Source organism: Streptomyces sp. P9-A2 (assembly GCF_036634175.1).
In the GTDB taxonomy this organism is placed as follows: domain Bacteria; phylum Actinomycetota; class Actinomycetes; order Streptomycetales; family Streptomycetaceae; genus Streptomyces; species Streptomyces pratens.
Map to the genome: position 1 here is coordinate 1,264,881 of NZ_JAZIFX010000001.1, position 55,928 is coordinate 1,320,808.

Consider the following 55,928-nt stretch of genomic DNA (forward strand, 5'->3'; position numbering starts at 1 on the left):
GGGCGACCAGAGCCAGAGGGTGATCTCGGCCGCGTCGGTGTGGGCGTCGCGGATGTCGAGCTGGGCGGGGTGCTTCTCCCAGAAGTCGCGCAGGCCGAAGGAGAGTCCGCCGCCGGCGCCGCCGACGTAGCCGAAGCCGGAGGCGCGTCGTCCGCCGCCGGCGCCGATCCAGCCGTAGCCCTTCTTGGTGCGCTTGCGCAGGGCGAAGCCGTCGGCGGAGAGCTGGGAGAGGGTGTAGTCGCCCCATTCGGGGATGTACTGCAGGCGGGTGGTGACCCGTTGGTCCCAGGTGGCGGGGTCGGGCAGCTTCTCGCCCGCGAACTGGGCGGCCTGCACGGCGGCGCCCGGGTCGCGGCGCAGTCCGGTGATGCCCTTGACGGCCTCGCGCAGCAGTCCGGTGCCGTCGCCTCCGATGCGGATGTGCCGGTCGTAGGACTCGTCGCGCAGGGGGACGGTGAAGCGGACGCCGATGCCGCGGATGAAGTCGCCGCTCGCCTTGCCGGGTTCCTGCTGTCCGTCGTAGGTGATGGTGTGCACCATGCGGAAGGAGTCGGCGCCCGCGTAGAAGTAGAGGCGGATGGAGAAGGGCAGCCAGCTCCGGCGGCCCTTGCGGTGCGTGCCGTCGACGCGGACGACGGCCCGGACCGGCCCCGCCTGTTCGACGGTGACCTCGTCGATGGTGCCGTCGAAGCGCTCGGTCCTGACCGTGCTCTGGTCGCCGTCCTCGAACTCGGGCTGGCGCAGCAGGACGAGGCGGCCGTTCCTGGCGATCTCGGTCGAGCCGCGGGTGACGGACTTGACGAGAGTGGCGCCGGACTTGGCGATCTTCGCGGTGATGACGCCGGTCGAGATGTCGATGGTGCCGCCGCGCTTGTCGACGGTGACCTTCTTCTGCGGCGCGGCGGGGGTGCCGGCGGTCAGGGTGAGCTTGCCGGTACCGGAACTCACCGCGTGCGCGGTCCACTTGAGGGAGCCGTCCGGCCAGTGGGCGAGCGGCCAGGACTGTACGGGTACGGCTCTGCCGTCGGCGTCGGCCAGCGCGAAGGTCTGGTCGTCGCGGTGGACGCCCTTGGGCCAGGGCACGCCGACGGTGGATCCGGGTGCCGCGCCGAGGCCACCGTCCTCGAGCCAGTCCAGGATCACGGGGTCGTCGCCGGCGTTCTCGGCTCTCGGTGCGGCGGTGGCGTCGCGGCTGCCGAGGGCCCAGCTGAACTGGGCGGCGGCGCCTGCGACGGCGGCCGCCTTCAGGAGGGACCTGCGAGGGATGGGGGACATGGCCTTTCCTTTCCGTGCGGGATGCATGGGTGTGTCAAGGGCATGGCAGGCAAGGGCGCGGTGCCGGGGCACCGCCCCTGGTACGGAAGGCACCGCCCGTCAGCGGCTCCGGTGGCGCTCCTCCACGGCGACGGCCGCCGCCGCGACCGCGCCCAGGACGGGCAGAGCGAGCGGCGCACTGAACCAGGCGGAGCAGGCCACCACGGCCAGTCCGCCGACGATCAGGAAGGATCCGGCGGGGTCGAGCACGGTGCGGCGGGCGGCCTGCGCGCACAACGACCGCCAGGAGGCCCCGGGCCGCCAGGTGGCCGCCGCGCGCAGCCCGGCGACGACCGCCGCGATCAGGGCGAGCACGCCGACGGCGCCCACGAGCTCACCGCCCGGCAGTCCGGCCCGTACGGCCCGCACGTCCACCCAGACCACGGCGAGGGCGGCCCACCCGGCGAGCCCGACGAGCCACCCGCCGCGCAACGCCGCCCGGAAGTCGGCCGCGAACTCCCTCAGCCCGCCGCGCTCATGGGCGAGATGGCGCCCGAGGTGCCTCGAGCCGGCCGCGAACGCGGCGGGGCAGGTGACCAGTGGCAGCGAGGCCAGCGCGATCCACACCCCGGTGAGCAGGCACTCGGCGAACAGGGCGAACTTCCCGGCGAGCGGTGACTCGCCGTGTGCGGCACGGCCCGTACGGCGTGCGGTACGGGTCCCGGTGTGCGCCTCGGTCATGATCGGTTCACCTCAGCCCTTCAGGCCGGACGTGGCCATGCCGTCGATGAGGTAGCGCTGGAAGGCCAGGAAGAAGGCCAGCACCGGCAGGAGCGCGACCAGGGACATGGCGATCATGCCGCCGTAGTTCGCGACCCCTTCCTGGTCGACGAACATCTTCAGACCGAGCGAAACGGTGTACTTGCTGGGCTCGTTGAGGTAGATCAGCGGGCCCATGAAGTCGTTCCAGGCGTTGATGAAGGTGAAGATGGCGCTGGTGATCAGGGCCGGCCGGCAGAGCGGGAGCACGATCGACCAGTAGATGCGCAGGTGCCCGCAGCCGTCGAGGCGTGCCGCCTCGTCGAGTTCCCTGGGCAGGTTGCGCATGAACTGCACCATCAGAAAGACGAAGAACGCCTCCGTGGCCAGGTACTTCCCCAGCAGGAGCGGGGTGTAGGTGTTGATCATGTCCATGTTGCGGAAGAGCACGTACTGCGGGATGAGCAGGACGTGGTACGGCAGCAGCAGGGTGCCGATCATCAGGGTGAAGAGCAGATTGCGGCCGGCGAACCTGATCTTCGCGAAGGCGTAGGCGGTCAGCGAGCAGGACACCACGATCCCGATCACCGAACCGACCGCGAGAAAGAGCGAGTTGACGAAGAACGTGGAGATCTGGATGTCCGCGATGCCGTCGGCGAGGCTCGTGTAGTTGGCGGTGATCGGGTCGGCCGGGAAGAGGTCTAGGCTTCCGACGACGTCCTCGCTGTTCTTGAAGGACCCGCCGATGACCCAGATCACCGGGTAGAGGATCACCGCGAGGATCGCCAGTGACCCGATGTGCCAGGCGAGCGAGCCGGGCAGGCCGCGCCGCAGGGCCCCCGCCCTGGTGGACCGGGCCGGCATGACGTCGGCGGCCGGTGGGGGCGTCCCCTGACCGGGCGAAGTCGAGAGACCGGGGGAGCTCATCGGCCGCCCTCCTCGTAGTGCACCCAGTGCTTCTGGGACCAGAAGAGCACCGCGGTGACCAGGGCGACCCCGACCAGCAGCATCCACGCCATCGCGGAGGCCAGGCCCATGCGGCTGTTCTCGAAGCCCTGGACGTACAGATAACAGGTATAGACCATGGTTCCGTCCGCGGGACCGCAGGCGTTGCCCCCGGCGCCGCCGCCGACGATGTAGGCCGAGCTGAAGATCTGGAAGGAATGGATGGTCTCCAGCAGCACGTTGAAGAAGAGGACCGGGGAGATCATCGGCAGGGTGATGTTCCAGAACTGCCGGAGCCGGCCCGCTCCGTCGACGTCCGCCGCCTCGTACAGCTCACGCGGCACCTGCTTCAGACCGGCCAGGAAGATGACCATGGGGGCGCCGAACTGCCAGACGGTGAGTGCCACCAGGCTGTAGATGATCAGGTCGGGGTCTCCGGTCCAGCCGCCGGCATCCACGCCGAAGATCTTCTGCGTACGGTCGACGATCGCGTCGTCGGAGAAGATCGCCTTCCACACGATGGCGACGGAGACGCTCGCCCCGATCAGCGACGGCGCGTAGAAGGCGGCCCGGTAGAAGGCCTGACCGCGCCGCTTCTGGGCCAGCAGCAGCGCCACCCCGAGCGCCGCGATCAGTTTGATCGGCGTACCGACGACGACGTACCAGAGCGTGACCTGCACCGAGTGACGCCAGCGCGGGTCGGCGAACATCTCGGAGAAGTTGTCCAGGCCGATCCACCGGGGAGCGTCGAACAGGTTGTAGTCGGTGAACGCGAAGTAGAGCGAGGCGGCCATCGGGCCCGCCGTCAGCAGCAGGAACCCTGCGATCCAGGGGGACATGAAGAGGTAGCCGGCCAGGTTCTCCCGGCGGCCCCGCCGCTTGAGGGCGGCGGGGCGCGGGGACTTCACCGGACCGTGCCGCGGCTCGGAGCCCCGGATGAGGTCCTCCGTCGCAGGGGCGTGTGTCACGGTGCTTCCCATCAGCCGGCGAGAGCCGTCTTCGACTCGGCGAAGAACTGCTTGACGGCGTCCGCCACGGAGCGCTTGCCCAGGCCCAGTTCCTCCGCGATGCGCAGGAACGCCGCCTCGCAGATGTCGGCGCCGTTCGGGTGCGGCGTGATGGGCTCCAGGACGCCCGACTCGACGAGGGACTCCTCGTAGGCGGCGATCGCCTTGTTGACCGGATCGGTCGGCCGGTACGCGTCGAACTGGACCTGCGTCGTGGGCACACCGCGGTCGTATCCCATGATCTTGGCGACCTCGGGATCGTGCACCATGAAGTCGATGAACTGGGCTACCTCCTTGGGGTGCTGGGTGCGCTTGGACGCGCTGAGCATCAGGGAGCCGAGGTACTGGCCGGTCTTCTTGCCGTCCGTGGTCGGGATCGGCGCGAGGCCGTACTCGCTCTTGCCCTCGGAGGTGTAGCGGACGGTGAAGTTGTCCCAGGTGAACTCGGATCCGGCGAGTTCGGCGGAGAGCGCCGACTTGGGTTTGATCTGGGCGACCTTCTTCGGGTCGGCGAACAGGCCGGTCCTGACACCCTTCTCGGCCTTGGTCCACCACCGGTTCAGATCCGCTTCGGTGAAGCCCAGTCCGTCCTCGGTGAAGAACGCCTTGCCGTTCTGCCGCAGATACAGGTCGTAGAGGTACATGACGCCGTACATGCCACTGTCCCCGGCCCGGCCCGACCTGTCACGGATCTTCGCCATCGCCTCGTCGAAGTCGTCCCAGGTCCAGCCCTGTTCGGGCTTGACCCCGGCCCGGGTGTAGACGGGCTTGTCGATGACCAGGGCCAGCGAGTTCGACCCCACGGGCACACCGAGGAGTTTGCCGTCGACCTCGCCGAACTTCTCCAGGCCCGCCCGGAACCCGTCCATGGAGAGGGTGCCCGCCTTCACCTGCCCACCGAGATCGAGCAGCACATTCTTCGCATCGTATTTGCGCAGGAATCCGATGGCATTCTGGAAAACGTCCGGCGGATTCCCCCCGGAAGCCTGCGTGTTGAACTTCTTCCAGAAGTCGGGGTACGGCTGGAAATCGGTCTTGATCTTGATCTTCGGGTACTTCTTCTCGAAGAGCGCGATGGTCTTGTTGATGCGCTCGGCCCGGTCCTCGGCACCCCACCAGGAGTAACGGAGTGTCACCGCCCCGTCGCCCGCTCCGCTTCCGCCGCCGCACGCGGTGGCCGTGGCGCCCAGCCCCGCGACGGCCAGCGAGGCTCCCGCCGCCTTGAGGACCGTCCGCCTCCCGGCCTGCCTCCGCGCATTCCCGCCCTGCTGCATACGAGCCTCCCCGCGATGTCGCGTCCGCCTCATGAATCGTTTCAAGTAAGCGCTTGCTGGCACAAAGTACGGAGGACCCGCGAGCACGTCAATGATTCGGACAGGAATGGATGGGCGCACCGGCCGGACGGGATCCGCCACGGCTCGCGCCCCTTCGGCGGAGACGGCCGGAAACACCCAGGTCCACGCGGCCCGACCGACGGACCGAACACCGCCGGCCCCGCCGGAGGGCGGGGTCCGGAAGGTCACGGTTGAGTGAAGGACGGCACGGACGGAGCGGTCGCGCCGCCCACCGGACAGGCGCGGGACACCGGGCGGAGGCATCGCACGACCACACCGCCACACATCCGTGCGCCGGCCGGGGGTACAGACGCACCGCGGCCCGGCTCACTGTCGGTGAGCCGGGCCGCGGTGCGATCCGGTGGGCGATACTGGGTTCGAACCAGTGACCTCTTCGGTGTGAACGAAGCGCTCTCCCACTGAGCTAATCGCCCGGACGCAGGAAGAACATTACCCCATGTCAGGGAGTGCCCGTGACGGGCGGGGACCGGTGGTCGCGCCCCCGCCGCGGCTCACTGGTTCTCGATCTTCCAGGGCATCACGAGACCGAACTTCCACAGATAGATCCCGGCCAGCGCGGTCCCGATCACGAGGGCGACGGCGGTCAGGATGATGTTCCGGCGCCGCACCCGGGGATCGAGCGCGCGCTGCGCCGCCTCGGTGACCTTGCGCTTGGTCCACCGGAGCACCAGCTGGGCCCAGACGAACTCGGTCGCCCAGATCGCCATGCCACCGAAGATCACCACCCAGCCCGGTCCGGGCAGCACCAGCATGGCGGCGCCGGCCGCCACGACCGCGAGCCCCACGACGAAGACGCCCACCTGCCAGCTCAGGTGCAGGGCGCGGCGCGCTCTGACGAAGGCCGGCGCCCTGGAGCCCAGCGCCCGTTCGTCCGATGCCTGGTCAGCCCTGTCCATCCCCGCTCGATCCGCCGTCATGGCCGCCTCGCCGGGTGTGTCACTCCCCGTATTCATACGGCCAAACACTACCGGAGCCCCTCACTTCACCGGAACGGGCTCAGCCCACGAACGATCTTTCGGCCGGTTGAGTTACGTAAACCCATGCAAAACCCTCAGAGGGGTTTACAACGGCACCGTAGGTGGCATGTCGATTTCGCCGACGTGCGAATCCCCGAGCGCACACTGAGCGAAAGGCCCTGGCGCTTATGAACACCACGGTCAGCTGCGAGCTGCACCTGCGCCTCGTTGTGTCGAGCGAGTCCTCCCTGCCTGTCCCCGCAGGACTGCGGTACGACACGGCCGACCCCTACGCCGTGCACGCCACCTTCCACACCGGAGCCGAGGAGACCGTCGAGTGGGTGTTCGCCCGCGACCTCCTCGCCGAGGGGCTTCACCGCCCCACCGGCACCGGCGACGTCCGCGTCTGGCCGTCGCGCAGCCATGGTCAGGGCGTCGTCTGCATCGCCCTGAGCTCTCCGGAGGGAGAGGCTCTGCTCGAGGCCCCGGCACGGGCTCTGGAGTCCTTCCTGAAGCGTACGGACGCCGCTGTGCCTCCCGGCACGGAACACCGGCACTTCGATCTCGATCAGGAGCTCTCGCACATTCTGGCGGAAAGCTAGGCGAGGGTTCACCAAGCTGCCCGACGCCGTCGACTCGGGGTGACGGCTCGGGCCCTGACAGCCGTGCAACGGCACGCAACGGCGCCGGCACCGCGGGACACCGCGGACGGCGCCGTTGTGCTGTGCGCGAGCTCCGGCACGGAACCCCGGCGGGACCGTTCCCCGGCGGGTCTCGAAGCCCTGCGCGAGCGAGGAGCGCTCACGGGCTCGCGGGAGCCACTACCATCGGCCAGCATCGGCGGGCGCCCGCCCGACCCTCAGGCCAGGGAGCGAATCGTGCTGATCACCCACGACACCCGGTGCGCGCTGGACACCGTGGTGGATCTGGTGAACTCCGCGCCGGAGGACGGCTCGGCACCGGACGGGCTGCCGGACGTCCCGGCTCTCGAGGCCTTCGTGCGCAGCCACCAGGTCAGCGAGGTCGGGGTTCTCACGGAGTTCGACCTGTCGGCGGTGCGCAGGATCCGCGGACGGTTCGCGTCGGTCTTCGCCGCTCCCGACGCCCACAGTGCCGCCAAACTGATCAACGAGCTGATCGCGGCCGCGGGCACCACCCCCCGGCTCACCAACCACGACGGCTACGACTGGCACGTGCACTACTTCGCCCCCGGCGCCTCGGTCACCGATCACCTGGCGGCGGACTGCGGGATGGCACTGGCGTTCTTCGTGGTCGCCGGCGAGCAGGAGCGGCTGCGGCGCTGCGAGGCCCCGGACTGCCGGCACGCCTTCGTCGATCTCTCCCGCAACCGCTCACGCCGCTACTGCGACAGCCGCACCTGCGGCAACCGCTTGCACGTCGCCGCGTACCGCGCACGCCGCAAGGAGGCGGCGGGCTGAGCGTACGCAGCAGCGGGGCGGGGCCGCGCTCCGGGCTCGGCCGGACCGGCTGAGCCGCGTGGGCCGGGCACAGAGGCGGGCGACGTCCCGATGCCGTGCCGACGCGGTCCCGACGGGTGGCGCCGGGTACCGCGGGTACGGCTCACAGCCAGAGCAGGTCGTGCAGGGCGGCCGTGAGCAGCAGACACCCGATCACCGCAAGGAAGATCATCAGCGGTGGCTGGGAAAGGGCGAAGAGGCATCCGCGCGGCTCGTTCTGCGGCGGCGCGGCCTCGCTCTGTGTCGTGTCCAGCATCTCGCGTGGATCATGACGCATCGGGAGCACCCGATGCGATCACCCCTCACGGACTGAACGCCAGGGCACGGTTTCCGCGGCTCACGGTCCGGGTTGTGATCGTTTACGCACGTTCCAAGACCGTCTGTGACACTTCGGCCCACTTCCTTCCGCCCCGGGTCGCCCCCGTCACCTGGGGTGCGACGCGTCCGCCCGGGGCGCCTTCAAATGCCGTGCTTCTTGAGGATCGCCTCGATGTCACTGAAGTCGTCGTCGCCCTTGGGCGCGGCCGTGGGGCGGGCCGCCGGGCGGGAGCCGGGGCCCAGGGAGGGGGCCGAGGCCGTGGGGGCCACTGCCCCGGGCTGTGCGGACGCCCCGGCCGTCCGGCGCTGCTGCTTGCGTTCCTTCCGCCCCTGGCGGGTGCCGCCGCGCCGGCGCTCCACCGCGCGTGTGGTCATGAACAGCACCCAGGACAGGCCCAGCACGCCGAAACCCGCCCAGGCCGTGGGGCTGAAGGCGGTATCGGCCAGCCACTCGACGACGCCGGTCATCACCAGGCCGATGGGAACGAGCGCATAGGCGGCGATGCGGGTCGCGGTGAGGAAGCGCTTGCGGTAGGCCGTGACCAGCGCGATGCCCAGGCCTGCCACGGACACGGCGGAACAGACGGTCTCGGCAATCATCCGGTCCTCCAGGCAGGGGTTCGGTGGCATCGGGCACTTCGTCCCTTCCATCCTGCACCTTCCGGCCCCCACCGGGCCATGCTCCGGCCGCAGATCAGGGACATCTCCGGGTCGGCTCCTCCGCAGGTGCCGGTGTGGTGTACTCCCCCAGGGCCTGCCGTTCGGACCGGGCCGGGCTCGCGGGCCCCGGCGCCCGATACGGCCTGATCCACGCGGAAGACCCTCGGGCCGGACAGGCGACAGGGCCGATTGGGTACCGCGGCGCGGGGCTGGGAGACTGTCGGTCATGAGTGACTCCTCCCCCGGCCGTGCCGCCCCCGTACTCGACGTGTGGTGCGAGCTGCAGTGCCCGGACTGCCGTGACGCCCTCGACGATCTCCGTGCCCTGCGCGCCCGGTACGGCGACCGTCTGGAGCTGCGGCTGCGGCACTTCCCGCTGGAGAAGCACAAGCACGCCTTCGCCGCCGCCCAGGCCTGCGAGGAGGCGGCCGAGCAGGGGCAGGGCTGGGCCTACACCGAGGCCGTGCTGGGACGGGTCGAGGAACTGAGCCGTGCGGGAGAGTCCTTCCTGGTCGAGGTCGCCCGGGAACTCGGGCTGGACGCCGAGGAGTTCGACACCGCGCTGATCGACGGCCGGCACATCCTGATCGTGGACGCCGACCATGCCGAGGGCAAGGCGATCGGGGTGACCGGCACCCCGACCTATGTCATCGGCGGCGAGCGTCTCGACGGCGGCAAGAGCCAGGAGGGTCTGCGTGAACGCGTCGAGGAGATCGCGGACCGGCTCCTCGCCGAGCAGGACGGCTGAATGCGGAGCTCCCCCGCCCCGGCCCTACAGCAGGTGCTTGTACATCGCGTACCGCCTCGTCCCGTAGCCGAGTGATATGTAGAGCCGCTCCGCCGGGGTGTTGCCCGCGAAGACGTTGAGACCGACGGCGCGTTTCCCCGCGGCGATCGACTGCGCCTCGGCGAGCAACATGAGGGAACGGCCGTACCCCCGGCCGCGGTGTGCGGCGTCGGCCTCGACGTCGAACACGTAGGCCTGTTCCCCGCGTACCGCGAGCCACAGCGTGCCCACGGACGTCCCCTCGTGTTCGAGGACGCTGAGGAGCATGCCCTCCGAGTCCCGCCCGTCGGGGAGCAGGGCGGCATGGTCCTTGGCCGCCTTGGCCCGCGCCTCGGTCTCCGGCACACCGCGCTCGATCCAGTCCCGCGCGTACTCCGCCTCGCTCCTGGCCGACCAGGGGCCGAACTCGGCGTCGGTCATCGGCCGTCCGCGACTGCCCTCCGGCAGTGCGGGCGGGACGTCCCCCAGTGCTTTCTCCATGCTGTAGTTGCGCACGACGTAGCCGAGCGCCGTGGCGAGGCGGAACGCGGGCCCGGCAAGGGCAACGGATCCGGCCGCCCGCCCCTCCGCTCCTCCGGCCTCGTCACTGGCCTCGGCTTCGGCTTCGGCTTCGGCGGGGACCGTCACCTCGATGCGGCGGCAGCCCCAGCCGCGGGCGATCTCCTCGGCGGCGAGCGCTGCCACCGTGCCCCGGCCGCGTCTGCGGTCCGGCTCCTCGATCCGCAGGCTCATGATCCGGGCCACAGCGTCACCGAAGACGGGGTGTGTACCGATGTGCACGCGTCCGACGGGACGGCTGTTGACGCATACCCGGTAGCGGCGGGAGCGCGTGCCGTCGGGATTCTGCTGGAGCGGCTCGGCCGGCCGCAGGGTCGTGGTCATCACGGTTGTTCTACCCGTACGGCCACCCGGATCAGCCGAACGTCAGGAACCGGTCCCGTGCCCGGCCCCGGTCCCGGTCCCGTCACGGATCGAGGTCGGCCGTCGCGTGCTCGTCGAAGATCCGCATGGCCTTGGCCGTCACCGGGCCCGGGGCACCGGGCAGTTCACGCTCGTCGACGCGCCGCACGGCCTGTACGTCCCGCAGGGTGGAGGTGAGGAAGACCTCGTCGGCCCGCTGGAGGACGTCCATCGGCAGATCGGTCTCGGCGGCGCCGGTCCACTCGACGGCCAGCGCCCGGGTGATGCCCGCGAGGCAGCCGGAGGCGACCGGCGGGGTGTGGATCTCGCCGTCCAGGACGACGAAGACATTGGACCCCGTGCCCTCGCAGAGCCGGCCGACCGTGTTGCCGAACAGCGCCTCGGAGGCCCCGTGTTCGCGGGCACGGGCGAGGGCGACCACGTTCTCGGCGTAGGAGGTGGTCTTCAGACCGGTGAGCGCGCCGCGTTCGTTGCGGGTCCAGGGGACGGTGATCACGGCGGTGGAGTCGGGGCGGCGAGTGGTGTCGCCCAGGGCCACGACGAGGGTCGGGCCGTGTTCGCCGCGGTCGGAGCCGAGGGGGCCGTGGCCGCCGGTGAAGGTGACGCGCAGCCGGCCGAGCTGCATCGGATTGGCCTCGAGGACGGCCGCGCAGGCACGGCGGACCTCGTCGAGGTCGGGTTCGGGCAGGCCCAGGCCGCGTGCGGAGCGGGCCAGCCGGTCGAGATGCCGGGTCAGCGCGAACGGCCTGCCGTCCACGGTTTTCACCGTCTCGAAGATGCCGTCGCCCACGGTCAGTCCGTGGTCGAGGACGGAGACGCGGGCGGACTCGATGTCCTGCAGCCCGCCGTCGAGCCAGATCTTCACCTCATGGTCCCTTCGCTCACCTCGTGTGCGCCCGACGCTACCGCGAGCAGCCGGGACGCCTTCAGTTCGGTCTCCCGCCACTCCCCCTCCGGGTCGGAACCCCAGGTGATGCCGGCACCGGTGCCGAACCGGAGCACGGCGCCGGCGTCCGGCTCCCGGTCGATCCAGAAGGTACGGATGCCCACCGCGAGACCGGCGGTGCCCCGGTCGGCGTCGACCCAGCCGATGCCGCCGCAGTACGGGCCCCGGGGCACCGGCTCCAGGGTGTCGATGATCCGCAGGGCGCTCGACTTGGGCGCGCCGGTGACGGAGCCGGGCGGGAACGCGGCGGCGAACAGCTCGGGCCAGCCGGCCCCGGACCGCAGCTCGCCCCGCACCGTCGACACCAGGTGCACCAGCCCCGGATGCTTCTCGACGGCGCACAGGTCGGGCACCGTGACGCTGCCGGTGGCGCAGACCCGGCCGAGGTCGTTGCGGACCAGGTCGACGATCATCACGTTCTCGGCGTAGTCCTTGTCGAGGAGGTCGGCCTCGGTACGTCCGGTGCCCTTGATCGGCCCGGACTCGACGACACGCCCCGCGCGGCTCAGGAAGAGTTCGGGCGACGCGGTGGCGATCTCCACGCCGTGCCCCGGCAGGCGGATCGTTCCCGCGTACGGTGCCGGGTTGCCGCGGGCCAGCAAAGCGGTGAGAGCGTCCACGTCGGCGCCGGCCGGGACGGGGGCGGACAGTACCCGGCAGAGGTTGGCCTGGTACACCTCGCCGGCGGCTATGTGCTCGCGGATGCGCCGTACGCCGGACACGTACGCGGCGTGGTCCAGGGAGGACGTCCAGTCATCGGCGGCCGGCCCACGCCAGCCGCCCGGCACCGGCGCGGGTACCGGCTGCTCGTGTACATCACGGAAACGCGCGCAGGTCAGACGGCCCTCGAAGTCCGCGCAGACGGCCCAGAAACCGTGCGAGTCCAGGGCCGCCGGGTCGTCGGTGACATCGAGGAGACCGGTCGCGACGCGGCTGCCGAAGCGGGCGAGGGGTGGGAGATCGGGCACGCCGTCGAGTCTATGGCGAGGGGTCGTCGAAGCGACCTGGCCATGTCCGTGAGCGGACGCAGCGCAGCACGCTGCACAAACGGGTTTTTGTACTGGCCCCGGAATCCGCTAGAGTTCACCACGTCGCCGGAACGCGCAAGCGGGCCGGACCGACAGGCGGACGTAGCTCAGTTGGTAGAGCGCAACCTTGCCAAGGTTGAGGTCGCGAGTTCGAACCTCGTCGTCCGCTCGAAGGATCGGGGGCCTCCCGGGCCCCTGCGCTCCTGGTGGAGTGGCCGAGAGGCGAGGCAACGGCCTGCAAAGCCGTCTACACGGGTTCAAATCCCGTCTCCACCTCCATGGACGATTAGCTCAGCGGGAGAGCGCTTCCCTGACACGGAAGAGGTCACTGGTTCAATCCCAGTATCGTCCACTGGATCTTCGGATCCTCCGCGCGATTAGCTCAGCGGGAGAGCGCTTCCCTGACACGGAAGAGGTCACTGGTTCAATCCCAGTATCGCGCACGCAGCATCCATGATCCGCTCCTCGGAGCGTTCATGGTCCCGAGGACGATTAGCTCAGCGGGAGAGCGCTTCCCTGACACGGAAGAGGTCACTGGTTCAATCCCAGTATCGTCCACATCACCCGGAACCCCCGGCCGCTCAGGCGGCCGGGGGTTCCGTCGTCAGGACGAGAAGAGCATGCGGCCGAAGCCCTTGTTCCGGTGGTGGCCGTAGTGGTGGCCACCCTGGTGACCGCCGTGCGGGGCACCCCACGCGGGCTGGGGTGCCGCCGGGTACGCCTGCGGGGCCGCGGGTGCGTGAGGGGCCGCGGGAGGCGGCGGCGCGGCCTGCTGGGACCACTGGGCCTCCAGCCGGGTCAGCGACTCCAGCTCGCCGTAGTCGAGGAAGATCCCTCGGCAGCCGCTGCACTGCTCGATCTGGACACCGTTGCGGTTGTAGGTGTGCATCGGCGCACGGCACTTCGGACACTGCATGATCGGTTCATCTCCTCGCCGGTCGGACCTGCTTCAGGTATCTCCAGGACAGACTCTGTCCGACTGCGGTCGGTTGCACCCTACTTCGTCGATTCGTGCGCCAATTCGGCTGGGCCCGGGGCTATTCGGCTGAGACCGCGGCTATTCGACGGCAGGCGTCGACCAGGGCGTGGTCCACCTCGTCCAGGGGCCGTCCGTCCGCCACCGCCTTGGTGACCGTCCGCGCGGCGGTCTGCACGGTGAGGGCGCGGGCCGGCACGTCCAGGGCGGCCCAGGGGTCCTGGGCGGCGTCGAGTGCGGGCCCGCCCGCGGCCCGGTACGCGTCGAGGAACCGCCCCCACTCCTGCGGCGCCAGCAGCCCGCAGGCGAACCAGGCGGCGGGACGGCCGAGATCCCAGGCGGGGGTGCCCGCGCCCAGGTCGTCGACGTCGATCAGCCGCCAGGACGCTCCGGACACCCGTACGAGCTGGCCGAGGTGGAGGTCGCCGTGGCACAGGGCGGCCGGCCGCGGCATGGGGGCCTCGGCGCGCGCCCAGGCCGGCAGGGTCGCCCAGGCACCCAGTACGGGGGCCACGGCCGGGTGGTCGCCGACGGCATGGAGCCCGGCGACGGCACGGGCCGCCTTGAGGGGGCCGCGCATGGCCGGCACCGACTCGGGGACCGGTGTGCGGTGCAACAGCGCGAGCAGGGCACCGACGGCCTCCCAGGGGGCGGCGTCGGGATCGTCCGGGTCGACCGGGCTGCCGTAGGGCCAGAAGGTCACGAGGCGCCCGTGCAGGTCGACCGGTGCCGGCCCGAGCGGGGGCAGGAACACGTCCGGGAGCCCGGCGGCGAGGGCGAGGCGCCGGGCCAGCTCACCGGTGTCGGCGTCCGGGGCGTGAGCCTTCGCGACGGTGTCCGCGTGCCGCACGACGGTGCCGTCCGGGCGGTCGGCGAGGGTGCCGCTCACCTCGCAGGAACAGGTGGGGACGCGGGTGTGGGCGATGTCTTCGGCCCGGGCGGTGAGTTCGGGAAGGAGGGGGATGGCTGTCACGGGGCTCCCTGGTACGGCCTGCGGAGAGGGTACGCGGGAGCGTGACCGGCGTTGTCCGGTGGCGCGGGGAAAGACACGACTGCCCGGGGTTGCAACGCACCGGTGGTGCAGTGGCGGCTGCGCGACTCGGCGACACTGACGAACACCGCCCGCAGCAACACCCCCGTAGGCACCACAACCATTAATTGATCAACCCCCGCAGCCAGCAACCACCTCCGCGAAAGCGGCGCCGGTTTAGGCGCACAAAAAAGTGCCGGCGCAGCTCCCCAGCTGCGCCGGCATTCTTGCCGTCCGCCGCACCCCCGTCCCCACGGGGTTTCATGGGTGGATGTCCCCGCCCGGACCGCTCTTCCGGGCCTGGAGTCGCCGCTCAGCGCCCCAGCATCTCTCCCACGGACGACGCCTGTGTGGCCACCGTCTCCCACCCGTCGAAGACGAGGAGGAGCAGGACCGCCAGGGGAAGAGCCATCAGGGTCGCCACCACCGGGTGGCGACGGCCCTCGCGGCTCGGGCGGAACATGGCGGCGCCCGCCTTGTGTGCCCGGGTGCGGACGACTGTCCGCGATGCCGTGTGGGCCATGACCCCTCTCCTGACCGTTTCTGTTGTCGTGATGCCTCGGGTGCTGTGTGCGAACCTTTGGCAGCGGCGGGCGTCCGACCTCGGGGGACGAGTACCGCACCCGCCGCTTGACCTCAAATCTAGGTGCCCGGCGCTTCCCGGACGTCATGCCCTCGTACCGATTGCCGGGCCTCCCGGAGGATGAGCCATGACCTGCTGCGTACTCCCCTGGGTGGAGACGGGCCACTCCGTGTCAGGGACATCCCCGAGGGGACGTCCGGTCCGCCCCCTCTCGTCGCTCATGTCTCCGAGTCGTCCACCCGCGGCACCGGGTGCTCGACCAGCGCGAGGACCCGGTTCGCCATGAACCTGGCTGTTCGCACCGCAGTTCCCGTACGCGTGACTTCACTCACTTCGACCACACCCCGGCGCACCGCCGTCTCGACCCTGCGGCCCGCCCTGCTCGCCACCATCTCGTACGTGCGCGTCGTGTCCCCGGCGTCCACGACTATCTCCACACGGTCACCCTTCACGTGATCAATCCCCCTTCGGTGCCGAATGGTTGGGACCACCACCTCGCGCGAACCCGGCCTGTCCGCACACCCCCTGACCACACTTCAAGTCTCCCACCCACCACTGACAATCCGTCGCTCCGAGAGGGCGCGGCCTCTGCGCAAGGGCGCCCGGGGAAACGTAAGCTGTGGCACGTCACAGGACCGGGCAGCGGGGATGAACATGGCGATGATGCGCCTGAGGCGCGAGGACCCGCGCGTCGTCGGCTCTTTCAGACTTCACCGACGGCTCGGCGCGGGTGGGATGGGCGTTGTCTATCTCGGTTCCGACAAGAAGGGGCAGCGGGTCGCACTGAAGGTCATCCGGCCCGATCTGGCGGAGGACCAGGAGTTCCGTTCGCGGTTCGCGCGGGAGGTGTCCGCGGCGCGCCGCATCCGTGGCGGGTGTACGGCCCGTCTGGTGGCCGCCGACCTGGACGCGGACCGTCCGTGGTTCGCCACGCAGTACGTGCCCGGCCCGTCGCTGCACGACCGGGTCGCCGACGGGGGGCCGCTCGGCGCGGCCGAGGTCGCCGCGGTCGGCGCGGCCCTGTCGGAGGGGCTGGTCGCCGTGCACGAGGCCGGGGTCGTGCACCGGGATCTGAAGCCGTCCAACATCCTGCTGTCCCCGAAGGGACCGCGGATCATCGACTTCGGTATCGCCTGGGCCACCGGCGCCTCGACGCTCACCCACGTCGGCACGGCGGTCGGCTCGCCCGGCTTCCTCGCGCCGGAGCAGGTGCGGGGCGCGGCCGTCACACCGGCCACGGACGTGTTCTCGCTGGGCGCCACGCTGGCGTACGCGTCGATGGGCGACTCGCCCTTCGGACACGGCAGTTCCGAGGTGATGCTGTACCGCGTGGTGCACGAGGAGGCCCATCTGCGGGATGTCCCGGACGCGTTGGCGCCGCTCGTCCGTGCCTGCCTCGCAAAGGATCCCGAGGAACGGCCCAGCACGCTCCAGCTGTCACTGCGGCTCAAGGAGATCGCCACCCGGGAGGGCCAGGGTTTCACCGGCGCGCGCCCGCCGGCTCCACGCGGCGCGGAGCCGGAGCGTGCGGCGGGGCACTTGGCCGACACCTACCCGGAGCGTGCGCAGCGCCGCGCGCCGGGGCAGCGGGGTGCGTCCGAGGGGCAGACCACTCCCCCGCCGCTCGACGCGACGCCGGGTCGCGGTTCCGGTCCGGCCGGGGGCGGGGTGCCGCGGCGACGCGGCACCCGGAGCGTGCCGCCGTCGCGCGGTGGTGGCACGTCACGCGGCGGCAGTGCCTCACGCGGTGACGCCTCCCGCGGTGGCAAGCCGCCCCGGTCCGGGTCACGGTCCGCGTCGGGTTCTCGGTCCGCGTCCGGGTCACGGTCCACGTCCGGGTCACGGTCCTCGTCTGGTGCCCGGTCCACGTCCGGGTCACGGGACTCGACGCGGTCGGGCACCGGCTCCCGTCGTCCCGGGCCCCGGACGACGGGTACCGGCCTGCGGCCGGCCAATCCACGGCTGCTCCTGCAGCGGTTGTTCGTGTTCGTCGTGGTGACACTGGTGGTCGCGGTCGGCATCGCCCTGATCCAGGGCTGACCGGGGCCTGCCCGCGGCCTCGGCGACGACGGCAGGGGCGCGGCTGCTGCCGTCCGCCGGAGCAGAGCGCCGGTCCGCTCAGAACGGCCGGCTCCGTCCGGGTCCCCGCCCACGGCCCCGCCCGAGCCGGGACCGGACGGACTCGACGGGTTCACGGTGCCGGCGGGCTCACCACCCCGGCCTGTCCCGTCGGCCGGCCCGTCGCCACCGCGTAGAAGGCGACCGCGGCCGCCGCGCCCACGTTGAGCGAGTCGACGCCGTGGGACATCGGGATGCGGACCCATTCGTCGGCGGCGACCAGGGCCCGGGTGGACAGCCCGTCGCCCTCCGCGCCCAGCATCAGGGCGACCCTGTCCATCCGGTGCGGGGCGGCCTCGTCGAGGCTCCGGGCCTTCTCGTCGGGGGTCAGGGCGAGCAGCGTGAAGCCCGCCTCGCGGACCGATTCCAGGCTCCTGGGCCAGCTGGTCAGCCTGGCGTACGGCACGGAGAAAACCGCCCCCATGGAGACCTTGACGCTACGGCGGTAGAGCGGGTCGGCGCAGTCCGGGGAGAGCAGGACCGCGTCCATGCCGAGGGCCGCCGCCGAGCGGAAGACGGCACCGATGTTGGTGTGGTCGTTGACGGACTCCATGACCACCACCCGGCGGGCGGTGTGCAGCAGTTCGGCAGCCGTGGGCAGGGGGGTGCGCTGCATGGAGGCGAGCGCACCGCGGTGCACGTGGTAGCCGGTGACCCGTTCGGCGAGTTCTGGGCTCACGACGTAGACGGGGGCGGGGAGTTCGTCGATGACGTCGCGCATGACGTCGGCCCACTTGGCCGAGAGCAGCATGGAGCGCATCTCGTAACCCGCGTCCTTGGCACGTCTGATGACCTTCTCGCCCTCGGCGATGAACAGGCCCTCGGCGGGTTCGCGTGTGCGGCGCAGCTCCACGTCGGTCAGGCCCGTGTAGTCGTGCAGGCGCGGGTCGTCGGGGTCCTCGACGGTGATGAGATCGGCCACGGGGTGATATTGCCTTGTCCTGGGTGTGGTGCCGACGGCCGGGATCGACCGTGTTACCGGGGGTTGCTTCCGGGGGGTGCCGCCTGGGCCCACAAGGGCCGCGGAGGCCTACGAGGGCTTACGAGGGCTGCGGGGCAGGAGGCCCGACGTCCACGACCTCGCCGATGACGATGACCGCCGGTGGCCTGACCTCCTCGGCCCGGACGGTCTCACCGACCGTGGCGAGGGTGGCGTCGACGCGGCGCTGGGCGGCCGTGGTGCCCTCCTGGACCAGGGCGACCGGCGTCTGTGGCGACCTTCCGTGCGCCATGAGGGTCTCGGCGATCCGGCCGATCTTGTCGACGCCCATGAGCACCACGAGGGTGCCGGTCAGCTTCGCCAGCGACGGCCAGTCGACCAGGGAACGCTCGTCGTCGGGCGCGACATGACCGCTGACCACGGTGAACTCGTGGGCCACACCGCGGTGGGTGACCGGAATCCCGGCCGCGCCCGGGACCGAGATGGAGCTGGAGATGCCGGGGACCACGGTGCACGCGATGCCCGCCTCGGCGAGCGCCTGCAGTTCCTCCATGCCACGGCCGAAGACATACGGGTCGCCGCCCTTGAGCCGCACCACCGACTTGCCCTGCCTGGCGTGTTCGATCAGCGCGTTGTTGATGGCCTCCTGCGCCATGAACCGGCCGTACGGGATCTTCGCCGCGTCGATCACCTCGACGTGCGGGGGGAGTTCGGCCAGCAGGTCGCGCGGGCCGAGCCGGTCGGCGATGACGACGTCCGCCTCGGCGAGCAGCCGGCGTCCGCGCACGGTGATCAGGTCCGGGTCGCCGGGGCCGCCGCCGACGAGGGCCACGCCCGGGGTCCGGGCGCGGTGGTGCCGGGCGACGAGCGTGCCGTCGCGCAGACCCTCGACCACGGCGTCGCGGATCGCGGCGGTGTGGCGGGGGTCGCGGCCCTTGACGTCCGTGGTGAGGACGGCGACCGTGACTCCCTCGCTGTGCCCGGTGGCCGGGGTCCAGGCCGTGGCCCGGTCGGCGTCGTCGGCGCGGACGCACCAGACGCGGTGGCGTTCGGCCTCGGCGGAGGCGCGGGCGTTGGCCTCGCCGTCACCGGTGGCGATCAGCGCGTACCAGGCGTCCGTGAGGTCGCCCTCGGTGTAGCGGCGCCGCTCCCAGGTGATCTCACCGGCGTCCGCCATCGCCTCCACGGAGGGCGTCGCCTCCGGTGAGATCAGGACGATGGCCCCGCCGGCCGCGATGAGGGCGGGCAGCCGGCGCTGGGCGACCTGGCCGCCGCCGAGCACCACGACTCGGCGGCCGGTGAGGCGGAGGCCTACGGGGTAGGCGGGGTGTTCGGCCATGAGGCTGCGGCTCCTCGTACAGGCGGGCGTGCGAGGGGCGCTACGGCAGTGGAGCGGCCCCGACGTGCGGTGTGCGGATGGGGGATCAGCCTACGGCGGGGGTGGGACGGTGACGACGGAACACCGGACGTCGCGCCCCACCCCCTCCGGGGTGCCTGCTATTTCTCGGCAACGCCGGCCGAGTCGAACGTCGCCACCTCGTGCATGGCCCGCGCGGTGCTCTGCACCATCGGCAGGGCGAGCAGCGCGCCCGTGCCCTCGCCGAGGCGCAGGTCCAGGTCGACCAGCGGGCGCAGGCCCAGCTTGTTGAGCGCGGCCACATGGCCGGGCTCGGCGCTGCGGTGCCCCGCGATGCACGCGGCCAGCACCTCGGGGGCGATGGCACGGGCCACCAGGGCCGCGGCCCCGGCGCTGACGCCGTCCAGGATCACCGGCGTACGCAGGGACGCACCGCCGAGGAGCAGGCCCACCATGGCCGCGTGCTCGAACCCGCCGACGGCGGCGAGGACGCCGATGGGGTCGGCGGGGTCCGGCCGGTGCAGTTCGAGGGCGCGGCGCACGACGTCGGTCTTGCGGACCAGGGTCTCGTCGTTGATGCCGGTGCCCCGGCCGGTGACCTCGGCCGGGTCCGCGCCGGTGAAGACGGAGATCAGGGCGGCGGACGCGGTGGTGTTCGCGATGCCCATCTCACCGGTGAGCAGCGCCTTGTTGCCGGCGGCGACCAGGTCGCGGGCGGTCTCGATGCCGACCTCGATGGCCTGCTTGGCCTCCTCGCGGGTCATCGCGAGGCCGGCGGTCATGTCGGAGGTGCCGGCGCGGACCTTGCGCGGCAGCAGTCCCGGGGTGGCCGGGAGGTCGGAGGCCACCCCGACGTCGACCACGCAGACCTCGGCGCCCACCTGCGTGGCGAAGGCGTTGCAGACCGCTCCGCCGCCGAGGAAGTTGGCCACCATCTGGGCGGTGACCTCCTGCGGCCACGGGGTGACGCCCTGGGCGTGAACACCGTGGTCGCCCGCGAAGACCGCGACGGCCGCGGGCTCCGGAATGGGCGGCGGGCACTGGCGGGACAGTCCGGACAACTGCGCGGAGATGATCTCCAGCATGCCGAGCGCGCCGGCCGGCTTGGTCATCCGCTTCTGCCGCTCCCAGGCCTCGCCGAGTGCCTTGGCGTCCAGCGGGCGGATCTGCGCGACGGTCTCGGCGAGCAGGTCGTGCGGCTCCTCGCCGGGCAGCACACGCCTGCCGTACGTCTCCTCGTGCACGACCCACGACAGGGGGCGGCGCTTGGACCAGCCGGCCTGCATCAGCTCGGGCTCGTCCGGGAACTCGTCGACGTAACCCACGCACAGGTAGGCGACCACTTCGAGGTGCTCGGGCAGGCCCAGCGCGCGCACCATCTCGCGCTCGTCGAAGAAGCTGACCCAGCCGACCCCGAGGCCCTCGGCGCGCGCGGCGAGCCACAGGTTCTGGACCGCCAGGGCGGAGGAGTACGGCGCCATCTGCGGCTGGGTGTGCCGGCCCAGGGTGTGCCGGCCGCCGCGGGTCGGGTCGGCGGTGACGACGATGTTCACCGGGGTGTCGAGGATGGCCTCGATCTTCAGTTCCTTGAACTGCTTCGCCCGCCCCTTGGGCAGGGACTTGGCGTAGGCGTCGCGCTGGCGCTCGGCCAGTTCGTGCATGCCGCGCCGGGTCTCGGCGGAGCGGATGACGACGAAGTCCCAGGGCTGGGAGTGGCCCACGGAGGGCGCGGTGTGGGCGGCCTCCAGGACCCGGAGCAGGACCTCGTGCGGGATGGGGTCGTCGCGGAACCCGTTGCGGATGTCCCGGCGCTCCCGCATGACCTTCTGCACGGCCTCGCGCTCGGCGTCGTCGTAGCCGGGGGCGGCGGGGCCGGCGACCGGCGTGGCGTGCACCGCTCCGGCACCCCGGGTGTCGAGGCCGTCGGGGTTCTGGGCGAGTACGGGCCGGACCGGTTCGGGCTGGACCGGTTCGGGCCGGGCGGAGTCGGACGGAGTCGGCCCGGCCTGGACCGGCTCGGTCTCCGCGGGCGGGTGCTCGCCCGGCGCGTTCCCTGCGAGGCCCTGCTCGTCCGGCGGTTCGGCGGCCTGCTCCGGGGCGGAAGCGACGGGAACGGCGCCGGTGTCGGCCTGGCGGGGCGCGGGGACCGGACCCGCGGTCTCCGGTACGGGCTGTTCCTCGGCGGGGAGGGTCAGCGGCTGCGGCGGGGCCGGCGCGAGATACGGGGTGGTCGGCACGGCTCCCTCTACGGGGACGAACTCCCCCGGGGTCTGGTCCGGCCGCGCCTCCGGGGAAACGCTGCCGGGGAGCGGCGTGGTAGTGCCGTCGGGAGCGGCCGGGTCGGCAGCGGGGGCTTCGGGGCCCGAGGGAGCCGGGGAACCGGGAAGCGGCGCCCACGCCTCCTGGACGGGCGGGGCGAAGAGGGCGACCGGGGTCTGCTGAGGCCCCTGGGCCGGGTACGCGGCCGGGATGTACGGGCCACCGGGTTCCCCGGCCACGGGCTCGGCCACCACTTGCTGAAGCACCGGCTCGGCTGCCGCGTCGGGGGCGGGCTCCGTGCCGGGAGCGGGCGCTGCTTCGAGGTCTGATACGACGGGCTCCGGCGCCTCGGCGTGCCCGGGTGCCTCGGCGTGCCCGGACGTCCTAAGGGCCGCGGCTTCGGGAGCCTGCGTCCGGTCGACGGGTGCGGCCGGTGCGGGGGCGGACGCCTCGGCGTCGCCGTCGTCCTGGGCCGCGGTGACGATGTCCTGCGGGTCTCCCGGGCCGGTGAACGGTTCCCGGGGTTCGTGGGCCACGGCGGAGGTGGCCTCGCTCCCGTCGACGACGGGGACACCCTCCGGCTCTTGGGCTGCCACGGCCTCCTGGACCGGAGAGTCGTCCGGCGCCATGGCGACGACGGGGGTGGGGTCGGCCTCGGGCGCCTGCGCCTGCTCCTCGGCGGCCGGAGCCGGTACGGGGTCGGATTCCTGACCCACGCCCTGCCCCACGCCCTGGCCCGCGGCCGGCCCTGCGGCCGGAACGAGGGACGGTACGGGGGCCGCGGCGGGGCCGGTCTCGTACCCGGGGCTCCCGGGCAGCCCGGCGATCACACCGGTCGCCGAAGCAGAACCCGGTTCCGTACCCGCGCCGGGCCCGGTCACGTCGGCTGCCGGTCCGGAAGAGCCCTCGGGCCCCCCGGGTCCCGCCAGGCCCTCCGGTCCCGGAGCCTCTTCCGGACCCGGCGCGGGAACGGTGTGCATGACCGGCGCACCCGTGGTGCTCTGCCGGTCCGCCGCGGCCTCGGCGGCCTGCGGCTGACCGGTGCCCGCCTCCGTCGCGACGCGTGCGACCAGTGCCTGGGCGGCACCCATGGACTGCTGAGGCGGAGCAACCGTTTCCGCTTGGACGGTCGTACCCACCGCGGCGTGGACACCCCAGGGCTGCGCCGTCTGCGGGACCGCTTCCCGGGCGCGCGGCGCGTCGAGGTACTCGGGGCCGGCGGGCGGCGGGCCTGCCTGGCGCACCGGCACGTCGGCGGGGCCGCGGTCGGCAAGGGAGCGGACCGGGCCGGTGGTGGTGCTGGGAATGGGCGGGCCGAGGTGCAGCGGCCGGCGCGGCGCGGCCGGCGCCTGCGACTCGTGCGTGACCGCCGGACCGGGCGCCTGCCGCTGCCCGGGATCGGGCAGGCGGACGCCGCCGAGGTCGACCGAGCCGGTGTCCCGGCCGGACGTCTCGTGCGGTCCCGGCTCGTGCACGGTCTCGACGACCGGCTCCGGCGCGGGTGGGGCGACCTCGTTGCCCCAGGCGCCCTGTGCGCCCGGCAGCAGCAGGTCTTCGTCCTCGGCGGAACTGTCGGAGAGGTAGGTGTACGAGTCGGGCGCGGGGACGCCCGGCTGCTCCACCATGCCTGCGTTCTCCGGCTGTCCCTCGCCCGGGACCTGGCCGGTGTCGGTCATGCGTACCCCTCGCCCATCGGTTAGTGCTCCTACGACCAGCTCACCCGGGACGGCGCACCCGACCGCCCCACACTGAAGAACGAGCGTGCGTCCTCAGCGGTACGAACGGCCTGCCCTGAAAGGCGACAAAGCCATTCACAGGCATTGTCGCTGCCGTACGGCCGCCGCGTCAGCTTGATCCGCGACGGTTCCGCTGTGGACTGCGCCACGTTGCGCGTCCTTGGGTTGTGCCGTACCACACACGCCTCGCAACGGGCGTGTTTTCGGGACATCGGCCGACGAGTCGGCGGGCGTCCGAGTTGCGGTACAACGATCGGCCAGCCTACCGCGCGCGATACGACAACCCGCTCGCGGGGACGGCATCGCAACAGGGCGGCGGGCTCAGGCGGTACGCGTCGGCAGTACGCCGCTGAGCAGGAACGCGACGCTCCGTTCGGTCTCCGTCCAGGCCTTGGTGTCGAGTGCCACGGACTGCAGGAGAGCGCACTCGACCCGGTAGCCGTGCTCGGTCAGTTCCCGGCCGATCCGTTCGGCCGCGTCGCGGGTGGCGGCGTGCGTGACGATGCGCTGCGGGCGGCGGTCGGCCACCGCCAGGACCACGGCCGCTCCCCCGCCGCCGACCCGGACGACGTCCGGTTCGGGTAGGTCTTCCAGCACGTGCGGGGCGGTGCCGTGCACGATCTGGAGCTGGACGCCGTGCCGGCGGGCGGTGGAGTCGGTGTGCGCGCAGGCCCGCGGGTCGCTGTCGACCGCGATGACCGCGGCGCCGGCCCGTGCCGCCTCGGTGGCGAAGGCGCCGTTCCCGCAGCCGATGTCCCATACGAGGTCACCGAGTCTGGGTCCGAGCCGGGCGAGCTGGGAGACACGCAACGGCTCCCGTTCGCCCTCGCCGAGGTCGCCGCCATAGGCGTCGGCCGGCAGCGTCCAGCCGCGGGGCCCGGATGCGGGGTCGCGCCCGGCGATCCAGCCGCCGGACGCGGTGGTGGCGGTCTGGCCGCCGATGACGATGACGACGTTCGGGTCGCGCCAGGTGTGGTCGGCGGCCTTGTCGGAGGTGACGACGCTGACCTGCTCGCGCACGGTGCCGAGCTCCTCGCAGATGACGAAGGTGCGGTGGACGCCCTCCATGAGCAGGCCCAGTTCGGCCGGACCGGCGCCGGGAGACGTAAGAACCGCCACTTTAGTGTGGGCTCGGCATACGTTCACCGCGCGTCGCAGGGTTCGGGGGTGTGCGACCACCACATGTGCGTCGTCCCAGGGCATGCCGGCTCGGGCGAAGGCGGTGGCAACGGAGGAGACTGCGGGAACGACCTCGACCTCCAGGCCGAACTCGGGTGCGCGCAGGGTCCGTACGACGCCGAAGAAGCCCGGGTCGCCGTCGGCGAGGACCACCGCCGTGCCGCGGTGACCGGCGACGCGGCGGGCGGCCAGGGCGGCACTGCCGAGCCGGATGCGCTCGGCACCGGCGGGTACCTCGGGAAGTTCCAGGTGGTGCGCGGCGCCTGCCACCAGGGTGGCGGCGCCCAGTGCGGCGCGGGCCGCTGCGGTCAGCGGCGAACCGTCCCAGCCGATCACCGTGACCCGGTCGGCCATCGTTGTCAGTCTCCTGGTGTGCGCGGGGCGTCTTGGGTGTGCGGGGCGTGGTCGGCCGCTCCGGCCTCGGGCGGGCTTGGTGAGGGTACCCGGTACGGCCGTGAACCGGGGTGGCCCACCACCGGTAGCCCGTCCGGGAGGTTTCCGGAAGAGGCTCAGCTCCAGTCGGTGAAGGCGGTGAACTGTCCGGTGTCGGCCAGTTGTTCGGCCGATCCCTCGAGGTCCTCCGGCAGCAGGCTCCACACGATGAAGTCGGTGCGTACGTCCGTCCAGACGCCGTCGTCGCCGCGGAGATGGGCTATGCAGGCGTTGCGCAGGACGCCCTCGCTGATGCAGCCGATCTTCTGGGCGACCTGTTGCGAGGCGGTGTTGTCGGCGGCCGTGCGCAGCTCGACGCGTTCCATCTTCTGGTCGCCGAAGAGCCACTGGGCCGTGGCCATGGCGGCCTCGGAGGCGTAGCCCTCGCCGCGCGCCCAGGGGGCGACGATGTACGAGAGTTCGGTGGACCGGATGTGCCAGTTGGTCCTGGTCAGCTGGATGATGCCCACCAGGCGCTGGGTGAGGAACTCGGTGACGGCGAGGTCCAGTCCGCGGCCGGCCGCACGTTGGGCGGGGGCGTGCTCGGTGATCCAGGCGCGGGCGGCCTGCTCGGTGAAGGGCCGGGGAACGTCGGTCCAGGCGGCGATCTGCTCGTCGTTCATCATCTCGGTCAGAAGGGGGACGTCGTCCTCATCGAGGGGACGCAGCACCAACCGCTCCGTGTTGATGGAGATGTTGGGGAAGGTGCTGCTCGTCATGCGCCGCTCCGTAACCTTCGTGACCGTCGGACACCGCTGAACTGCCCAGCATGCAGCATGAAAGCACCGGACCGCACCACGGGGTCCACTCCGTGTGCCGGAGTGGACCCCGTGAGTGCCGAACGGGTGGCGGGAGCGGCGCGGACGGCGGTGTGCCCCCTCGTGCGCCCGGCCGTGTGCCCTGCGCCGGTGGTGCGCGTCGCCCGGATCGTACGGCGGATCAGAAGGCGGCGACGACCGAGCCGGCGTACTTGTCGTCGATGAACTTCTTGACCTCGTCGGAGGTGAGCAGCTCGGCGAGCTTCTTCACGCGCGGGTCGTCCTCGTTGCCTTCCTTGACGGCGAGGAAGTTGGCGTTCGGGTTGCCCTCGGCGGACTCGAGGACGAGGGCGTCCTCGGCCGGCTGGAGGTCGGCCCCGATGGCGTAGTTGCCGTTGACGACCGCGGCGTCGACGTCGGCCAGGGCGCGCGGTGTCTGGGCCGCCTCCAGCGCCTTGAACTTGAGCTTCTTCGGGTTCTCGGTGATGTCCGAAGAGGTCGCCCCGAAGCCGACGCCGTCCTTGAGCGTGATGATCTTGTTGGCGGCGAGCAGCTGCAGCGCGCGTCCCTCGTTGATGGTGTCGTTGGGGATGGCGATGGTCGCACCGCTCTTCAGCTCGTCGGCCTCCTTGACCTTCTCGGAGTAGAGGCCGAGCGGCTCCAGGTGCACGTCGCCGGCGGGCACGATGTGGGTGCCGTTCTTCTTGTTGAAGTCGTCGAGGTACGCCTGGGTCTGGAAGTAGTTGGCGTCCACCGAGCCGTCCTCCGTGGAGGTGTTCGGCGTGACGTAGTCGGTGACCTCCTTGACCTCCAGGTCGAGCCCGGCCTTCTCGGCCAGGTTGTCCTTGACGAAGTTGAGGATCTCGGCGTGCGGCACGGGGCTCGCGGCGACGGTCAGCGGGCTGGAGGCGTCGGACCCGGAATCCTCCTCCGAGCCGCAGGCGGTGAGGCCGAGGGTGAGGGTTCCGGCGGCGAGGACAGCGGTGGCGATCTTGATGGTGTTACGCACGAAAAGTGCCTTTCCTTCAGGGTGGTGCGGCCCCGACTCGGGGTGGTGCGGGGCCTTCGGGGAAGTGGGGATCAGGGGGTGCGTGAAGGCTGAGGGCGGGGCCTGGGCTATCCGGCCTTGCCGACGTCGGCCGTCGCGGTCGCCGTCGCCGGCTCCTTGGCCTTGAGCAGCCGCAGCCTCGGTCCGGAGCTCTGGCGTCCGCCCCGGTGGTGCAGGGAGCGGGCCGCGTAGTCGCCGGCGAACTGGATGAGGGAGATGGCCACGGCGAGAACCGCCACGGTGATCCACATCAGTCCGGTCTCGAAGCGCTGGTAGCCGTAGCGGACGGCGAGGTCGCCGAGTCCGCCGCCGCCCACGGTGCCGGCCATGGCCGAGTAGCCGATGAGGGCGACGATCGTGGTGGTGGTGCTGGCGATCAGCGAGGGCAGCGCCTCGGGCACGAGGACCCGGCGGACGATCGTCCAGGTGTTGCCGCCCATGGCTTGCACGGCCTCGACGAGCCCATGATCCACTTCGCGTACGGCCGTCTCGACGAGGCGGGCGAAGAAGGGGATACCGCCGATGGCGAGGGGCACGATCGCGGCCTCGCTGCCGATGGTCGTCCCGGTGATCCAGCGGGTGAAGCTCATCAGGGCGACCATGAGGATGATGAACGGCATCGAGCGGCCGACGTTCACGATCTGCCCGATGACCTTGCTCACCAGACTGTTCTGCAGCAGTCCGCCCTTGTCGGTGAGGACGAGCAGGACGCCGATCGGGAGGCCGAGGACGACGGAGATCAGGGTCGACCAGCCGACCATGATCAGCGTCTCCCAACACGCCTGTTCCAGCAGCGGCTGCATCTGGGACCAGGTCACTTGGCATCCTCCTTCACGAGCGCCGACGGCGCCCGGTCCACCTGCTGTGCCTGCTGTACCGGTTCGCTCTGTTCGACGGCCTCGATGTACAGCCCCTGTTCACGCAGGAAGCCGATCGGTACCACGTTGTCCTCGTAGCGGCCCGGGAGCTCGATGCGCATCCTGCCCACCTGGAGGCCGCCGACGGTGTCGATGGCGGCGCCGAGGATCGAGATGTCGATGTTGTAGGTGCGGGACAGCTGGGAGATGACCGGCTGGGTCGCGCTCTCGCCCTGGAAGGTGATGTCCAGGACGGTGCGGTTGTCGCCCGACACCTCGCCGGCGACCGGGAACAGCGCGGAGGCCAGTTCGGAGCCGGGGGTCGCCAGGAGTTCGGTGACGGTGCCGGACTCGACGACGCGGCCGTGTTCCATCAGCGCGGCCGAGTCGCAGATCGACTTCACGACGTCCATCTCATGCGTGATGAGCAGGACGGTCAGGCCGAGCTGGCGGTTGAGGTCGCGCAGCAGCGCCAGGATGGAGCGGGTGGTCTCCGGGTCGAGGGCGCTGGTGGCCTCGTCGGACAGCAGCACCTTGGGGTCGCCGGCCAGGGCGCGGGCGATGCCGACGCGCTGCTTCTGGCCGCCGGAGAGCTGGGCGGGGTAGGCCTTGGCCTTGTCGGCGAGGCCGACCAGGTCGAGCAGTTCCAGCGCCTTGCGGGAACGTTCCTTCCCCGACCGGCCGAGGATCTCCAGCGGCAGTTCGACGTTGTCCTGCACGGTGCGCGAGGAGAGCAGGTTGAAGTGCTGGAAGACCATGCCGATGCGGCTGCGCGCCTGCCGCAGTTCCCGGCCGGCCCGCGGCCCGCGCCCGGCCAGGGCGGTGAGGTCCTGACCCGCGACGGTCACGGTGCCCGAGGTGGGACGCTCCAGCAGGTTGACGCAGCGGATGAGTGAGGACTTTCCGGCGCCGGACTGGCCGATGACGCCGTAGACCTCGCCTTCGCGGACGTGCAGGTCGACGCCGTCCAGGGCGGTGACCTCGCGTCCGCGCGAGCGGTAGACCTTGGTGAGGCCCGAGGTGGTGATCACGTGGGTAACCGTCACTTTCGAGTGCGCGGCACGTCAGGGGAGCCGCGCGCGAGGCATTGAGGGGCGAAACCCAGGGGCCGGGGGCGGCCCTGACTCGGCACGGCCTCTCGCGAGCGGTGCGCAAGCAACCATGGAGAGACGTGCGTGCGGGGCGGGGTTCGGTACGTACACATGCGGAACACGGGGGACTCGCGTGCGGGTACGAACCGGCTCTCGCTTCGGGGCGCGAGGCTCAGATGCTGCGGGGGCCCTCTAGGAGGCGCGCATTCGGAGCGGACACATACATCCGGCACCGAGCGGCACACGCGCTTCGGTGGCAGGGATGCGGTCGCTCGTCGTGGTCATGCGGCCAGTAAAGCAGATGTTCACCCCTGATCGGATAGGGCTGTCCATATTCCGGACAGCCGTGGACACCCGTGCTCGCACGTCAGAGCCGTGCGGTGATCTCGAACCCGGCATCCGTGACCAGTACGGACAGGGCCGACAGGTCCCCGACCACGAGATCGGCGGTCAGTTCGTGGGTCTGGTGGGTTGTGGCCAAGGCCACGGTGGTCATCCCGGCCGCCCGGCCCGCCTGGAGCCCGGCGGGGGCGTCCTCGAAGACGACACAGTGGGCGGGGTCGACGCCGAGAGCGCGGGCGGCGAGCAGATAGGGCTCGGGGTCGGGCTTGCCCCGGGTGATGTCGTCGGCGGCGACGAGAGTCTTGGGCAGGATGCCCGCGGCGGCGAGGCGGGCCTCGGCCAGCCGCCGGGTCGCGGAGGTGACGACGGCCCAGCGTTCGGCCGGCAGCGCGCCGAGGAGGTCCAGGGTGCCCGGCAGCGGGATCGCGCCGCCGTTCGGCACATCCTCCACCTCCAGGTCCTCGATCCGTGCGACGGCCTCGGGCACGACATGGGCGGGCAGCAGGTCGGCGGCTACCTCGACGGCCGGGCGGCCGTGCAGTTCGATCCGCCCGAACTCCTCGGCCGTGATCCCGTACTCGACGGCCCACCGGGTCCAGCAGCGCTGCACGGATTCGAGGGAGGAGACGAGGGTGCCGTCGTTGTCGAACAGGAGGGCTTGCGCATGGATGGTCATGCCATCGACCCTACGGCCCCACCGTGCGCGGCTGCGCCCGTGCCTGTGCCCGCCGCGCACGGGCACGGGTGGGGCCGGGCACGGGTGGACCATTACGGCGTAATAAGGTCGCTGCCATGCTTGATGCCCTGACCCTGGCGACCGGCGTCGCCGCGCTGCTGCTCGCCGCCTGGTGCGGCTGGGCCGCCTACCGCGACCAGCCGACGAAGGACTGGCACTTCATCGGCATGGCCGTGGTCACCCTGCTGACACTGGTTCAGCTGGTGGTCGGGATCGTGCAGCTGGCCCGGGGCGAGGAGCCGGAGCAGGGGACCGTCATCTTCGTGGCCTATCTGCTGGGCTCGTTCGCGTGCGTCCCGGCGGCGGGCTTCATGTCGCTGGCCGAGCGCACCCGCTGGGGTTCGATCACGGTCGCCGCGAGCGGTGTCGTGCTGGCCGTGCTCGAGGTGCGGCTCTATGACATCTGGAAGGGCTGAGATGACCGTGACGGAACGGGAACCGGGGCGGAAGCCGGGCGGGACCCGGCTGATCGGCGGGCCCGGGCTGCTGCTGGTGTGGCTGTACGGGGTGATGGTCGTCGGCGCCGTGTCGCGTTCCGCGTACCAGATCGCCACCGAGTTCGACCGGGCGCCGCTCGCCTACTCGCTCTCGGCGATCGCCGGGGTGGTCTACGGCTTCATCACGTACACCCTGGTCCGCGGCGGGGAGACGGCCCGCAGGGCGGCGCTGGTGTGCTGTGCGGCCGAGCTGGTGGGCGTCCTGACGGTCGGCACCTGGACCCTGGTGGATCCGTCCGCCTTCCCCGACGCGACCGTGTGGTCGGACTACGGGATGGGCTACCTGTTCATCCCCGTACTGCTGCCTCTCACCGCCCTGTACTGGCTGCGCAAGGCCCGCACGGCGTGACGGGCGTGCCCCGGGAGGGCACCGGGGCCGTGCCCGATCGGGCACGGCCCCGTCACGCCGTGCGGCGCTCTCCCCGTCAGGCGGTGGCCGCGTACGTGTCCGCCGTCTTCTCCAGGACGATCATCGGTACGCCGTCCGTGCCCCGGGACGTCCCGACCCGCTGGTAGCCGACCTTGCTGTACAGCTGGAGGTTGCTCTCACTGCGATGGCCGGCCTGGAGACGGAACATCCTGGCGCCCCGCTCGTCGGCGAGGGCGGACTCGGCGGCGCGCAGCAGCCGGGCGCCGATGCCGTGGCCCTGGAGGCGGGGGTGGACGCAGAGCTTGCCGATGGCAGCGGCGGCGTCCTCGGTGCTCCTGCCGTGCACCGAGCCGACGATCTCGTCGCCGAGCCGGGCGACGAAGACCAGGTCGGCGGTGACCTCTTCGCGGACCGAGTCCAGACTCTGGACGAGCGGAGCGATGCGGTAGTTGCCGTACAGCGCCGCTTCGCTCTGGAAGCACAGGTACTGCAACCTGAAGATCTGCTCGGCGTCCTGCTCCGTCGCCGCAGAGATGGTCACGCTCATGCCCATGTGTGCACGCCTCCCGCTCACCTGATCACCTGTGGTCCCTCACTCCTATCCCCGTCCTCACCCGGACGCAACCTCCGGCGCGAGCAAACGACGCAGACATCCGAGACATCTGGAGCGTTCCGGCCCCAGACTGCCTTGTGAGATACCCAACTCCCCTGCGATGTCCCGGTATGTCGGGTCGTGCGGGGACAGCAGGGCCTCCAGCAGCCGGGGGCAGCGGCCGGGCAGCCGGCGCACCGCGGCCCGCAGGGCGCGGCGGCGGGCGGCGGCGAGGGCGAGGCGTTCGGGGTCGCCCTCGCCGGTGCCGGCGGGGTCGGCGAGGTCGCCGGCCCACGGCGTCTCGTGCCGGGCGGTGCGGCGGGTGCGGCGGGCCTCGGTGCGGACGGTCCGGCGGAGCCAGCCCTGCGGGTCGCGCGGCGGGTCGTGCGCGTCGAGGCGTTCCAGGAGCCGCAGCCAGACCGTCTGTTCCAGGTCGGCGGGTTCGGCGCCGGACGCGTACGCCTCGGCGGAGGCCTCAGCGATGAGCAGCGGACGGAGGGCGGTCACCAGGTCGTGCGTCATATGCGCAACGACGCCGACCGCCCCGGCGGGGTTGCCGGGGCTGCCGGAACTCACCCCGACCGGGGCGGAACGGCTCAGCCGTTGACGAAGTCCTCGCGGGCCAGCAGACCGGTGTCCGGGTGGTCGGTGAAGACGCCGTCGATGCCGGTGGCGAAGTAGGCCCGGAAGGCGCCGAAGACGTCGCCGTAGGCGTCGGGGTCGCTGCCCTTGCGGAAGTTCGCGGGCAGGAAGGGGTTCTCGTTGCGCATCGTGTAGGGGTGCAGGATCAGCCCGGCCCGGTGCGCGTCACGGACCAGGGTGGTGGGCTCGGTGAGGTTCCCGGCCGCGTCCTTGGGGATGACCAGGTCCAGGGTGGGGCCGATGCCCTGCGCGTAGGAGGCGATCTCCTTGAGGCCCTTCGGCGTGACGAGGTCGGCCACCTTGCGCGGGTCGCCGTTCTCCACGAAGTCCCAGGGCCGGCTGTTCGCGCCGGAGAGGAGCACCGCGAGCGGGTTGCCGACGAGCCGGCTCATCCGCTGGATGCTGGTGGGCTCGAAGGACTGGATGATGACGGGCGAGTTCTTCTTGTCCTTGCCGTGCCTGCGCAGCAGCCGGGCGAGGAGCTCCTCGGTGCCCAGGCCCAGTGTGCGGAAGTAGGTGGGGTGCTTGAGTTCGGGGTAGATCCAGACCTGCTTGCCGCGTTTGCGGGTCTGCTCGTTCTGCCAGCGGAGCACCTCTTCGAAGGTGGGGATCCCCCAGCGGCCGTCGTAGAGGGTGTTGTGCGGGCGGTTGGCCGCAATGCGCTCGACGGCGCGCAGCCGCCTCAGTTCGGCGAGGGTGAAGTCCTCGGTGAACCAGCCGGTGACGGAGGCACCGTCGAGCAGCTTCGTACGCTTGCGGCCGGCGAACTCGGGGTGGTCCGCGACGTCCGTGGTGCCGCCGATCTCCGGCTCGTGCCGGCAGACGAGGTGGCCGTCCCTGGTGGGCACCAGGTCGCCGGCCTCGACGATGTCGGCCCCCAGGTCGAGGGCCAGGTCGTAGGCGCCGAAGGTGTGCTCGGGCCGGTATCCGCTGGCGCCCCGGTGGCCGATGACCGTCGGGACGGGAAGACCCTTGAGCCCTCGTCCGCCGCCGCGCCGGGATGCGCCGGACCGGGCCTCCGCGGCTCTCGCCGTGCCGCCCAGTCCGAGGACCGTACCGCCCGCGCCGAGCACCGCCGCGCCGAGGAGCGCGCGCCGTCCGGTCCCCCCTGTCCCCGTTTCGTCCGTCGCCGTTTCGTCCGTCCGCTCGCCCGACTCCTGCGTTCCCATGGGGACCCTCCTGCCGTTGGCCGTCAGTGCGGAGTGATCGTAGGGGCGCGTACATGACGAACGGGAGACCGCGGCCGGAACACGCGGGTGATACGGGGACACGGGATGCCACACGGGTGAGCCGCGACCCGAACGGGCGTATGGGTCAGGAGGTCTGACATGCCGTCGGGTTCGGGAGCGCCGCGCCGGGGTACCCGGCTCGTCCGGAGGACCGGCGGCGCGCCTCCCGCGGGTCCGGGGGTCGCGTGTGGTTCCCTCCGGGCCGTGCCCGAACCCCTGACCGACGGCGGTCGCACCCCGACCGGCGGCGCCGACTCCCCCGGACGCGACATGTCTCACATCCCGGCGGGTGGATTACGGGCGTGCAACATCGTTTCACCGCAGGTGAACATGCGTAGACACTGTGCAATACCCGGGTGAACCCGACGTGCGGCGCCCCCTCGGCCGCGAGTAATGTCCTCACCTGCACAGACTCATCCCGCATTCCCGACACCGGAGGACCCGTTGTCCCGCTTCGCGCTCATCAAGGCAGTGCTCGGCCCGGTCATGCGCCTGATGTTCCGCCCCCGGGTGGAGGGCCTGGAGCACATCCCGGGGGACGGCCCGGTGATCCTGGCGGGCAACCACCTCACCTTCATCGACTCGGTGGTCCTGCCGGTGGTCTGCGACCGCCAGGTCTTCTTCATCGGCAAGGACGAGTACGTCATCGGCAAGGGGCTCAAGGGCCGGCTGATGGCCTGGTTCTTCACCGGCGTGGGCATGATCCCGGTCGCCCGCGACGGCGGCCGGGGCGGGGTCGCGGCGCTGATGACGGGCCGCCGGGTGCTGGACGAGGGCAAGGTCTTCGGCATCTACCCGGAGGGCACCCGCTCCCCCGACGGCCGTCTCTACCGGGGCCGCACCGGTATCGCGCGGCTCACCCTGATGACGGGCGCGCCCGTCGTCCCGTTCGCCGTGATCGGCACCGACAAGCTCCAGCCGGGCGGCGCGGGCCTGCCCCGGCCCGGCCGGGTCACGGTCCGCTTCGGCGAGGCGATGGAGTTCTCCCGCTACGAGGGCATGGACCGCGACCGCTACATCCTGCGGGCCGTGACCGACTCGGTGATGACTGAGGTCATGCGCCTGTCCGGGCAGGAGTACGTGGACATGTACGCCAGCAAGGCGAAGGCGGCCTGACGCCCTGCGCCCCGTGACTTCCGGCGGGGCAGGGGCGCCGCGGCCTTACCCGCGCCCGGCCCCGGCGGCTTCGCCGGCCTCGGTGTTCCCGGCGGCGGCCGGCACGGGGCAGGAGCTCCTCAGTGCCAGGCCAGCCGTGCGCGCCGCTCCCAGTACGCGTGCGGGTCCTCGGGCAGCGCGGCGAGCCGGGTGAGCTGGTCGTCGTCGAGGTCGACGACGGCCGCGTGCAGGTTGGAGGCGAGCTGCACGGTGGTGGCGGCGCCGGAGAGGACGACGTCCGCCCAGGGCCGGCGCAGTACGAGCGCGAGGGCGACGGCGTCGCACGCCAGGCCGGTCTCCTCGGCGACGGCCCTGAGCGCGGCGGGGGCGTGGGCCGCGGCCAGCCGCCCGTTGGCCATGCCCTCCTTGACGATCACCGTGAGCCCGGCGTCATGGGCCTCGGCCAGGGCGGGCTCGGCGGAGGTCTCCAGCGCGTTGTACGTGGACTGGACGGTACGGAAGAGGGGTTCGCCGTCGACGGTGACGGCGAGCGCGGCGCGGATGGCGTCGGTCTGGGCCGGGCCGCTGGTGGAGAAGCCGACCGTGAGGCCCCGGGCCGCCGCCTCGGCGAGCCGGGCGTGGAGATCCTTGTCGGTGAGGGCGGGGCTCTCGGGGGTCACCGAGTGGATCTGGTAGAGGTCGAGCCGGTCCCCGAGCAGCGCCTCGGACTCGGCGCGCTGGCGCTCGTAGGCGGCGAGGGAGTGTTCCTTGACCTCGTGCCGCTCGGCGTCGGTGGACCAGTCGGCGGTGTACGTGTAGCCCCACTTGCTGCCGATGACGACGTCGTCGGCGTCGGGCCGCTTCGTCAGCCAGTCGGCGAGGAACTCCTCCGACCGGCCGTACGAGCGGGCCGCGTCGAAGTAGCGGACGCCCTGGGCGTAGGCGGCGTCGAGGAGGTCGTGGGTACGGGTGCGCAGGGCCTCGACGCCGCGGTCGGCGCCGAGGTCGTCGTCACGGCCCAGGTTGATGTAGCCGGGTCGCCCGACGGCGGCGAGTCCCAGGCCGATGTGGCAGGTGGGGGTCGTCGCGGAGGCGAGGCGTGTGAAGGGCATCGAGGGCTCCGTCCGGTCGGCTCCTTGCGGCTGCCGGACCAACGTAACCCTTGATGCCCCTGCGACACCGGAGTGATTACTTCTTGGCGTTCGCCCACGCGTGCTGGGCGGCCAGGTCCGCCTTGACCTCGGCGAGCTGCGTGGCGACCGCGCTCGGTGCCGTGCCGCCACGGCCGTCGCGGGAGGCGAGGGCGCCGGGAACGTCGAGGACGGTGCGCACCTCGGGGGTGAGGTGGGCGGAGATCTTCGCGAACTGCTCGTCGGTCAGTTCGTCGAGCTCCTTGCCCTCGGCCTCGGCGGTCTTGACGCACTCGCCGGCGACCTCGTGCGCGACACGGAACGGCACACCCTGCTTGACCAGCCACTCGGCGATGTCGGTGGCCAGCGAGAACCCGGCCGGGGCCAGCTCCTCCATGCGCTCACGGTGCACGGTGAGGGTGGCCATCATCCCGGTGAAGGCCGGCAGCAGGATCTCCAGCTGGTCGATGGAGTCGAAGACCGGCTCCTTGTCCTCCTGGAGGTCGCGGTTGTACGCGAGCGGGAGGGCCTTGAGAGTGGCCATCAGGCCGGTCAGGTTGCCGATCAGCCGGCCCGACTTGCCGCGTGCCAGCTCCGCGATGTCCGGGTTCTTCTTCTGCGGCATGATCGACGAGCCGGTGGAGAAGGCGTCGTGCAGGGTCACGAAGGAGAACTCCTTCGTGTTCCAGATGATGACCTCCTCGGCGATCCGGGAGAGGTTCACCCCGATCATCGCGGTGATGAAGGCGAACTCGGCGACGAAGTCCCTCGATGCCGTGCCGTCGATGGAGTTGGCCGCGCTGCCGTGCTCGAAGCCGAGGTCGCGGGCCACCGCCTCGGGGTCCAGGCCGAGACTGCTGCCGGCCAGCGCGCCCGAGCCGTACGGCGAGACCGCCGTCCGCTCGTCCCACTGACGCAGCCGCTCGGCGTCCCGGGACAGCGCCTGGACGTGGGCGAGGACGTGGTGGGCGAAGAGCACCGGCTGGGCGTGCTGGAGGTGGGTGCGGCCGGGCATCGCCACGTCCGGGTGGGCCTCGGCGAGGCCGACGAGGGCGTCCTGGAGTTCGGCGATCAGGCCGCCGAGGGTACGGGCGTGATCCCGCAGGTACATCCGGAACAGGGTCGCGACCTGGTCGTTCCTGGAGCGTCCGGCGCGCAGTTTGCCGCCGAGGTCGGGGCCGAGGCGCTCCAGCAGGCCGCGTTCCAGAGCGGTGTGCACGTCCTCGTCGGCGATGGTGCCGGTGAACGAGCCGTCGGCGACGTCCGCCTCCAGCCGGTCGAGGCCCTCGATCATGCGGGTGAGCTCGTCCTCGGTGAGCAGGCCCGCCCCGTGCAGCACGCGCGCGTGCGCCCGCGAACCGGCGATGTCGTAGGGCGCGAGCCGCCAGTCGAAGTGGACGGACGCGGACAGCTTGGCCAGGGCCTCGGCGGGACCGTCGGCGAAACGGCCGCCCCAGAGCCGTACGTCACCGCTGTTGCTGCTCACTTGCGTTGCTCCTCGAAGACAGGCGAGTCGTGGATGGGCCACATCGTGGATGTGACACCGCCTCCTCACTCAGGCGCAGGAGAGTGAGGAGGCGGTGTCAGAGTAGTGCGTGACGGTTCGTCGGACGGTCAGGCGAGGTCGCGCTTGGCGGCGATCTTCGACGACAGGCTGTAGATGTCGATGAAGCCCTTGGCCGCCGCCTGGTCGAACGTGTCGCCGGTGTCGTAGGTGGCGAGGTTGAAGTCGTACAGGGACGACTCGGAGCGCCGGCCGGTGACGACGGCCCGCCCGCCGTGCAGGGTCATCCGGACGTCGCCGTTGACGTGCTGGTTGGCCTCGGTGATGAAGCCGTCCAGGGCGCGCTTGAGCGGGGAGAACCACTGGCCGTCGTAGACCAGTTCGCCCCAGCGCTGCTCGACCTGGCGCTTGTAGCGGGCGAGTTCGCGCTCGACGGTGACGTTCTCCAGCTCCTGGTGGGCCGTGATCAGCGCGATGGCGCCGGGGGCCTCGTACACCTCGCGGGACTTGATGCCGACGAGGCGGTCCTCGACCATGTCGATCCGGCCGACGCCCTGGGCGCCCGCGCGCTCGTTGAGCTGCTGGATGGCCTGGAGGACGGTGACGGGCTTGCCGTCGATGGCGACCGGCACGCCCTCCTTGAAGGTGATGACGACCTCGTCGGCCTCGCGCGCCACGGCGGGGTTCTGCGTGTACTCGTAGACGTCCTCGATCGGCGCGTTCCAGATGTCCTCGAGGAATCCGGTCTCGACGGCGCGGCCGAACACGTTCTGGTCGATGGAGTACGGCGACTTCTTCGTGGTCGCGATCGGCAGACCCTTGGCCTCGCAGAAGGCGATGGCCTTGTCGCGGGTCATGGCGTAGTCACGGACCGGGGCGATGCACCTCAGGTCGGGGGCGAGGGCGACGATGCCGGCCTCGAAGCGGACCTGGTCGTTGCCCTTGCCGGTGCAGCCGTGGGCGACGGTGGTGGCGCCGTGCTTCTGCGCGGCGGCGACGAGGTGCTTGACGATCGTCGGCCGGGACAGCGCGGAGACCAGCGGGTAGCGGTCCATGTAGAGGGCGTTGGCCTTGATCGCCGGGAGGCAGTACTCGTCGGCGAATTCGTCCTTGGCGTCCGCGACCTCGGCCTCGACGGCACCGCAGGCGAGCGCGCGCTTGCGGATGACGTCCAGGTCCTCGCCGCCCTGGCCGACGTCGACCGCAACGGCGATGACCTCGGCGCCCGTCTCCTCGGCGATCCAGCCGATGGCGACGGAGGTGTCCAGACCGCCCGAATAGGCGAGTACGACGCGCTCGGTCACGGGATTCTCCTTACAGTGCATTCGCTGACATGCATGAGTATGCAGGAGGATGCATGATTCGTCAATCCGACTCCATCCGGAAGGCCTGACTCCGACCGGAGGGGTCGATTTCGCATGGAGTGTACGGAGTCCTCCGTACGGAGTGCGCGGAGCCCGGGATTGATTCGGCGTGTGATTGAACGCGGGTAATCGCTTTCCCGTACCTCCCGCCGGACGCAGGCGCCGCGTCGGCACATCCGGGCCCTCCCCCACGGGCCCTCCCCCACGCAACCCCGAACCATCCCCGACCCGAGTGAGGCATTCGCATGTCCAGGGCCCTTCCGAAGTACAGCAAGCGTCGCGTCGGTTTCATCGGCGGCGCCGCCGCGGTGGCGCTGTCCGGTGCGGTGATCGCCGGATCCGCTCTCGCCGGCGAGTCGTCCGACGGCAACGACGCGAACGTCCGGACGCTCGCGGGGCCCGGCACGATCAGCTGCCCCGACGTGGCGCCGGAGCTTCCCGCCATCCCCGCCTCCGCCCAGGCCGAGGTCGACCGCAACCTCGGCCAGCTCGACACCCAGATCGCCGAGGCCAACCGGCGACTCGTCGACACCGTCGGCCAGGGCGGACCCAACTTCGTCCAGAACGCCATCCTCGGCCCGCTGAAGGACAAGCGCGTGGCCGCCATCAACCGCATCGCCACCGCCATCGGCCGCACCGCCGAACGCCCCGCCGGACTCGACTCCCTGGCCGCCTGCACGCTCGACGCGGAAGGCGCGGCGGAGACGGGCGGGGAGGCCGGCGGCGACGGCGGTGGGGAAGCCGCCACCCCGCCCGCCGACGGTGCCGGTCAGGGGGCGGACCAGGGCGACGCGGGCCAGGAGAGCGGGAACGGCGCGGACGACGCCGGGAACGCAGGCGCGGGCACGATCAGCTGCCCCGACGTCGCGCCGGAGCTTCCCGCCATCCCCGCCTCCGCCCAGGCCGAGGTCGACCGCAACCTCGGCCAGCTCGACACCCAGATCGCCGAGGCCAACCGGCGACTCGTCGACACCGTCGGCCAGGGCGGACCCAACTTCGTCCAGAACGCCATCCTCGGCCCGCTGAAGGACAAGCGCGTGGCCGCCATCAACCGCATCGCCACCGCCATCGGCCGCACCGCCGAACGCCCCGCCGGACTCGACTCCCTGGCCGCCTGCACGCTCACGAAGTGACGTGACAGGCACCGTGGCCGCCCCGCGACACGCCGGCCGGGGCGGCCACGGGCGGGTCCCCGGCTCTGCCCGGAACCCGCGTCGGCCGTCGAAATCCTTAGACAGGCAAACGAATGGCGTTCATACTCGGTGACCATGGGAAAAACCTATGAGCGCATAGACGGCCGCCTGCGTACATTCATCGAGGCGCAGCCGGTCTTCTTCACCGCCACCGCGCCCCTGTCCGCCGACGGCACGGTCAACCTCTCGCCCAAGGGCCTCACCGGGTCTTTTGTGGTTCTCGACGAACTCACCGTGGCATACCTCGACTTCGCCGGTTCCACCGCCGAGACCATCGCCCATCTGCGGGAGAACGGCCGCATCACCCTGATGTGGTGCGCCTTCCAGGGGCCGCCCAACATCGTGCGCGTGCACGGCCGCGGTGAGCCCGTCTTCCGGGACGACCCGCGCTTCGTGGAACTGCTCGCCCGCTTCCCCGGCATCGACCCGACGGCCCACGGCCTGCGCGCGATCGTCGTGGTGACCGCCGACCTCATCCGCGACACCTGCGGCTACGCCGTCCCCTTCATGGCGTACGAGGCGGACCGCGACCTGCACGGGAAGCGGTTCGCGCGCGAGGACGACGCCTCGCTGGACGCGTACTTCACCAAGAAGGAACACGTCGCGACGAGCCTCGACGGCCTCCCCGGGCTGCCCCTGCCACTGCCCCCGTCGCCGGAGCCGGGCCCGGGCCCGGAGCTTCCGGCGCCCCGGAAGGCCGCGGCCCCGGACGCGTCTTAGGCCTGCTGCGAAAGTCCGTCCCACCTCCGCGGTATCGCTGAACGCTCCCGGGTCACGGCACGTATGTGTGGGTCAAGGGCCAAGTCCCACGGAGGAACCGTGACCACCACGCTCGCAGGCGGACGTGCCGCCCGCCGCCAGACGATGCGCCGCATCCGTCCGCGCCGCTCCCCAGCCGTGCCCCTGCTGCTCGCCGTGGGGGCGGGCGCGGTGGCCGTGCTGTGGTTGTGGTGGAACAACACACCGTCCATCTCGGACACCACCGGCCGGATCATCGCCGCGGGCCGTATCACCGGCCTCCTGGCCGGCTATCTGATGGCCCTCGTGGTGCTGCAAATGGCCCGGGTGCCCGCACTGGAACGCCGGGTGGGCTCGGACCGGGTCGCCCGCTGGCACGCGATGAGCGGCCGCTACACCGTCAGCCTGGTCATCGCCCATGTCTTCCTCATCATGTGGGGCTACGCCCTCCAGGCGGGCAAGACCCTCGGCGACATCGTCCAGCAGACGATCACCTCGGTCGATCAGCTGCCGGACATGGGCAAGGCCGCCATCGGTACGGGTCTGCTGTTCGTGATCGCCTTCCTCTCGATCGGCCCGGTCCGCCGCCGGCTGCCGTACGACAGCTGGTACCACGTGCACCTGCTGACGTACGCGGCGATGTACCTGACGTTCTGGCACCAGATCACCACCGGCAACGAGTTCGCCGTGGAGCCGTCCGCGAAGACCTTCTGGTACGGGCTCTACGGCGCTGTCACCGCGCTGGTCCTCTGGTACCGGGTGCTCACCCCGATCCGGCTGAACCTGCGTCACCGGATGCGGGTCGAGGCGGTCATCGAGGAGACGCCGGGCATCGTGTCGGTGCTGATCGGCGGGCGCAAGCTGCACCGGATCGGCGCCGAGGCGGGGCAGTTCTTCCGCTGGCGGTTCCTGGCACCGGGGATGCGGTTCAGTTCCCACCCGTACTCGCTGTCGGCGGCGCCCCGTCCCGACATGCTGCGGATCACGGTGAAGGCGATCGGCGACCACACCTCCCGGCTGCGCGACCTGGAGCCCGGCACCCGGGTGTGGGCGGAGGGCCCCTACGGGGCGATGACCGCCCAGCGCCGCAGCCGCGGCAAGGTGCTGCTGGTCGCCGGCGGCGTGGGCATCACACCGATGCGGGCCCTGTTCGAGACGCTGCCCGGTGGCTCCGGCGACATCACCCTGCTCTACCGGGCCAACACCACGCATGACCTGGCCCTGTGGAACGAGCTGGCCAAGATCGCCGACGAGCGCGGCGCCCGTCTGATGTACGCGGTGAACAGCCCCGATGGGGAGCGCCCCGACATCTCCGCGGACAGTCTGCGCCGCAAGATCCCCGACATCGACGACCACGACGTCTTCATGTGCGGCCCGCCCGGGTTCGCCCAGTCGGTCTACGACGCACTGCGCGGCGCCGGGGTCCCCGCCCGCCGTATCCACCACGAGTCGTTCGAGATGTGAGCGACGGGTCATCCACACCCATCAGGAGCTTGAGAAGCGATGAGGAAGAGTCACCCCGTCCGGCGTGCCGTGCTGGCCACCGCAGCCACCGTCTCCGGGATCGTGCTGCTGCTGACGCTGAAGCCCGGTTCCGACCAGGGCTCGGCGGACGCGGCCGGCGGCGCGGTCCCGCCCGCGGCCGCGCAGTCCCCGCAGGGCGGCACCCAGGCCATCGCGAACGGCACGGTCACCGGTGACGCGGCCGACACCCAGTACGGCGCGGTGCAGGTGCGCCTGACGGTGAGCGGCGGGAAGATCACCAAGGCCGAGGCCGTCCAGTCCCCCAAGGGCGGCCAGAGCGACCAGATCAACGCCAACGCCGTACCCAAACTCAACCAGGCCGCGGTCGCCGCGCAGAGCGGCGAGATCGACGCGGTGTCCGGCGCGACGTACACCAGCGCCGGATACAAGAAGTCCCTGCAGTCCGCACTGGACAAGGCGAAAGCCGCCGGAGCGGCCGAGAACGGGAACGGGCAGGGCGGCGCGGGGAGCGCGCAGGCCCTCGGCGACGGCACCGTCACCGGTGACGCGGCCGACACCCAGTACGGCGCGGTGCAGGTGCGCCTGACGGTGAGCGGCGGGAAGATCACCAAGGCCGAGGCCGTCCAGTCCCCCAAGGGCGGCCAGAGCGACCAGATCAACGCCAACGCCGTACCCAAACTCAACCAGGCCGCGGTCGCCGCGCAGAGCGGCGAGATCGACGCGGTGTCCGGCGCGACGTACACCAGCGCCGGATACAAGAAGTCCCTGCAGTCCGCACTGGACAAGGCGAAAGCCGCCGGAGCGGCCGAAGCCGCCGAGAGCGGTGGCGGCTCCGCCGCGGACGCGTCCGCCGGCAGCGGTTCCGCCGGGAGCGGGCAGGACGGAGCCGGGGGGAACGCCCCGGCCGCCCTCAAGGACGGCGCCGTCACCGGTGACGCGGTGCAGACGGAGTACGGAGCCGTGCAGGTCCGGATCACCGTCGAGGGCGGGAAGATCACCAAGGCCGAGGCCGTGCAGGCCCCCAAGGGCGGCCAGAGCGACCGGGTCACCAACCAGTCCGTCCCGAGGCTCAACCAGGCCGTCGTGAAGACCGGCGGCGCGGACATCGACGCCGTGTCGGGCGCCACGTACACCAGCGCCGGGTACAAGAAGTCGCTGCAGTCCGCGCTGGACCAGGCCGGTGGCTGAGACGGTGGCCGAGTCCGCACAGGCTCCCGCCGCGGTGCGTCGTACGGAGGAGACGATGGGGACCGTCTTCTCCTTCGACGTCCGCGGCGGGCAACCCGCCGCCGTGCACGCGGCGTTGGAGGACGCGGCCGCCGGACTGCGCCGCGTCGACGAGGTGTTCAGCACCTACCGGGACGACTCGCAGATCTCGCGGCTCGCGCGCGGCGAGCTGACGGTCGGGGAGTGCGACCCCGAGGTCGCCGAGGTGCTGGAGTTGGCCGCGGAGGCGGAACGGGTGAGCGACGGCTGGTTCAGCACCCGTTACCGGGGCGGGCTCGACCCGACCGGCATCGTCAAGGGCTGGGCCACCGAGCGGGCCGCGCGACGGCTCGCGGAGGCCGGGGCGGTCGGCGTGAGTCTCAACGGCGGCGGTGACGTGCAGTTGCTGGGGACGCCGGGCGCCGGTCGGCCGTGGCGGGTGGGTGTGGCGGACCCGCTCCGTCCGGGCGGCCTGGCGGCCGTGGTCTCCGCCGCCGGGACCGACGAGCTGGCCGTCGCCACCTCGGGCACCGCCGAGCGCGGTGATCACATCGTCGATCCGCGCACCGGCCGCTCCGCCGTGACCGACCTGGTCGCGGTGACGGTGGTGGCGCCCCGGCTGACCTGGGCCGACTGCTGGGCCACGGCCGCCTTCGCGATGGGGTCCAGGGAAGGGCTCGCGTGGCTGGAGACGCTGCCCGACGTGGAGGCGCTGCTGATCACCGCGGGTGACGAGGTGCGCTGTACGGGAGGTCTGGCGTCCCGGCTGGGATGACTCCCGTCCGGTGCCGGGGGACACCGGGACCGGCCGTGCGGGGCCGCGCACCGTCGCGCGGCCCCGTTCCCGTTCTGCTCGGTTCCCGTTCTGCTCAGTTCCCGTTCTGCGCCAGTCGCAGCATGTGCTCGGCCAGCGCCTGGCCGCCCGCCGGGTCGCGGCTGATCAGCATGAGGGTGTCGTCGCCGGCGATGGTTCCCAGGATGTCGTGCAGTTCGGCCTGGTCGATCGCCGAGGCCAGGAACTGGGCGGCGCCGGGCGGGGTGCGCAGGACGACGAGGTTGGCGGACGCCTCCGCGGAGATCAGCAGTTCCTGGGAGAGCCGCCGCATCCGCTCCTCCTTGGCGGACTCCCCCAGTGGTGCGCGCGGGGTGCGGAAGCCGCCCTCGCTCGGCACCGCGTAGATGAGGTCGCCGTCGGTGTCGCGGATCTTCACCGCGTTCAGCTCGTCCAGGTCCCGGGAGAGCGTCGCCTGGGTGACGGTCAGTCCGTGGTCGGCGAGCAGTTTCGCCAACTGGCTCTGGGAACGCACCGGTTGTCGGTTGAGGGTGTCCACGATCCGGCGGTGGCGCGCGGTGCGGGTCTGCGGTACGGCAGGCCCTGCAGGCTGTCCGTGGTCCTGATCGTGGCTCGTCGTCATCGTCGTCTCATTCTCCGGTCGTCCTCTGGGGCGTTCGGGGCGTTCTTCGGCTTGTGGTGCGGTGCTCGCCCCGGTGCGTGGTCCGGCTCACCGTCCGGCTCGTCCTTCCCCGTCCGCGGCCCGGCCGACGGCGTCCAGGATGCCGGGCAGCGCCCCGAGGAAGGCGTCCACCGCGTCGTCCCCGAGGATCAGCGGCGGCATGAGCCGTACGACGTCGGGGGCGGGCGCGTTCACCAGGAAACCGGCGTCCTGAGCCGCCTGTTGCGCCTGGGGCGCGAGCGGTTCGGTGAGCACGATACCCAGGAGGAGGCCGGCGCCCCGGACATGGCTGATCAGCGGGTTGCCGAGGGCCTCGATCCCGTCGCGGAGCCGCTCGCCCTGCCGCTTGACGTTCTCGAGCAGTCCTTCGCTCTCGATGGTGTCGAGGACGGCGAGTCCGGCGGCGCAGGCGACCGGGTTGCCCCCGAAGGTCGTGCCGTGCTGGCCGGGGTGCAGCAGGTCCGCGGCGCGGCCGAAGGCGATGGTCGCGCCGATCGGCAGCCCGCCGCCGAGTCCCTTGGCGAGGGTGACGACGTCGGGCAGGACGCCTTCGTGGGCCTGGTACTCGAACCAGGTGCCGGTGCGGCCGATGCCGGTCTGTACCTCGTCCAGGACGAGCAGCGCGCCCGTGGCGGCCGTGATGGCGCGGGCGGCCTTCAGGTAGCCGGGTGGGGGCACCACGACCCCGTTCTCGCCCTGGATCGGCTCGATGACGACCAGCGCCGTGTCCGCGGTGACCGCGGCGGCCAGGGCCTGCGCGTCACCGTAGGGGACGTGGGTGACGTCCCCGGGCAGCGGTGCGAACGGCTCCCGCTTGCCCGGCTGGCCGGTCAGCGCGAGGGCGCCCATGGTGCGGCCGTGGAAGCCGCCGTCGGTGGCGACCATGTGGGCCCGGCCGGTCAGCCGTCCGATCTTGAACGCGGCTTCGTTGGCCTCGGCGCCCGAGTTGCAGAAGTAGACGCGGCCGTCCCGGCCGAAGAGCCGCAGGAGCCGTTCGGCGAGCGCGACGGGCGGCTCGGCGACGTACAGGTTGGAGACGTGGCCCAGGGAGGCGATCTGCCGGCTGACGGCCTCGACGACGGCCGGGTGGGCGTGGCCGAGCGCGTTGACGGCGATCCCGCCGACGAAGTCGGTGTACTCCTTGCCGTCGGCGTCGCGGACGGTGGTACCCGCGCCGCTGACCAGGGACAGCTTCGGCGTGCCGTAGTTGTTCATGAGCGCGCCCCGCCACCGCGCGCTCAGCTCCTCGTTGCTCACGACTCCCCCTGTGCGTGCGGTGTCTCGTCCTGCGCGGGTACGGCCACGGTGTCCTCGTCGGGGACGACCATGGTGCCGATGCCCTCGTCGGTGAAGATCTCCAGCAGGATCGAGTGCTGGACCCGGCCGTCGATGACGCGGGCGGTGGTCACGCCGTTGCGCACGGCGTGCAGGCAGCCCTCCATCTTCGGCACCATGCCCGAGGACAGCTCCGGCAGCAGCTTCTCGAGCTGGGACGCGGTGAGGCGGCTGATCACCTCGTCGGAGTTCGGCCAGTCCTCGTAGAGCCCCTCGACGTCGGTGAGGACCATGAGGGTCTCGGCGTCCAGAGCAGCAGCGAGTGCCGCAGCCGCCGTATCAGCATTGACGTTGTAGACATGGTGGTCGTCCTGGCTCCGGGCGATCGACGAGACGACCGGGATACGGCCGTCGGCGAGCAGGGCCTCGATGGCGCCGGTGTCGATCTCGGTGATCTCCCCGACCCGTCCGATGTCGACGAACTCGCCGTCGATCTCGGGCCGGTGCCGGGTCGCGGTGATGGTGTGCGCGTCCTCGCCGGTGAGGCCGACGGCGAAGGGTCCGTGCCGGTTGAGCAGCCCGACCAGTTCGCGCTGCACCTGTCCGGCCAGCACCATCCGTACGACGTCCATGGCGTCCTCGGTGGTCACCCTGAGGCCGGCCTTGAACTCGCTGACGATGCCGTGCCGGTCGAGCGCGGCGCTGATCTGCGGGCCGCCGCCGTGCACGACGACCGGCTTGAGACCGGCGTGCCGCAGGAAGACCACGTCCTGGGCGAAGGCGTTCTTCAGTTCCTCGTCCACCATGGCGTTGCCGCCGAACTTGATGACGACGGTCTTCCCGTGGTGCCGGGTCAGCCAGGGCAGCGCCTCGATGAGGATCTGCGCCTTGGGCAGGGCGGTGTGCTTGCGGGTGGCGTTCACGACGAGTACGCGCTGTTCTCGTGGACGTAGTCGGCGGTGAGGTCGTTGGTCCAGATGGTGGCGGTCGCGTCACCGGCGCCCAGGTCGGCGACGATGTGGACCTCGCGGTAGCGCATGTCGACCTTGTCGCGGTCCTCGCCGACGCCGCCGTTCTTGCACACCCAGACGCCGTTGATGGCGACGTCGAGTGCGTCGGGCTCGAAGGCGGCCTTCGTCGTGCCGATCGCGGACAGCACCCGGCCCCAGTTGGGGTCCTCGCCGTGGAGGGCGCACTTGAGGAGGTTGTTGCGGGCGATGGAGCGGCCCACCTCGACGGCGTCGTCCTCGGTCGCGGCACCCACCACCTCGACCCTGATGTCCTTGCTGGCGCCCTCGGCGTCCCGGATGAGCTGCTGGCCGAGGTCGTCGCAGACGGCGCGTACGGCCTCGGCGAACTCCTCGTACGCGGGGGTGACGCCGGCGGCGCCGGAGGCGAGCAGCAGCACGGTGTCGTTGGTGGACATGCAGCCGTCGGAGTCGACGCGGTCGAAGGTGACGCGGGTCGCGGCGCGCAGGGCCCGGTCCAGTGCCCCGGCCTCGACGTCGGCGTCGGTGGTGAGGACGACCAGCATGGTGGCGAGGCCGGGGGCGAGCATGCCGGCGCCCTTGGCCATGCCGCCGACGGTCCAGCCTTCCTTGGTCACGACGGACGTCTTGTGCACGCTGTCCGTGGTCTTGATGGCGATGGCGGCCTTCTCACCGCCGTGCTCGGACAGCCGGCCCGCGGCCGTCCCGACTCCCGGGAGCAGCTTGTCCATGGGGAGGGTGACGCCGATGAGCCCGGTGGAGCAGACGGCGATCTCGCCCGCGCCGGTCCCGAGCACCTCGGCGGCCTTCTCGGCGGTGGCGTGGGTGTCCTGGAAGCCCTTCGGCCCTGTACAGGCGTTGGCGCCACCGGAGTTGAGGACGACGGCGGCGACCTGGCCGCTCTTCAGCACCTGCTCGGACCAGAGCACGGGTGCGGCCTTGACGCGGTTGGAGGTGAAGACGCCCGCGGCGGCGCGGCGCGGTCCGTTGTTGACCACGAGGGCCAGGTCCGGGTTGCCGTTCTCCTTGATCCCGGCGGCGATGCCCGCCGCCGTGAATCCCTTTGCTGCCGTCACACTCACGGCGCGACTCCGATCGTCGTCAGTCCGGTGGACTCGTCGAGCCCGAGGGCGATGTTCATGCTCTGCAGAGCGCCGCCCGCGGTGCCCTTGGTGAGGTTGTCGATGGCGCTGATCGCGATGATCCGCCCCGCGGCCTCGTCGTACGCGACCTGGATCTGAACGGCGTTGGAACCGTGGACGGACGCCGTCGCGGGCCACTGGCCCTCGGGGAGGAGACGGACGAAGGGTTCGTCGGCGAACGTCTTCTCGTAGGCGGTCCGGACGGCCGCGGCGGTGACGCCGGGCCGGGCCTTCGCGGTGCAGGTGGCGAGGATGCCGCGGGGCATCGGCGCGAGCGTCGGCGTGAAGGATACGGTGACCCGCTCCCCCGCCGCCGCGCTGAGGTTCTGGATCATCTCGGGGGTGTGCCGGTGGCCGCCGCCGACGCCGTACGGCGACATCGACCCCATGACCTCGCTGCCCAGCAGGTGCGGTTTGGCCGCCTTGCCCGCGCCGGAGGTGCCCGAGGCGGCGACGATCACCGCCTCGGCCTCGGCGAGGCCCGCCGCGTACGCGGGGAACAGGGCGAGCGAGACGGCGGTCGGGTAGCAGCCGGGCACCGCGATGCGCTTGGACCCCTCCAGCGCGGCGCGGCCGCCCGGCAGTTCGGGCAGGCCGTAGGGCCAGGTGCCGGCGTGCGGGGAGCCGTAGAACGTCTCCCAGTCGCCGGCGTCGGCGAGCCGGTGGTCGGCGCCCATGTCGACGACGAGCACGTCCGGCCCGAGCTGCTCGGCGACGGCGGCGGACTGTCCGTGCGGCAGCGCGAGGAAGACCACGTCGTGCCGTCGGCCCTGCCCGGCGAGCACCTCGGCGGTGGTCGGCTCCAGCACCCGCTCGGCGAGCGGCACCAGATGCGGCTGCAGGCTCCCGAGCCGCTGTCCGGCGTTGGAGTTCCCGGTCAGCGCGCCGATCTCCACCCCCGGGTGCGCGAGCAGCAGCCTCAGGAGCTCCCCGCCCGCATATCCACTGGCCCCGGCCACAGCTACTCGTACGCTCACGGAAACCTCCTCATCGATGGCATGACTATACGCATATCCGCAGATTTATGCAATGAGGGGCGGGCTGCCGGCGCGCGCCGGTGTGGTGACTGAGCGCGATGGTCGGCCCTTGAGCACTCCTGTCGGCCCCTGAGCGCGACGGTTGGTATGCAAGGCGATGGTGTGACCGTGCACTGGAGCTGCCCGATGAGCACCGGGCTCGTCGCGGGTGTGCGTCCCATTCGGCCGCAGGGCAGCGCCTGGACGGGTTGACCTGCGTGGTCTCCCTCGATCCCCTTCACCCGCCTTCGTGAACGTGCTGGGTCGGTGGCCTGTCGAGCCGACCGGGGATCGGCCCCGGGCCTCGAACCCTGCGATGGGGGGACCGGCCGCCTCCCGACCACGGAATCGGGACCGGAAACTACGCTGGCACCCCTTCCGCCCGTCCAAGGAGCAGCGTGCCGCCGTCCTTCGTCCACCGGATCACCAAATACGACCCCGCCGACCACGACGAGCACGGCCACTACACCGGCGCCGAGGACACGGTCAGCGACCACGGACCTGTAGAAGCGGCGTACCTGGCGGCGATCGCCGCCTTCGCGGAGGCCTCGGACATCGACCGGCTGGAGATCCGCTGGGGTCCCCCTGCTCGCGGAGCTCGGGGGAGCGCGTGCCGGACGCCGCGAGCCGGACGCCCATTGAGTTGTGTTCGACTTGAACGGGCAGGTCACGGGGGTGACATGGGTGGGTGAGGTCATGCTCGTGCTGGTCGGCGGCGGCTGTCTGTGGTGAAGATCGTCGGTCAGCGGGCGATCTCGTGCCGGTTGAGGACCATCAGCGCGCGGACGAGCCGGGTGGCCCACTTCACGTCGAGGCGGAGCCGGGTCACTGCGCGCCGGTTCTTCAGGTGTGCGAAGGCGTGTTCGCAGACGGCTCGTTCTGCGGCGATCAGCTGGTTGACCTGCTTCTTCGCGGGTGGGAGCTTCTTTCCCTCGGGCTTCTTGCAGCCGGTGACGACCGCCGGGTCGCTGCTGTCGTCGCCACCACCGTCGAGGCCGACGAAGCCCAGGCCGGCGATCGCGGCGAGGCCGGCCGCGCGGAGCCGGCCGACCAGGCCGTCGTGGCGGCAGGCGGTGATCTTCGAGCCGCGCGCGGGTCGGGCGGTGCAGGTCCGCCGCAGCCGGGCTCAGCCAGATGGCGGGTGAAGTGAATGATCGTTTCTGCGGCAGTGGCGGTAGGCGTGGTCATCTGGTGGCCTTCCGGTTCCGAAGGGCTGCCGCGGTGAAGCGCGTCATTTCCCGGCTGGGGCGGGGGCTCGGGGAAGGCGTAGCTGGAAGCATGCTCCGAGGGTCCGGGGGGTGAGGGTGAGGGTGCCTCGATGGCGGTGGGCCAAGTCGCGGGCGATGGCGAGGCCCAGGCCGGTGCCGCCGTGGTCGCGGGAGCGGGCGTCGTCGAGCCGGACGAAGCGTTCGAAGATGCGCTCGGCGTCCTCGGTGGGCACGCCCGGTCCGTCGTCGTGCACCGTGAGGACGACCCAGGCGTCCTGGTTTCGGATGGTGATCTGGATGCGGTGTGCGGCGTGGCGGGCGGCGTTGTCGATGAGGTTGCGCAGCAGCCGCTCGTAATCGTCCCGGTTGCCGTGTACGGGGGCGGGGCCGGTGCTGTCGCAGGCGAGCACCAACGGCCGCCCGGTAAGCGGGTATTGCTCGGTCATCCGGGAGACGAGGGCTGTCAGGTCGACGGCTTCGGTGCCGGCTATGGGGGTGCGGGTGTCGAGGCGGGCGAGAAGGAGCAGGTCCTCGGCGAGGGCCTGGAGGCGGCGGGTCTGTCGTGCGGCAGTGGTGACTGCCGCAGGCCAGTCGGTGCGTTCCGGGTAGGCGAGCGCGACTTCCAGGCTGGCCAGCAGTGTGGTGAGGGGGCTGCGCAGTTCATGAGCGGCGTCCGCGACGAAGCGGCGTTGCTGGGCAGCGGCGTTGTCGAGGCGTTGGAGGGTGGCGTTGATAGTGGTGGCCAGGGCGGTGATCTCGTGTCCCGTGGCGGGCACGGTGACGCGTTCGCGTGGGTCGTTCGCGGTGACCGAGGCGGTGAGGAAGCGGATGGCTTCGACCGGCCGCAGCGCGATGCGGACGGTGAAGTAGGCCGCGGCGGCGATCAGCACGAGGCCGACGAGGCCGGCCCGCAGCAGCAGGCGGTCGGTGCGCTCGGTGATTGCCTCGGCTGTGTGCGGGAGCACCACCACATAGACCCGCAGCTTGGCGTCGGCGGCGACGCCCAGAGCGGCGACTTTGTCGCTGCTGAGTTCATCGGCCCTGATATCGGCGGTCATGACCCGCTGGGTCCCGCCGGCCATATCGAATTTGTCCCTGGGGTTGTAGTCGCGGTTCACAGGTATGCGGACGGTGGTGAGCGGCGTCAGCGCGGCCACGCCGGCTGTCGGCGGGGTGGGCATCACGTGATGGGTGTCGGGATAGGCGTGGCTCAGGGCCCCGCCGGAAGCGACAGCGGTGCGTCGGCCGGTGGCGACGACCTCGAACGGCACGGTGCTTATGGAGACGGGAATGACACCCTGGTTCAACTGTTCGCAGAGAGACCAGAGCTGCGTCCGGGCTTGTTCTTCGGCGATCTGCGTGCTCTGGCGGTAGACGTCGCGGTGTACCCACCAGCCGATGCCGACCAGGATGACGGCGGCGGTCGAGGCGACGGCCAGGGCCGTGCGGGCTCGCACCGACCGCGGCCACCAGCGGCGTCGCGGCTCAGTCGCGTTCACGGTCGTCCACCAGCCGGTAGCCGGTACCCCGTACGGTCTGCAGGGACTGCCGGTGGAACGCGGCGTCCACCTTCTTGCGCAGTGCGCTGACGCGCGCCTCCACCAGGTTGGGATCCCAGGCTTCATCGGGCCACGCGTGATAGAGCAGATCCGTTTTGGAGACTGCCTGGCCCGCCCTGCGGGCCAGCAGCTCCAGCACGGCGAACTCCCGGGGCGTGAGGTCCACCCGGGTCCCGGCCCGGCGGCAGACCCGGGCAGCGACGTCCAACGAGAGGTCCCCCACGGCGAGGACGGGCGGGGCGACCGTGGCGGCTCGTCTGACCAGAGCCCGCAGCCGTGCGACGAGCACCGTGTAGGAGAAGGGTTTGGCCAGGTAGTCGTCGGCCCCCGTGTCCAGGGCCTCTGCCTGGTCCCAGTCCCCGTCCTTGGCGGTGAGTACCAGGATGGGGGTCGCGTTGCCCTCCCGGCGCAGCTGGGCGCAGACCTTGTAGCCATTGAGTCCGGGCAGCATCAAGTCCAGTACGACAAGGGCGTATTCGCCGGTCCGGGCCATCCACAGTCCCTGCCGGCCGTCATGGACGAGGTCGACGCTGTAGCCCTCGGCGGTCAGGCCGGTGCGCAGGGTGTGGGCAAGGTCCACCTCGTCTTCGACCACCAATATGCGCATGCGGTGCAGCCTCGCACAGTGCCGGCCCGCCTTCCTGATCGGCCGGTCAGGTTGGATCAGCAACCGGTCAACGCGGTCCGGGCACGCTGGCGGAACTTCTTCGCCACTGCTGAAGGGCCCTGTCGTCGATGTCCGTTGATGAACGTGCGCCCGCCGTGATCGAGACGGTCGCTGCTCCCCCACCCGTCCGTCGGCCGTCACCGCGTCCGGCCCGAGCGGTTGTCGTCCTCGCGCCCATGCTGCTGACCATCGCTCTTGGACTCTGGGGCATCCGCAGGAAGAACACCATGTGGGGGGACGAGTCCGTCACCTATCAGCTCGCGCACCGCGACCTTTCGCAGATATGGCTCACCGTCCAGCATGTCGATCTGGTCCATGCCCTCCACTACGCCGTGATGCATGAGATCTTCGGTCTCTTCGGCGCAGGACTGCTGACGTTGCGGCTGCCGTCCGTGCTGGCGATGTCCGCGGCGGCGAGCGCAGTCGGGCTTCTGGGCCTGCGTCTGGCGGGGCCGCGTGTCGGGCTGCTGGCCGGGCTGGTGTTTCCGCTCCTTCCCCAGGTCCAGAAGTACGCGCAGGAAGGCCGCTCGTATGCCATGGTCTGCGCCCTGGTCGCCTGGGCCACCTATGCGCTCGTGGTCGGCGTCACACGTCACGCCCGATGGCGGTGGGCGGTCTACGGCTGCACCATGCTACTGGCCTGCCTGCTCCATGAGTTCGCGGTTCTCGCCCTGGTCGCACACGGCGTCACACTGGTCGTCTCCCGTGTTCCGCGACCGGTGCTGAGGGCGTGGGGTGTGACTGCCACAGGCGTGGTGGCCGGGCTGTTGCCGCTGGCGATCCGCAGTGCGGAGCAGTCCGCGCAGGTGTCCTGGATCGACGTACCGGTGCGGCTTCCTGAATTCCTGGCCGCGGCGGTCGTGGGCGTGGCGTGTGCCCTGGCGCCCGTGGCGGCGAGGGGACCCGTGCGGCTCCCTGTGCTGGCTGTGTCGATCGTTGTGCTTCCGTGTCTTCTGCTGCTGATCGCCTCGCTGGTCAAGCCCCTCTTCGTCGATCGGTACGTGCTCTACAGCAACATCGGGATCGCCTTGCTGGTGGGCGCCTGCATGGATCACTTCCACCGGCTGCGGAAGTCGTCCCGCAACGCGGCGGTTGCGGGAGTGGCCGCGGTTGCCGTACTGGCCGCGCTCGTCCCGACGAGCCTTTCACTGAGGACGCCCCAGAGCCGGACCAATGACGTCACCGCCATCGGCGCCACCGTGCGCAAGGAAGGCCGTCCCGGCGACGGACTGCTCTATCTCTCCGGCCAGCACCGGATCTGGACCGCGGCCAACCCCGAGGACACCCGTTTCCTGACGGATCTGGCCCTGGCACAGGACCCCGTTTCGTCGAACACACTGGCAGGTGTCGAGCTTCCCGCCCCAGACATAGCGGCCCGCATGCTGGAGTTCGACCGAATCGTCGCGGTCCGCGCGGCGGGTGCGCACTCGCCGACCGACCCGCAGGAGGAAGCGAAAACAAGCACCCTGCGGCGCCACTTCCGCGAGTACGGAACAACCCATGTCAACGGGGCGCGAGTCACCGTCTACGTCCGAGACCACGAACCTCGCAGCCGGTGAGATCCAGTGTTCCGGCCGGCCCTGCGGCCGGCCCGGCCGGGCGTCAGGATCGTTCTGTCCCCCGCCGCGTCCCGAGCGTGCCCTTCGAGCACGGTGCTCGTGAACACGCTGGTGATCGCGCGGCGGGCCCTGTTTGACCTTGACACGGTGACAAGGCCTTCACTGCTTGCCGAGGAGGTGGTCTCGATGACGGCCACGGGACAGGACATGGATGCGGCACAAGTGATCCGGAGGCTGGAGGACGACCGTTCGTCCGTGCGGCTGCGGGCCGCCATGGCGGTCGGTACGACGCCCGACCCGCGCTTCGTCGACAAGCTCGTCGAGCGGTGCGCGATCGAGCCCGAGTTCTTCGTCCGCGACATGCTGACCTGGGCACTCGTCCGGCACCCGGCGTCCATGACGCTTCCCCGGCTGCTCCGCGAAGTCCGCTCGGAGCGTGCTCAGGCACGGAGCCAGGCGCTGCACACGCTGTCCAAGATCGGGGACCGGCGGGCGTGGCCGGCGATCACCCGGGCGCTGCTGACCGACGCCGACGACGAGGTGGCGCGGAGCGCCTGGCGGGCCGCGGTCGTGCTCGTGCCGGAAGGCGAGGAGTCCGCGTTGGCCACGGCGTTGGCGACGCAGCTCGGGCGCGGTGAGCGGGAGACGCAGCTGAGTCTCAGCCGGGCGCTGGTCGCACTGGGGGAAGCGACCGCGCCGGCTCTGCACGCCGCGACGACGGCCTCCGACCCGGGCGTGTGCGCGCACGCGCTCGCCACACAACGGCTGCTGCGCGACCCGGACGCCGGATTCGAGTTCGCGATCGAGGAGGCCAAGCGCACCGTGGCCCTCGGCGGGTCCGGCGAGGAGGGACAATAGGGCGTGCTGATCGGTGAGGTGGCGCGGCGGTCCGGGGTCAGCGCCCGCATGCTCAGGCATTACGAGTCGCTCGGTCTGGTGCGGCCTTCGGGCCGTACGGGCTCCGGCTACCGGGAGTACTCCGGAGAGGACATCCGGCGGATCTTCCACATCGAGAGCCTGCGGTCGCTGGGGCTGTCGCTGCGTGAGATCGGACGCGCGCTCGAAGATCCCGGCTTCACGCCCTCGGCGCTCGTCGGCGACCTCATCCGTCAGACGCGCGAACGCATCGCGGCGGAGACCGAGGTCCTCACGCGGCTGCGCCGGATCGACGCCGCGGATCCCGCCGGCTGGGAGGACGTCCTCCAGGTCGTCGCCCTCCTCCAGGCACTGGGGTCGAAGAGCGCCGAGGCGCGCCAGCGCGCGGCCCTCTCCTCTACCGACGAGGTTCCGGTGCCGGTGGAGGCCCTGGTCGAGGCGGCACTGAGCGAGACGGAGACGAACGTCGCCGGAGCCCTTCGATGGGCGCTGGCGCGTTCGGGCGACGGCGGCCCGGCGCTGCTGGCGGAGGGCCTCGGCTCACCGGTGGCCGCGGTGCGGGAGCGCGCCGTTCAGGCCCTCACCGAGATGCCCGGCGACGAGGCCGTCGCGCGGCTGCGGAGCGCTCTCGTGCACCCCGACGCCGCGGTCCGCGGGCACGCGGCTCTGGCACTCGGGACCCGCGGGGTGGCCGAGGCGGTCCCGACGCTCATCGACATGATCGTGGAGGGAAGGAACGACACCGACGCGGCCGACGCGCTGAGCGTGCTGGCGAGCGACAGCACGCAGGCGGACCGGATCGCGACCGGGCTCATCGACCGCCTCGCCCACGACACCACCCGAGCACCCGCACGCGGACGGCTGACCCAGGCACTGGCGGGCGTCCCGGGAACGAGGGTGTCCCGTGCCCTCGAGGAGCTGTCGCACGACGGTGACCGCGCCGTGGCGTTGACCGCGACGTACCTTCTTCGGCTGCGCGACACACGGTGACGGGTTGCCCCCGGGGTGCGCGTACTCGGCCCGCGCGGAGCGGAGGGGTGCCGGAGCCCCTCAGCGTCCGCCGCAGGAGGCCGGCGAGCCTCCTGGCCCGGTTTCCGCGGCACTACCCGACATCGCAGCGGACGATGAGACCACGGTCGTCCACTTCCTGGTGTCGCTCCAACGCCCATGGCTACGGTACGTCGTCGTCCCAGCCCGCTTCGACTGATGTTCAGGGAACGCCCACCACCCGGCCCGGCCTCGAAATGCTCCGGTCAGCAGCGCCCACCCCGTCCGGCGGGCC

The 55,928-nt window shown here is 71.5% G+C and carries 51 protein-coding genes, 6 tRNA genes and 3 pseudogenes (1 of these 60 only partly in view); 21 read left to right on the forward strand and 39 right to left on the reverse strand.

Translation table 11 applies throughout. The features are described 5' to 3' along the window. From V4Y04_RS05640 to V4Y04_RS05670, 7 genes are all read right to left on the reverse strand, one after another. Positions 1-1,275: the 5' portion of an exo-rhamnogalacturonan lyase family protein gene (locus V4Y04_RS05640; protein ID WP_332426193.1), read on the reverse strand. The gene continues 1,461 nt to the left of window position 1, outside the view; the window shows 1,275 of its 2,736 coding nt (coding positions 1-1,275); its start codon is at positions 1,273-1,275; its stop codon lies beyond the left edge, outside the window. Between the two features lie 99 nt (positions 1,276-1,374). After that, positions 1,375-1,995: a hypothetical protein gene (locus V4Y04_RS05645; protein ID WP_332426194.1), complete on the reverse strand. Its 621-nt coding sequence runs from the start codon at positions 1,993-1,995 to the stop codon at positions 1,375-1,377. A 12-nt stretch (positions 1,996-2,007) separates the two neighbouring features. Further along, a complete protein-coding gene (locus tag V4Y04_RS05650) occupies positions 2,008-2,940 on the reverse strand; it encodes a carbohydrate ABC transporter permease (RefSeq protein ID WP_332426195.1) in 933 nt (310 codons plus the stop codon). Next, positions 2,937-3,938, reverse strand: a complete 1,002-nt coding sequence (locus tag V4Y04_RS05655) for a carbohydrate ABC transporter permease (protein ID WP_332426196.1) — start codon at positions 3,936-3,938, stop codon at positions 2,937-2,939. Before V4Y04_RS05655 ends, V4Y04_RS05650 begins: the two co-directional genes overlap by 4 nt. After that, entirely contained in the window at positions 3,938-5,239 is a 1,302-nt protein-coding gene (locus V4Y04_RS05660) for an ABC transporter substrate-binding protein (protein WP_332426197.1), read from the reverse strand. Before V4Y04_RS05660 ends, V4Y04_RS05655 begins: the two co-directional genes overlap by 1 nt. Positions 5,240-5,661: 422 nt before the next feature. Beyond that, positions 5,662-5,733: transfer RNA gene (locus V4Y04_RS05665), tRNA-Val, on the reverse strand. 78 nt (positions 5,734-5,811) lie between these two features. Then, positions 5,812-6,273, reverse strand: coding sequence for a TIGR02611 family protein (locus V4Y04_RS05670; protein ID WP_332426198.1), 462 nt, complete (start codon positions 6,271-6,273; stop codon positions 5,812-5,814). 191 nt (positions 6,274-6,464) lie between these two features. Between V4Y04_RS05670 and V4Y04_RS05675 the strand changes: the two genes are divergently transcribed. Beyond that, a complete protein-coding gene (locus tag V4Y04_RS05675; RefSeq protein ID WP_004002642.1) occupies positions 6,465-6,878 on the forward strand; it encodes an SsgA family sporulation/cell division regulator in 414 nt (137 codons plus the stop codon). A 276-nt stretch (positions 6,879-7,154) separates the two neighbouring features. Beyond that, a complete protein-coding gene (locus V4Y04_RS05680; RefSeq protein WP_332426199.1) occupies positions 7,155-7,715 on the forward strand; it encodes a CGNR zinc finger domain-containing protein in 561 nt (186 codons plus the stop codon). Between the two features lie 142 nt (positions 7,716-7,857). On the opposite strand, the gene V4Y04_RS05685 is transcribed toward V4Y04_RS05680, so the two are convergent. After that, a complete protein-coding gene (locus tag V4Y04_RS05685; RefSeq protein ID WP_332426200.1) occupies positions 7,858-8,010 on the reverse strand; it encodes a hypothetical protein in 153 nt (50 codons plus the stop codon). A 203-nt stretch (positions 8,011-8,213) separates the two neighbouring features. Next, on the reverse strand, positions 8,214-8,702 hold the full coding sequence (locus V4Y04_RS05690; RefSeq protein WP_332426201.1) for a hypothetical protein: 489 nt from the start codon (positions 8,700-8,702) through the stop codon (positions 8,214-8,216). A gap of 256 nt (positions 8,703-8,958) precedes the next feature. Here V4Y04_RS05690 and V4Y04_RS05695 point away from each other — a divergent pair, with 256 nt between their 5' ends. After that, positions 8,959-9,480: a DsbA family protein gene (locus tag V4Y04_RS05695; protein WP_332426202.1), complete on the forward strand. Its 522-nt coding sequence runs from the start codon at positions 8,959-8,961 to the stop codon at positions 9,478-9,480. Positions 9,481-9,504: 24 nt separating this feature from the next. On the opposite strand, the gene V4Y04_RS05700 is transcribed toward V4Y04_RS05695, so the two are convergent. The 3 genes from V4Y04_RS05700 to V4Y04_RS05710 form a co-directional block, all read right to left on the reverse strand. Then, positions 9,505-10,401, reverse strand: a complete 897-nt coding sequence (locus V4Y04_RS05700; protein ID WP_332426203.1) for a GNAT family N-acetyltransferase — start codon at positions 10,399-10,401, stop codon at positions 9,505-9,507. An 82-nt stretch (positions 10,402-10,483) separates the two neighbouring features. Beyond that, positions 10,484-11,305 (reverse strand): aminotransferase class IV, encoded by an 822-nt coding sequence (locus V4Y04_RS05705; protein ID WP_332426204.1) that lies wholly within the window; start codon positions 11,303-11,305, stop codon positions 10,484-10,486. Further along, on the reverse strand, positions 11,302-12,354 hold the full coding sequence (locus V4Y04_RS05710; protein ID WP_332426205.1) for a chorismate-binding protein: 1,053 nt from the start codon (positions 12,352-12,354) through the stop codon (positions 11,302-11,304). The genes V4Y04_RS05705 and V4Y04_RS05710 overlap by 4 nt, the downstream gene beginning before the upstream one ends. 156 nt (positions 12,355-12,510) lie before the next feature. Between V4Y04_RS05710 and V4Y04_RS05715 the strand changes: the two genes are divergently transcribed. The 5 genes from V4Y04_RS05715 (at position 12,511) to V4Y04_RS05735 (ending at position 12,972) form a co-directional block, all read left to right on the forward strand. Further along, positions 12,511-12,583, forward strand: a tRNA-Gly gene (locus V4Y04_RS05715). A 36-nt stretch (positions 12,584-12,619) separates the two neighbouring features. Next, positions 12,620-12,693: transfer RNA gene (locus V4Y04_RS05720), tRNA-Cys, on the forward strand. Between the two features lies 1 nt (position 12,694). Beyond that, positions 12,695-12,766 (forward strand) — tRNA-Val (locus V4Y04_RS05725). Between the two features lie 19 nt (positions 12,767-12,785). Then, positions 12,786-12,857: transfer RNA gene (locus tag V4Y04_RS05730), tRNA-Val, on the forward strand. A 43-nt stretch (positions 12,858-12,900) separates the two neighbouring features. Then, positions 12,901-12,972, forward strand: a tRNA-Val gene (locus V4Y04_RS05735). A 46-nt stretch (positions 12,973-13,018) separates the two neighbouring features. Here the strand turns inward: V4Y04_RS05735 and V4Y04_RS05740 are convergent. The 4 genes from V4Y04_RS05740 to V4Y04_RS05755 form a co-directional block, all read right to left on the reverse strand. Further along, positions 13,019-13,330: a TFIIB-type zinc ribbon-containing protein gene (locus tag V4Y04_RS05740; protein WP_332426206.1), complete on the reverse strand. Its 312-nt coding sequence runs from the start codon at positions 13,328-13,330 to the stop codon at positions 13,019-13,021. Between the two features lie 121 nt (positions 13,331-13,451). After that, a complete protein-coding gene (locus tag V4Y04_RS05745) occupies positions 13,452-14,363 on the reverse strand; it encodes a phosphotransferase family protein (RefSeq protein WP_332426207.1) in 912 nt (303 codons plus the stop codon). Between the two features lie 370 nt (positions 14,364-14,733). Next, complete coding sequence (locus tag V4Y04_RS05750; protein ID WP_042174944.1) at positions 14,734-14,943, reverse strand: hypothetical protein; 210 nt, start codon at positions 14,941-14,943, stop codon at positions 14,734-14,736. Between the two features lie 278 nt (positions 14,944-15,221). Beyond that, positions 15,222-15,455 (reverse strand): hypothetical protein, encoded by a 234-nt coding sequence (locus V4Y04_RS05755; protein WP_332426208.1) that lies wholly within the window; start codon positions 15,453-15,455, stop codon positions 15,222-15,224. Between the two features lie 196 nt (positions 15,456-15,651). Here V4Y04_RS05755 and V4Y04_RS05760 point away from each other — a divergent pair. Continuing rightward, a pseudogene (locus V4Y04_RS05760) lies at positions 15,652-17,040 on the forward strand (serine/threonine-protein kinase); the annotation flags it as partial. A gap of 154 nt (positions 17,041-17,194) precedes the next feature. On the opposite strand, the gene V4Y04_RS05765 reads toward V4Y04_RS05760, so the two are convergent. From V4Y04_RS05765 to V4Y04_RS05805, 9 genes are all read right to left on the reverse strand, one after another. Next, entirely contained in the window at positions 17,195-18,043 is an 849-nt protein-coding gene (locus tag V4Y04_RS05765) for a TrmH family RNA methyltransferase (RefSeq protein WP_332426210.1), read from the reverse strand. A gap of 118 nt (positions 18,044-18,161) precedes the next feature. Further along, the gene (gene cobA, locus V4Y04_RS05770) at positions 18,162-19,400 is read right to left on the reverse strand and encodes a uroporphyrinogen-III C-methyltransferase (RefSeq protein WP_332426211.1); all 1,239 of its coding nucleotides are present in this window, start codon (positions 19,398-19,400) and stop codon (positions 18,162-18,164) included. Between the two features lie 158 nt (positions 19,401-19,558). Then, on the reverse strand, positions 19,559-23,353 hold the full coding sequence (cobT, locus tag V4Y04_RS05775) for a nicotinate-nucleotide--dimethylbenzimidazole phosphoribosyltransferase (RefSeq protein ID WP_332426212.1): 3,795 nt from the start codon (positions 23,351-23,353) through the stop codon (positions 19,559-19,561). 381 nt (positions 23,354-23,734) lie between these two features. Then, the gene (gene cbiE, locus V4Y04_RS05780) at positions 23,735-24,946 is read right to left on the reverse strand and encodes a precorrin-6y C5,15-methyltransferase (decarboxylating) subunit CbiE (protein ID WP_332426213.1); all 1,212 of its coding nucleotides are present in this window, start codon (positions 24,944-24,946) and stop codon (positions 23,735-23,737) included. Positions 24,947-25,101: 155 nt separating this feature from the next. Next, a complete protein-coding gene (locus V4Y04_RS05785) occupies positions 25,102-25,743 on the reverse strand; it encodes a GNAT family N-acetyltransferase (protein WP_332426214.1) in 642 nt (213 codons plus the stop codon). A 220-nt stretch (positions 25,744-25,963) separates the two neighbouring features. Continuing rightward, positions 25,964-26,791 carry a MetQ/NlpA family ABC transporter substrate-binding protein gene (locus V4Y04_RS05790; protein WP_332426215.1) on the reverse strand — a complete coding sequence of 276 codons (828 nt, stop codon included), beginning with the start codon at positions 26,789-26,791 and terminating at the stop codon, positions 25,964-25,966. A 107-nt stretch (positions 26,792-26,898) separates the two neighbouring features. Next, complete coding sequence (locus V4Y04_RS05795; RefSeq protein WP_332426216.1) at positions 26,899-27,648, reverse strand: methionine ABC transporter permease; 750 nt, start codon at positions 27,646-27,648, stop codon at positions 26,899-26,901. Next, positions 27,645-28,718, reverse strand: coding sequence for a methionine ABC transporter ATP-binding protein (locus tag V4Y04_RS05800; protein WP_332426217.1), 1,074 nt, complete (start codon positions 28,716-28,718; stop codon positions 27,645-27,647). Before V4Y04_RS05800 ends, V4Y04_RS05795 begins: the two co-directional genes overlap by 4 nt. A 427-nt stretch (positions 28,719-29,145) precedes the next feature. Further along, entirely contained in the window at positions 29,146-29,796 is a 651-nt protein-coding gene (locus tag V4Y04_RS05805) for an HAD family hydrolase (protein WP_332426218.1), read from the reverse strand. Between the two features lie 116 nt (positions 29,797-29,912). Between V4Y04_RS05805 and V4Y04_RS05810 the strand changes: the two genes are divergently transcribed. Next, on the forward strand, positions 29,913-30,272 hold the full coding sequence (locus tag V4Y04_RS05810; RefSeq protein ID WP_332426219.1) for a hypothetical protein: 360 nt from the start codon (positions 29,913-29,915) through the stop codon (positions 30,270-30,272). A 1-nt stretch (position 30,273) separates the two neighbouring features. After that, positions 30,274-30,702, forward strand: a complete 429-nt coding sequence (locus V4Y04_RS05815) for a hypothetical protein (protein WP_332426220.1) — start codon at positions 30,274-30,276, stop codon at positions 30,700-30,702. A gap of 76 nt (positions 30,703-30,778) precedes the next feature. Here the strand turns inward: V4Y04_RS05815 and V4Y04_RS05820 are convergent, their stop codons facing one another. From V4Y04_RS05820 to V4Y04_RS05830, 3 genes are all read right to left on the reverse strand, one after another. Further along, complete coding sequence (locus tag V4Y04_RS05820) at positions 30,779-31,276, reverse strand: GNAT family N-acetyltransferase (RefSeq protein WP_332426221.1); 498 nt, start codon at positions 31,274-31,276, stop codon at positions 30,779-30,781. A gap of 57 nt (positions 31,277-31,333) precedes the next feature. Further along, complete coding sequence (locus V4Y04_RS05825; protein ID WP_332426222.1) at positions 31,334-31,837, reverse strand: sigma-70 family RNA polymerase sigma factor; 504 nt, start codon at positions 31,835-31,837, stop codon at positions 31,334-31,336. Between the two features lie 74 nt (positions 31,838-31,911). Next, positions 31,912-33,126, reverse strand: coding sequence for a glycerophosphodiester phosphodiesterase (locus V4Y04_RS05830; RefSeq protein WP_332426223.1), 1,215 nt, complete (start codon positions 33,124-33,126; stop codon positions 31,912-31,914). 504 nt (positions 33,127-33,630) lie between these two features. Here V4Y04_RS05830 and V4Y04_RS05835 point away from each other — a divergent pair. Beyond that, on the forward strand, positions 33,631-34,302 hold the full coding sequence (locus V4Y04_RS05835) for a lysophospholipid acyltransferase family protein (RefSeq protein WP_332426224.1): 672 nt from the start codon (positions 33,631-33,633) through the stop codon (positions 34,300-34,302). A gap of 119 nt (positions 34,303-34,421) precedes the next feature. Here V4Y04_RS05835 and V4Y04_RS05840 read toward each other — a convergent pair whose 3' ends face one another. The 3 genes from V4Y04_RS05840 to V4Y04_RS05850 form a co-directional block, all read right to left on the reverse strand. Continuing rightward, on the reverse strand, positions 34,422-35,393 hold the full coding sequence (locus V4Y04_RS05840) for an aldo/keto reductase (RefSeq protein WP_332426225.1): 972 nt from the start codon (positions 35,391-35,393) through the stop codon (positions 34,422-34,424). Positions 35,394-35,469: 76 nt separating this feature from the next. Beyond that, a complete protein-coding gene (gene argH / locus V4Y04_RS05845) occupies positions 35,470-36,897 on the reverse strand; it encodes an argininosuccinate lyase (protein ID WP_332426226.1) in 1,428 nt (475 codons plus the stop codon). A gap of 128 nt (positions 36,898-37,025) precedes the next feature. After that, positions 37,026-38,219 carry an argininosuccinate synthase gene (locus tag V4Y04_RS05850; RefSeq protein ID WP_055625922.1) on the reverse strand — a complete coding sequence of 398 codons (1,194 nt, stop codon included), beginning with the start codon at positions 38,217-38,219 and terminating at the stop codon, positions 37,026-37,028. Between the two features lie 305 nt (positions 38,220-38,524). Between V4Y04_RS05850 and V4Y04_RS05855 the strand changes: the two genes are divergently transcribed. The 5 genes and pseudogenes from V4Y04_RS05855 to V4Y04_RS05875 all read left to right on the forward strand — a co-directional run bounded on the left by V4Y04_RS05855 (position 38,525) and on the right by V4Y04_RS05875 (position 43,676). After that, positions 38,525-39,412, forward strand: a complete 888-nt coding sequence (locus V4Y04_RS05855; RefSeq protein WP_332426227.1) for a hypothetical protein — start codon at positions 38,525-38,527, stop codon at positions 39,410-39,412. A 135-nt stretch (positions 39,413-39,547) separates the two neighbouring features. After that, positions 39,548-40,126 (forward strand): annotated as a pseudogene (locus V4Y04_RS05860) (pyridoxamine 5'-phosphate oxidase family protein); the annotation flags it as partial. 165 nt (positions 40,127-40,291) lie between these two features. Further along, entirely contained in the window at positions 40,292-41,674 is a 1,383-nt protein-coding gene (locus V4Y04_RS05865; protein WP_332426228.1) for a ferredoxin reductase family protein, read from the forward strand. Positions 41,675-41,713: 39 nt separating this feature from the next. Then, on the forward strand, positions 41,714-42,883 hold the full coding sequence (locus V4Y04_RS05870; protein WP_332426229.1) for an FMN-binding protein: 1,170 nt from the start codon (positions 41,714-41,716) through the stop codon (positions 42,881-42,883). Between the two features lie 55 nt (positions 42,884-42,938). Next, complete coding sequence (locus V4Y04_RS05875; RefSeq protein ID WP_332432718.1) at positions 42,939-43,676, forward strand: FAD:protein FMN transferase; 738 nt, start codon at positions 42,939-42,941, stop codon at positions 43,674-43,676. Between the two features lie 94 nt (positions 43,677-43,770). On the opposite strand, the gene V4Y04_RS05880 is transcribed toward V4Y04_RS05875, so the two are convergent. The 5 genes from V4Y04_RS05880 to argC form a co-directional block, all read right to left on the reverse strand. Next, on the reverse strand, positions 43,771-44,316 hold the full coding sequence (locus V4Y04_RS05880; protein WP_332426230.1) for an arginine repressor: 546 nt from the start codon (positions 44,314-44,316) through the stop codon (positions 43,771-43,773). Between the two features lie 87 nt (positions 44,317-44,403). Next, complete coding sequence (locus tag V4Y04_RS05885) at positions 44,404-45,612, reverse strand: acetylornithine transaminase (protein WP_332426231.1); 1,209 nt, start codon at positions 45,610-45,612, stop codon at positions 44,404-44,406. Further along, positions 45,609-46,553: an acetylglutamate kinase gene (gene argB, locus V4Y04_RS05890; protein WP_332426232.1), complete on the reverse strand. Its 945-nt coding sequence runs from the start codon at positions 46,551-46,553 to the stop codon at positions 45,609-45,611. The genes V4Y04_RS05885 and argB overlap by 4 nt, the downstream gene beginning before the upstream one ends. Continuing rightward, positions 46,550-47,701 (reverse strand): bifunctional glutamate N-acetyltransferase/amino-acid acetyltransferase ArgJ, encoded by a 1,152-nt coding sequence (argJ, locus tag V4Y04_RS05895; RefSeq protein ID WP_332426233.1) that lies wholly within the window; start codon positions 47,699-47,701, stop codon positions 46,550-46,552. Before argJ ends, argB begins: the two co-directional genes overlap by 4 nt. Continuing rightward, positions 47,698-48,738: an N-acetyl-gamma-glutamyl-phosphate reductase gene (gene argC, locus V4Y04_RS05900; protein WP_332426234.1), complete on the reverse strand. Its 1,041-nt coding sequence runs from the start codon at positions 48,736-48,738 to the stop codon at positions 47,698-47,700. Before argC ends, argJ begins: the two co-directional genes overlap by 4 nt. A 437-nt stretch (positions 48,739-49,175) precedes the next feature. Here argC and V4Y04_RS05905 point away from each other — a divergent pair. Continuing rightward, a pseudogene (locus tag V4Y04_RS05905) lies at positions 49,176-49,352 on the forward strand (RNA-binding protein); the annotation flags it as partial. A 167-nt stretch (positions 49,353-49,519) separates the two neighbouring features. Here V4Y04_RS05905 and V4Y04_RS05910 read toward each other — a convergent pair. From V4Y04_RS05910 to V4Y04_RS05920, 3 genes are all read right to left on the reverse strand, one after another. After that, positions 49,520-49,897, reverse strand: coding sequence for a transposase family protein (locus V4Y04_RS05910; protein WP_332432719.1), 378 nt, complete (start codon positions 49,895-49,897; stop codon positions 49,520-49,522). 111 nt (positions 49,898-50,008) lie between these two features. Next, on the reverse strand, positions 50,009-51,484 hold the full coding sequence (locus V4Y04_RS05915) for a sensor histidine kinase (protein WP_332426235.1): 1,476 nt from the start codon (positions 51,482-51,484) through the stop codon (positions 50,009-50,011). Continuing rightward, positions 51,471-52,151 (reverse strand): response regulator transcription factor, encoded by a 681-nt coding sequence (locus V4Y04_RS05920; RefSeq protein ID WP_332426236.1) that lies wholly within the window; start codon positions 52,149-52,151, stop codon positions 51,471-51,473. The genes V4Y04_RS05915 and V4Y04_RS05920 overlap by 14 nt, the downstream gene beginning before the upstream one ends. 236 nt (positions 52,152-52,387) lie before the next feature. Here V4Y04_RS05920 and V4Y04_RS05925 point away from each other — a divergent pair, with 236 nt between their 5' ends. The 3 genes from V4Y04_RS05925 to V4Y04_RS05935 all read left to right on the forward strand — a co-directional run bounded on the left by V4Y04_RS05925 (position 52,388) and on the right by V4Y04_RS05935 (position 55,636). Beyond that, a complete protein-coding gene (locus V4Y04_RS05925; RefSeq protein ID WP_332426237.1) occupies positions 52,388-53,770 on the forward strand; it encodes a glycosyltransferase family 39 protein in 1,383 nt (460 codons plus the stop codon). A gap of 186 nt (positions 53,771-53,956) precedes the next feature. Next, positions 53,957-54,628, forward strand: coding sequence for a HEAT repeat domain-containing protein (locus V4Y04_RS05930; protein WP_332426238.1), 672 nt, complete (start codon positions 53,957-53,959; stop codon positions 54,626-54,628). A 3-nt stretch (positions 54,629-54,631) separates the two neighbouring features. Next, the gene (locus V4Y04_RS05935) at positions 54,632-55,636 is read left to right on the forward strand and encodes a MerR family transcriptional regulator (protein WP_332426239.1); all 1,005 of its coding nucleotides are present in this window, start codon (positions 54,632-54,634) and stop codon (positions 55,634-55,636) included. Positions 55,637-55,928 lie beyond the last annotated feature (292 nt).

What these genes read in the sequence shown, in the direction of transcription:
- V4Y04_RS05655 (WP_332426196.1), bottom strand. Translation starts at nt 3,938, where the DNA reads ATGGGAAGCACCGTGACACACGCCCCTGCGACGGAGGACCTCATCCGG.
- V4Y04_RS05840 (WP_332426225.1), bottom strand. Translation starts at nt 35,393, where the DNA reads ATGCCCTTCACACGCCTCGCCTCCGCGACGACCCCCACCTGCCACATC.
- V4Y04_RS05880 (WP_332426230.1), bottom strand. Translation starts at nt 44,316, where the DNA reads ATGACGACGAGCCACGATCAGGACCACGGACAGCCTGCAGGGCCTGCC.
- V4Y04_RS05825 (WP_332426222.1), bottom strand. Translation starts at nt 31,837, where the DNA reads ATGACGCACGACCTGGTGACCGCCCTCCGTCCGCTGCTCATCGCTGAG.
- V4Y04_RS05810 (WP_332426219.1), top strand. Translation starts at nt 29,913, where the DNA reads ATGCTTGATGCCCTGACCCTGGCGACCGGCGTCGCCGCGCTGCTGCTC.
- V4Y04_RS05930 (WP_332426238.1), top strand. Translation starts at nt 53,957, where the DNA reads ATGACGGCCACGGGACAGGACATGGATGCGGCACAAGTGATCCGGAGG.
- V4Y04_RS05700 (WP_332426203.1), bottom strand. Translation starts at nt 10,401, where the DNA reads ATGACCACGACCCTGCGGCCGGCCGAGCCGCTCCAGCAGAATCCCGAC.
- V4Y04_RS05805 (WP_332426218.1), bottom strand. Translation starts at nt 29,796, where the DNA reads ATGACCATCCATGCGCAAGCCCTCCTGTTCGACAACGACGGCACCCTC.
- V4Y04_RS05685 (WP_332426200.1), bottom strand. Translation starts at nt 8,010, where the DNA reads ATGCTGGACACGACACAGAGCGAGGCCGCGCCGCCGCAGAACGAGCCG.
- V4Y04_RS05875 (WP_332432718.1), top strand. Translation starts at nt 42,939, where the DNA reads ATGGGGACCGTCTTCTCCTTCGACGTCCGCGGCGGGCAACCCGCCGCC.
- cbiE (WP_332426213.1), bottom strand. Translation starts at nt 24,946, where the DNA reads ATGGCCGACCGGGTCACGGTGATCGGCTGGGACGGTTCGCCGCTGACC.
- V4Y04_RS05675 (WP_004002642.1), top strand. Translation starts at nt 6,465, where the DNA reads ATGAACACCACGGTCAGCTGCGAGCTGCACCTGCGCCTCGTTGTGTCG.
- V4Y04_RS05855 (WP_332426227.1), top strand. Translation starts at nt 38,525, where the DNA reads ATGTCCAGGGCCCTTCCGAAGTACAGCAAGCGTCGCGTCGGTTTCATC.
- V4Y04_RS05750 (WP_042174944.1), bottom strand. Translation starts at nt 14,943, where the DNA reads ATGGCCCACACGGCATCGCGGACAGTCGTCCGCACCCGGGCACACAAG.
- V4Y04_RS05650 (WP_332426195.1), bottom strand. Translation starts at nt 2,940, where the DNA reads ATGAGCTCCCCCGGTCTCTCGACTTCGCCCGGTCAGGGGACGCCCCCA.
- V4Y04_RS05925 (WP_332426237.1), top strand. Translation starts at nt 52,388, where the DNA reads ATGCTGCTGACCATCGCTCTTGGACTCTGGGGCATCCGCAGGAAGAAC.
- V4Y04_RS05660 (WP_332426197.1), bottom strand. Translation starts at nt 5,239, where the DNA reads ATGCAGCAGGGCGGGAATGCGCGGAGGCAGGCCGGGAGGCGGACGGTC.
- V4Y04_RS05645 (WP_332426194.1), bottom strand. Translation starts at nt 1,995, where the DNA reads ATGACCGAGGCGCACACCGGGACCCGTACCGCACGCCGTACGGGCCGT.
- V4Y04_RS05820 (WP_332426221.1), bottom strand. Translation starts at nt 31,276, where the DNA reads ATGGGCATGAGCGTGACCATCTCTGCGGCGACGGAGCAGGACGCCGAG.
- cobA (WP_332426211.1), bottom strand. Translation starts at nt 19,400, where the DNA reads ATGGCCGAACACCCCGCCTACCCCGTAGGCCTCCGCCTCACCGGCCGC.
- V4Y04_RS05690 (WP_332426201.1), bottom strand. Translation starts at nt 8,702, where the DNA reads ATGCCACCGAACCCCTGCCTGGAGGACCGGATGATTGCCGAGACCGTC.
- cobT (WP_332426212.1), bottom strand. Translation starts at nt 23,353, where the DNA reads ATGACCGACACCGGCCAGGTCCCGGGCGAGGGACAGCCGGAGAACGCA.
- V4Y04_RS05740 (WP_332426206.1), bottom strand. Translation starts at nt 13,330, where the DNA reads ATGCAGTGTCCGAAGTGCCGTGCGCCGATGCACACCTACAACCGCAAC.
- V4Y04_RS05870 (WP_332426229.1), top strand. Translation starts at nt 41,714, where the DNA reads ATGAGGAAGAGTCACCCCGTCCGGCGTGCCGTGCTGGCCACCGCAGCC.
- V4Y04_RS05830 (WP_332426223.1), bottom strand. Translation starts at nt 33,126, where the DNA reads ATGGGAACGCAGGAGTCGGGCGAGCGGACGGACGAAACGGCGACGGAC.
- V4Y04_RS05815 (WP_332426220.1), top strand. Translation starts at nt 30,274, where the DNA reads ATGACCGTGACGGAACGGGAACCGGGGCGGAAGCCGGGCGGGACCCGG.
- V4Y04_RS05920 (WP_332426236.1), bottom strand. Translation starts at nt 52,151, where the DNA reads ATGCGCATATTGGTGGTCGAAGACGAGGTGGACCTTGCCCACACCCTG.
- V4Y04_RS05670 (WP_332426198.1), bottom strand. Translation starts at nt 6,273, where the DNA reads ATGAATACGGGGAGTGACACACCCGGCGAGGCGGCCATGACGGCGGAT.
- V4Y04_RS05785 (WP_332426214.1), bottom strand. Translation starts at nt 25,743, where the DNA reads ATGACGAGCAGCACCTTCCCCAACATCTCCATCAACACGGAGCGGTTG.
- V4Y04_RS05695 (WP_332426202.1), top strand. Translation starts at nt 8,959, where the DNA reads ATGAGTGACTCCTCCCCCGGCCGTGCCGCCCCCGTACTCGACGTGTGG.